Raw genomic sequence first — 54358 nt, forward strand, 5'->3', positions numbered from 1 at the left:
TGCATGTGTAAGGCATCCCGCTAGCGTTCAATCTGAGCCAGGATCAAACTCTTCAGTTTAATCTCTGTATTTGTTTCGTATTCTTGGTCTGAATAAATCCAAACCAGGTCATACGTCGCTACTCAAAGGAAGTGAGGTATGTTCTTAAACTTGACGTCTAAGGCACTTCACTTCTAGTGAGCACTTGATTTCTTGTGCTTGCGATCAGGCCGAAACCCAATCGCTGCACTCGCATCAAGCGCCCACACTTATCGGTTGTTTAATTGTTAAAGAGCGGTCTTGCTAAATTCTGTACTGCTAAATTCCGTACTACTGGTTTCTACTTTCAACCTCGGCCAACTTCGCTTTTGCGTCGTCGCTGTCGTTGCAGCAGAGAAACGAGATTATGAAGAAGTTTTTATCGCTTGTCAAGACAGCTTCGCTTTTTGCTTTCGCAGTTTGCTTCGCTTTCTTGCGGCGACCTCTTCAGGCCTCGCCAGGACTTTCGTCCTGCCCTAGCAGTTATCGAAACGTTAGGGTAAACCCTAATTTTTCAGTAACTGCCAAGCCCGAAACTATAGCACAATTTTTGCAGACCTTGCAACTGGCTTCTGCCTAATTTGCGTCGATCCTTGCAATAACCGCGGGGCGCTCATTTCTGATTGCCGTTGCGGCAGGTGAGGTTGGGTTGCCCCGCTTCGCCTGTTGCACTTGCTTGGCTTCGCGTCTCAAAACTGTCTGAGCTGCGAAGGAGCGAGACTATAGCACAGAATTTTGCGCTGTCACGCCGGTGTCGCAAATTATTGGTTCGGCGGCTGGATTGGTCGCAACACGTCCCCCATGGCGACCGGCGTGCGGCTTTGAGGGAAAGGCTGCCTGTATATATATAGAGACGCAGCAAGCGAGCAGCCACGCCCGCTGACCTGGGAAGGCGGAGGGTGCTGCTGGGGGCCCTCCCCTTGTGCGAGATGGAGACATTCGGAGAAGCTTTTTTCGCCGCTCTACATATGGACGAGCCGCAAGGCGCGGCGTTTCGCATGCCAAGGGCCCCTGGCGCGATGTTACCAACGGATGAAATCCACATGGCGAAGCCGGGTCAATTCGCGGCGGACGGTAGCTTCGTTGACCAGCCATTGGGGTGCGCCCACGTCGTTGAGCATGTGAGGGTCCATGTCTTGGGCAATGTTGCGCATGCGCGCCGCGTTGCGGTGGGCGAGGTAGGCATTCCACAGCCGAGCGAGCACGCCGCGATCGGGTGCTTGCGCGGTTTCCAGCACCGCCACGGTTGCAGCAGCCCCGGGTGCAGAAGCAGCTGGCGCGGACGTGGCTGGCGCGGCGGCAGGCAGCGGTTGGCGGCGTGTGCAGACCAGGGGAGGCGTCTGCATGAAAGATTGCGCGGTCATAACGGGCTCCTTGTATTCCGTTTTGGTAAGCGTAATCGCCCAATACCCATTCGAAAATCCAATTGTTTTGGCCTCATCGGTAAGCTACGATGACCAATAATTTTCTTAGAAGGTCCGCCATGCGCTTGCCGCTGAATACCCTTCCTGCTTTTCGCGTCGTCGCGGAACTGCAGAACCTGCGTGCTGCCGCTGAGCGGCTGCATCTGACACACAGCGCCGTGAGCCAGCAGATCAAGGTGCTGGAGGAGCAGATCGGCTTTCCGCTTTTCGAGCGCAGCGGCCGCGGCATTGTGTTGAACTCCGCCGGCGCGGCGCTGCTATGTAGCGTGCAAGGCGCCATGGCGTTGCTCGATGAAGGTCTGATGGCGGCGAGTGCGGCGGCGAGCGGGCGCGAACAACGGCTGCGCGTGTCGGTATTGCCGTCGTTTGCGCAGCGCTGGCTGTTGCCGCGCATGGCGCGGTGGCGCGCCCGGCATCCGGAACTGGCGCTGGAGATCGAGACGTCCCAGCAACTGGTCGACTTGGCGCGGGACGGCTTTCATGCCGCGCTGCGGATCGGGCAAGGACCGTGGGCCGGTGTTGAGTCGGAGCCGCTATTTGACGTACCGTTGCCGCTGATCGTGCTGGCTTCGCCCGAAACGATGGCCGCCCTGCCCGACAATTCGCCCGAAACGCTGGCACGCCAACCTTTGCTTGGCGAACGCGAGCTCTGGCAGCTTTGGTTCGCGGCAGCCGGGTTTCCAACGCCGGTCACGCCAGTGGCGTCGTTCAATGACGCGGGGATGATGCTGCAGGCTGCCGAGCAGGGGCTGGGCATCACGCTCGGCCGCGAACTGCTGGCGGCGGATGCACTCTGTGCCGGGCGGCTTGTACAGGTGTCGCCCGTACGCGTGCATTACGAACTGGGGCAGACCTACCACCTGGTGTATCGGCCGAGCTTGCGGGACTGGGCGCCGCTGAACGCGTTCAAGCAATGGCTGCGCGATGAGTTGGAAATGTCGCGCCAGACACTGGTGACATCAAAGCCCGAGGACGAAAGATAGGGCCCAGGCGAAAAAAAAGGTAAAGCGGCGGGCAGCAGCTTTACCTTGACCAAAACGCGGCGCCCGGCAGGACATTGCCTTGACAGCCTGGGTTCGCTTCGCTCGAAAGCCCAGGCGGACGCCGCGACGGCGGCAGTCAATCTGTAGTCCTGCTTCAGGCCGCCTTGCGCGCCGACACCGCGACAGGTTGCATGGAGTCGGTTTCATTGAACCGCTGGTGCCACGAGAACGCCTCTTCGAGCAGATGCGGCGTTTGGCCGCCGCGTGCGCACGCGCGATCGAAGTAGTCTTGAAGCGCGTCCCGATACGAAGGATGCACGCAGTTCTGGATGATGGCGCGGGCGCGCTCGCGCGGCGCCAGACCGCGCAGGTCAGCGAGACCGCATTCGGTGACCAACACGTCAACATCGTGTTCCGTGTGGTCGACATGGGACACCATCGGCACCACGCTGGAGATGTCGCCATTCTTGGCCATCGACTTGGACACGAAGATCGCAAGATGGGCGTTGCGCGCGAAATCGCCCGAGCCGCCAATGCCGTTCATCATGTGCGTGCCGCCGACGTGCGTGGAGTTCACGTTGCCGTAGATGTCGAACTCCAGCGCCGTGTTGATGGCGATGATGCCGAGGCGCCGCACGATTTCGGGCGCGTTGCTGATTTCTTGCGGACGCAGCACGATGCGTTGGCGGTAGTGCTCCATGTTGGCGAGGATCTTCTCGTACACGGGCTTGGACACGGTGATGGACGACGCCGATGCGAATGCCAGCTTGCCCTGGTCGAGCAATTCAATAGCGCTGTCCTGCAGCACTTCGGAGTACATGACCAGGTTCTCAAAGTCAGACGATTCGAACCCGTGGAGGACCGCGTTGGCGATGGTGCCGATCCCTGCCTGCAACGGCAGCAGCGCGTTGGTCAGGCGGCCGGCGTCGACTTCGCCGCGCAGGAATTGGTTGATATGTCCTGCGATTGCGTTGGTCTCGGCATCGGGCGGCAGCGCGTTGGAGGGGCTGTCGGGCTCCTGCGTGATGACGATGGCGGCAATGCGGTCGGGATCGACCTCGATGCAGGTCTGGCCGATGCGCTGGTCTGCCGAAACCAGAGCGATGGGCTGACGGGCGGGACGGTCGCCAGGAATGTAGATGTCGTGCAGGCCTTCGATAGCCGCGGGCACGCTCAGATTCAGCTCGACGATGATCTTGTCGGCCTGCTGAACGAACGACGCGGAGTTGCCCACCGACATCGTCGGCACGATCGCGCCGGATTCGGTAATGGCGGCGGCCTCGATGATGGCCACGTTGATAGGCCCCAGATGACCCGCCCGCAGTTGTTCCACCGTCTCGGACAAGTGCTGGTCGATGAAGGCGATTTCGCCTTGATTGATCTTGCGGCGCAGGGTCGTGTCGACCTGGAACGGCAGCCGCCGTGCCAATGCATTGGCCTGCGCCAGCATCTTGTCGGTGTCGTGACCGAGCGACGCGCCCGTGATCAAGGTGATGGCCAGCGGTTCGCGCTCGGCGCGTGCCGCCAGCGCGGCCGGCACCGATTTACAGTCGCCGGCCCGGGTGAATCCGCTCATTCCGACGGTCATTCCGTCCTGAACCAGTAAGGCGGCCTGTTCGGCTGAGGTGATCCTGGCGTGCAGGTCGGCGTTGCGGATCCGGTCGAAAGGCATGGTGTCTCCAAATTCAAAGGCTGGCGGCTTAGGGCCGGGCGTAGCGACAGTGGTCTGCGGCGCCCGGGCACCGTCTGACGCGGCGTTTCCCGAGGTCCCAAGCGCCGTGGATACGGGCGTTGGGACGATTTTTCGGCAGTATAGGAAGGCGGGAGCAAATCTCGTAATGACTTAAAATCATCCAATTCAGTCGTTTTTTTCATCATTTGGATTTTTCTCGCGCACGGCGCGGAGGGTCAGCTTTCCCATGGACGTGCGCGCATTGCGGTATTTCGTCGAAACCGTCCGACATGCCAGCTTCACGCAGGCGGCCAAAACGCTGTTCGTCACGCAGTCCACAGTCAGCAAGATGATCCGGCAGCTGGAAGAAGAAGCCGGCACACCGCTTCTTATCCGCGATGGGCATACTGCCCGTCCCACCGATACCGGCCGGGTTATGTACCAGCGCGGCCTGCAGGTGCTGGAAACCATGCGCCAACTATCGGAAGAGTTGCGCCAGACCGCAGAACTGGGGCGCGGGGCGCTGGAGGTGGGCATCCCGCCAATGATCAATCTGCTGTTCACGCCGGTGGTGAAACGGTTCCGCGAATTGCATCCTGGCATCCACCTGACACTGCGGGAAGGCACGGGTCAGGCGGTGGAAGGCCTGGTGGCCAGCGGCGAACTGGAGGTCGGCGCCACCATCTTGCCGATTGCACCCGATGGCGGCCTGACCGCGCAGGCGTTTGGCAGCTATCCCATATGGGTGATCGGACCGCCCGACGCGCCGTGGGCCGGAAAGACCTCGCTGCCGCTGAGCGCGTTGCGCGAAGCCCGGCTGCTGATTCCCACCGACGATTTCGCGATCACCCGGCGGCTGCGGCAGGCGTTTGCGGAGGCGGGATTGCAGCCCAGCATCGCCGCGCAAAGCGCGCACTGGGATTTTCTGGTGGCGATGGCGTCGGCCGGACTAGGCGTGGCCCTGCTGCCCGAGCCGCTGATACAGCGGATGAAAACGCGGGGCCTCAGCACCGCGAAGCTTGCGAAGTCCGGCATCCAGTGGGAAGTCGGCCATATCTGGCTGCAGTCCGGCTATCTGTCCTTTGCTGCTCGCGCATGGCTGCAGGTCTGCGACGCCGTACTGGGCAAGCCCCGGATTCGGGCTGCACGCACGCCCGAGCGCCAGCCGAAGTGAATCCAAACGTTCGGCTGGTAAACATGGGTTGCGCGCGCCGCCATGGCTGGCCGGCCACAGGGTGCCTGCGCCCGGATGCGGCCCCCATTTCACGGCCCGCAAGCCTAGGCCAGACCCTAGGCGGCGGCCGCTGAAAATACGGGGACGCAAGGCGAGTTTTTGTTGCAACGGCCGGGGCGGCGGCTTGTTATGCTGCCGCCTCCATGCGAGGAACTCGCTCCAGAAACATGATCCCGACCACGCACCCTCTGCCCTTTCGCGCGCGCCTCGTCCGCGCGCCCAACCTGGCGGCGCTGCTTGCTGCGCTGCTGCTGGTGTTCTGCTTTCTGCCCGCCTTTGCCGCGCCGCCCGCCGCCCCTGCGGATACCGAGGCTGTGCTCGGCGCGGCGCGCAAGCAGATTGACGAAATCCGCAAGCGGGTCCCCGACGAAACGGACGACGCCGTGCTGCTCAAGCAGCGCGGCGAGGCGCTGGACATTCAGTCCAAGGCGGACGCCGCAACTGAAGCGCTGACACCGCAACTGGCCAGCGTGACCGCACGACTGAGCGAACTGGGCGCACCGCCGGACGGAGCCAAGGAAGCGCCCGATGTGGCGGCGCAGCGGGCGCAACTGGAAAAGAACAGCCGCGCGCTGGACGCGCAGATCAAGCTGGCGCGGCTGCTATCGGTGGATGCCGGCCAGACGGCCGAACAGATTTCAGCCCAGCGGCGCAAGCAGTTTCAGGCGCGCTTGGGCGAACGTCGCGACTCCTTCCTCTCTGGCCAGTTCTGGACCGAATTCCGCCAGGAGTTTCCCCGCGACCTTGGGCGGCTTGAGGCATTGCGCGACGACCTGTCCACCGCCGTGGGGCAGACGCCGAAATGGGGTTGGCTGCTGCTGGCGGTCGTGGCGGGTCTGGCGATTGCCCTGCGCGTCTGGGTTGGCCGGTATCTGCTGCAGCTGACCGCGACGCGCGTGCCGCCCGGCCGGCTGCGGCGTTCGTTCCTGGCCGTGGCCTTGGTGGCCTTGTCGGTCGCCACCCCCGGCGTGATTGCCCTGCTGATCCAGACCGGCCTGGACTGGCGATCGCAGCTTTCGGACAGCACCGATTCGCTCCTGACCAATCTGGTGGCCACGGTCTGTTTCGGCGGATTCGTGTCGGGGATGGGCTACGCGCTGCTGTCGACCAACCGTCCTTCGTGGCGCCTGCCGCCGGTCAGCGACATCGTGGCGAACCGCCTGCGCTGGCTTCCCGGCACGCTGGGCGTGCTGGTGGTCCTGATCTGGCTCGCAGAACGATTGCCCGTGCTGCTGGACGCCAGTCTGACGACGACCATCACCCTGACCGGCATCGTGGGCGTGCTAAGCATGGCGATGCTCGCTGCCGTGCTGTCCATCAGCCGCCGCCTGCGCCGTCAGGTCATGCAGGACAGCGAAACGCCGGTTCCGCTTTGGGTCTCGCTGATGCTGGCCGCCATTTGGACGGTGCTGATCGTCAGCCTTGCCAGCCTGCTATTGGGCTACGTGGCATTCGGCAGCTTCCTGGTCAAGCAGGTGCTGTGGGTGCTGATCGTGCTGGCTTCCGCCTATCTGGCCTCGACGCTGGTCGAGGACGGTTTCAGCACCTTGCTGGGCACGGCGCACCGGGACAGCGCGGAAGGCGATGGGCCCAGCATGCGCGATCAGGCCGCGGTACTGCTGTCCGGCCTGGGCCGCGTGGCGATCGGGCTGCTTGCCATCATTCTGGTGCTGGCGCCGTTTGGCGAGGCGCCGATGGATCTGGTGCAGCGCTTCGACCAGCTTCGCAAGGGCCTGGCGATCGGCGAGGCGCAAATCCGGCCCGGCGCGGTGCTGCAGGCATTGATCGTACTGGCGCTTTCGCTGCTGAGCGTGAAGATGCTCAAGCGCTGGCTGTCCAACCGCTATCTGCCGACCACGGAACTGGATCCGGGCATGCAGTTGTCCGCCGCGACGCTGTTCGGCTACGGCGGCTTCGTGCTGGCCGTGGCGTTGTCGCTGTCGGCCGCCGGGATCGGACTGGAACGGGTCGCGTGGATCGCGAGCGCGCTGTCGGTGGGTATCGGTTTCGGTCTTCAGGCGGTCGTGCAGAACTTCGTGTCGGGACTGATCTTGCTGGCCGAGCGGCCGGTGAAGGTGGGCGACTGGGTGTCGCTGGGCGGCGTCGAAGGCGACATCCTGCGCATCAATGTGCGCGCCACCGAGATCCAGATGGGCGACCGTTCCACGGTGATCGTGCCGAATTCCGAATTCGTGACGAAAACGGTGCGCAACGTGACGCGATCCAATCCGCTTGGTCTGGTGCAGATCAAGCTGCCCATGCCCCTGTCGACGGACGCCGAGCAGGTGCGCGAACTGATGCTGCAGGCGTTGGCGGATCACGAGGACGTGCTGGAGTCGCCGGCGCCCAACGTCTTCCTGGACGGTATCGACGCAGGCCATCTGATCTTCAATGCAAGGGGCTATGTGTCGTCGCCGCGTGCAGCGTACGGTGTGCGCAGCGCGCTGCTGTTCACGGTGCTCAAGCGTCTGGACGAGGCCAAGCTTGAAGTGTCGTCCCCGCCGACCATGCTGCTAGCGTCGGCGCCGGAACCGGCGCAGGCGCCTGCGCCCGTCGCGGTCCCGCCGCCTGCCGCGCCCTGATCGCCGTCATGCGCTGGCCGCATCAGCCGGGAGAATACAGGTCGGCAAATTGCTGCCGTTCCAGTCTAGGGTTGCGCAGCGGCGGCGCGGTGAACGCGGCGCTTCGGGCCGACAGCACCGGATAGCCCTGCGTGACCGGCGTCATCGGCGCCTGCGGCTGCACGGGCGCGGCGCCCGCTGTCTGAACCGGCGTCTGCGGCCCGACCTGCGCCACGGCGCCACTGTCGAACCGATGGTCCGCTGTTGTCAGCGCAGGGTTGGTGCAGAGCCCCTGCGCCACCAGCGCCGCCTTGGTGCGATCGTCGGTCTGGCACAGGATGTCGATGGCCGCGGTTTCCAGACGCCGCGAGCGATCCGCGTCCTTGGTCGATGCCGCCGCCTGCATCGTGCGCTCGAAGTTGCGGCGCAGGCTGCATTTCTGGTCTTCGATCGGAATCGCAACGTTCATCCCGAAGCCCACCACCGAACCGCCGCCGCCCGCCGACACCATGCAGCTGTCCGACGAGAACGAGCCGTAGAAGCTCTGGCCGCCAACCGGCGGCGCGCTGCGCAACGTGCTGGTCCCGCTATTGCTTGAATTCAGTGTGATGCCCTGGTTGTTGCCCGCGTTGGTCGACCCGGACGATGCCGACGTCGTGGAACTGGACGTGCTGGTCTGCGCCCCCGCCGACATGGCGGCGAGCGACAGGGAGATGGCTAAAACTATGCTCTTCATGATGTCCCCTCGCCCGGACGGCCGAAGCCGTCCGGATAATTGGGTCAGCGATTGAACCCAACGACATGGCCCACTGAGCCGATGCCGTGTATCGACCCGAACGCGCCGATATTTGCCGCGTGGAACGAGCCCGTCGCCGACGCGCTCGTGTCCGTCTTGCCAAACGTCGCGCCGCCGTTGGCGATGCTGTCGCCGACCATGATCGGTGCGTTGCCCGACACATGCCCGTACGATTCGCTATTGGCGTACTGCCGCGTACTGGTGACGACTTGCGTGCCGTCGCGGCTGAACGATCCGCCGACCTCCGCGATGCCGCCCGTGCTGCCGAACGATGTCTGGCTCGACGAGCCGTAGCCGTTGACCTGGGTGGCGACCACCGAGCTGCCGGTGGAAATGGATGAAGCCGTACCGTTGATGGCGCCGGCGTGGCCGGTCACCGAGCCTCCGACCTGGCCCGGGCCAGTGGCGTAAGCCGATGCGGCGAACAATGACAACGCGGCGACTGCTGCGAGCTTTTTCATTTGAGCTCCTCCTGATCCGTCTGCACGGATGCACAGGTGCCGGAGACCGACCGGCGCGGACCGTTACTCCCCAGGAACTGCGCCCCTGCCTGGGCAGGGCGTGGGACTTTCGTATTGGTACGGAATGATTGCGCCGTCCTAGGCAGGTCGGTATCGGTTAAACGAACGACCGGGTCTTTCTGGAGGATGGACTCGCGAATTACACAGACCTGAAAGTGGAGATGCCGGCCTCGCGCGACCATGCGTATGGATGACGCGATGCGTCCGTCAAGCCTCGCTTGCGGGCGGCTTTCAGCTCAAAGGATGGGACCGGTCGCGTGAGGCTCACGCGTGATATCTAACGCGCCAGGCGTAGCAGCCAGCCGGTCTCGCGACGCGCCAGCATCAGGTCCACGGCCACCAGCACAAGCAGAAATCCGCATTCAGCCACGTACAGATTGGCAAGCACCTGATAGCTTGCCAGCAGCACAATGCCGGTGACGCCGGCGAGATATGCGGGCCAGGCGGGCGGCAATCCGGACGCCGGGCCACGCGTGCGGCGCGACAAACACAGCCAGGCAACGAGCGGCAAGCCCAGCATCGACAGCGGAATATAGATGGCGATGGCAGACAGCAGCACCGCGACGCCGAATTGCGTATGCAGGCACAAGGACATCAAGGCAATGACGCCAACGCCGACATACCAAAGGAGGCGAATGGAAATGAGACGAGTCAATGTGACGGCTCGGTGATTCATGAAGCGGGCTTGTGGCGAAGTTTTCGGCCATACTACTCCCGCCTTGCCCACCCACCTTCAATCGGAGACCAAGCCATGATTCAGGAGATTGCCAGCATCCACGTCCGCGAAGGACAGGAAGCGCTGTTCGAAGCCGGTGTTACCCAGGCGAAGCCGCTGTTTCTGCGCGCCAAGGGCTGCCATGGCATGGAACTGTACCGCAGCATCGAGCAGCCGCAGCGCTACACACTGGTGGTGGACTGGGAGACGGTCGAAAACCACATGGTGGATTTCCGGGAGTCGGCCGATTTCCAGGAGTGGCGCAAGCTTGTCGGCGGCTTTTTCGTTGAGCCGCCCCAAGTGCACCACGAACAGAAAGTGATCTGAACGCGCCGCGCCGGTCCGGGCGGCTGCGCGGACCGGCGTTATTCTTCCGGCGGCTCGTTGTATTTGCGCGCGCTGCGCCGGAACGCATCGGCCGGGTATTTCTGGGCGTTCTTCACCATCTTGCCGGCAACGGCCTGCGCGATATCAATGCCTAACTGGTCCGCCAACGCGACCAGGTACATCTGCACATCGGCGATCTCGTCCGCGGCGACGCAAGGCGGGCGGCGGGCAGATTGCGCGACTCGTCTTCATCCAGCCACTGGAACAGCGAGACCAGCTCGCCCGTTTCCCCTGCCAGCGCCATCGCCAGATTCTTGGGCGAATGGAACTGCTGCCATTCGCGTTCAGCCGTGAACTGACGCACGGCGAGCCGGATTGCTTCCAGGTCGGACATCGGAACCCCCACAGGAATGGCGCCCCGCTACGCCGTGGCCAGGCGAGCGCTGGCGGCCAACGCGACCGCAACCGTCGTCCGCACGTCGGCCAAGGCCCGGTGGGTCGGCTGCGAGGCGCCGACGTGTCGCGCCAGAATGTCGAGCTTGTGCGAAGGCAACTCGGGCCACGCGCGGCGCGCAAGCGCCAACGTGCAGTGCGTGGCGTTCGGGAATGGCATCCCCGTCTGGTCCGCAGCCGCGCTGAGGAAGCGCCGGTCGAACGAGGCGTTATGGAAGAACACCGGCAGATCCTCGACAAAATTCAGGAACGACGAGAAGGCCTGCGCGACCGGAATGCCGTCGCGATCGACTTCGGCCTGCGTGATGCCGGTAAGGCGGGAAATGAAGGAAGGGACACGGCCGCAGGTGCGCACGACTTGCGTGTACTCGTTGACCACCGCACCGCCCTCGCCGACTCTGACTGCCGCAAATTCAAGAATTTCGCAGCTTGAGGTGGACAGGCCGGTCGTTTCCAGGTCGGCGACGATGAAGGGGCCGCCCAACGCTTGCAGCGCGTGCGTCAAGGCCGCTTGCGCACGCGGCGCGGGACGTGCCGGTGATGTGTTGGCCGCACGCGTGCGCCGATGGAAATAGGTCACGCGCTTACTCCGCTGGGTGAAGGGCCGCGAAGCGGGCCGAGCCGTCGGCAAGCTGCCCGAAAAACAGATCGGCCGGGCGCACCCACAGGCCGCGCGCGTGAGGCCAGAGGTGTTCGTACACCACCATGGACTCCTCGGTTTCGGAATGGCGGGCGGTGCCGATATAGCGGTACAGGCCGCCCTTGTAGTGGCGGTGCGTGGCAAGCGCGAGGGCTTCGGATTCAGTCATGGACACGTCGGGGCAAATGGCGCGGCCCGCGGCGGAAACTGCCCGCGCGGGCCACGAATGATCGGCAATGCCGTCTTTATAGCGCACTCGCGTGCTGGCGCCGCGCAGGCAGGGCGGCCGCCCTGCCCACTAGGCGGCGCGCAATCGCCTTGCGGTCTCGACGTGGGTTTCGGTGAGGTCTTCGGTCACACCGGCAAGCTTGTCCGATTGCGCCAGCGACACATCAACGACTTGACCCATGATTTCGGTCACGCGGCGAGACGAGGCGACGATGCCCTCCATCGTGCCGCCCGCGGACTGGACCTGCACCGCGCCGCCCTCCACCTGCGCCACCGACGTCGTGATGAGGGCCTTGATTTCCTTGGCCGCCGCCGCGCTGCTTTGCGCCAGGTTGCGGACCTCTGACGCCACGACCGCGAAGCCTTTGCCGTGCTCGCCCGCACGGGCGGCCTCGACGGCCGCATTCAGCGCAAGGATATTGGTCTGGAATGCAATGCCGTCCATCACCCCGATGATCTCGGAAATGCGGCGCGAGCTGCCGGTGATGGCTTCCATGGTGGACACGACGTCGCGCATCGTATCGCCGCCCGTTTCAGCAATGCGGCTGGCGTCACGGGCAAGGCTGTTGGCCTGCCGCGCTCTTTCGGCGTTTTCAGTCAGGCCCTGCACGGCGACGCGCAGCGTTTGCGCCGCCGTAAAGCGCTTGGTGATGTCGGTGGCAAACTTCACCACCTTGAATGGGCGGCCCTGCGCGTCGAGGATGGGGTTGTAGCTGGCTTCGATCCAGACCTGGCGGCCGCCCTTGCCCAAGCGCATGTACTGGCCGGTGTCGTGCTCGCCATTGCGCAGCCGGCGCCAGAAATCCTTGTATGCGGTGCTTCGGGCTTCTTCGGGTGGCACGAAGATGCTGTGGTGCCGGCCCAGTACCTCGTCAGCGCGATATCCCACCGCGCCAAGAAACAGGTCGTTGGCCCGGAGGATAGTGCCGTCCAGGTCGAACTCGATGATCGCCTGGACCTTGGAGATGGCTGCAAGCTGGCCTTCGGAGTCCGCCTGGCGGTTTTGCTGGTCGGTGATGTCGGTGGCGTACTTGATCACCTTCACCGGGCGTCCGCGCTTGTCAAAGATGGGGTTATAGGACGCCTGCAACCAGACGTCCGAGCCGTCCTTGCGAATCCGCCGATAGCGCCCGGCATCATGCGCGCCCTGTCCCAGCCTTTCCCAAAAGGCTGCATATTGCGGCGACCCGCGCTCATCAGGATCGATGAACATGCGGTGATGCCGCCCCTGGATCTCATCGAGCGAATAGCCCGTGGTGTCCAGGAAATTCTGATTGGCCATCAAGATGCGGCCGTTCAAATCAAATTCGATGACCGCCTGAGATCTGTGAATGGCGTTTATTTGTCCCAGCAGGTCGTTTTTATCGGTACTGCGGTATCCACGGATAAAGCGGCCAAGAGTATGCCAAAGCATGTGACCTCCAGGGTTTGAGTTTGCCGGCGTGCCTGGTACACGTATTTTTTTATGTATCGAATAGAAACCACTTAATCCCAGAAATTATCACGTCCCGATGTATTCCTTGATGTCCCTTTTAAAAAGAATTCAAAGCGTCGCCACGACGCACACTCGGGTAATCCCGGGTTCAAGCCGCGTCCAGCTCGCGATACTGGCGGAAGATGCCTTCGCCAAACGGCAGGCGCCGGCCGCTTGAAAAATAGGCTTGAAGTTCGGGCAGGGCAGTTACCCGCTCGTGCAGCGCAAAGACATTTGGATAATGCGCGGCGACGGTGGACATGCGTTTGGGAAACGCGAATAGAAGCCCATCGACGAGGTGATACAGGGACAAATCGACGTAAGTCCATTTTGCGCCGCCCGCCAGCCAGGCTTGCGGTCCATCCAGCAACCGCTCGAAATACCCGAGAAACTTCGGAATACGCTCTTCGCGAAAGACCTTGGCGCGGCGGGCGGCCTCTTCCTTCTGGTCTTCGTAATAATCGCTGGCGGAAATGGGGTGATGGGTATCGTGCGCTTCAGCCACCATATCGGCAATCGTGAGCTGCAACTGATTCACCCATAAGCGGCCTTCGAGCGACTCGGGAGCAAGGCCATGCTTTTCGCCGAGGAAAAGCAGGATATTGGCGGTCTGCCCCAGCGTCATTTTTCCGGCCACCAGATACGGCGGCGCAAAAGGCGGGTGCTTGCGGGCGGATTGCATGTCATCGATCAACGCGCTTTCGTCGGCGCCCGGATCGCGGGCGCGTTCCCGATACGAAATACCGCCCGCTTCCAGCGCCAGGCGCACGAATTCTCCCCGTCCGGGGATGCCATCCCAATACCAAAGGTCGTAGGTCATACGGTCTCCTTTCCGTTGGTGCAGCCGAACCTGCAGTCTGCAGCCGCCGCCGGACGTTAGCAAGGCGCATGCCGGGCGCCTGCAAGCGAAAAAAAGCGCGCTGACCGGAAGCCACCGCGCTTTGTTCCACCGACGCGTCTTACGCCTGCGCCGCGTCTTCGAGGATCATTTCGGCGCCACGCTCAGCCACCATCATGACCGCGGCCTGCGTGTTGCCGGAAACCATCTTCGGCATGACCGACGCATCCACGACACGCAGGCCCGTCAGCCCGTTGACGCGCAGCCGCTCGTCTGTCACGGCCGCGACGTCCGTACCCATGCGGCAGGTGCCGATGGGGTGGTAGATGGTCTGTCCGTTACGCCGCGCAAAGTCCAGCCATGCGTCATCACTGTCCACCTGCGAGCCGGGGCTGACCTCGGCCTGCACGTAGCGTTGCAGGGCGGGCTGGCCCACGATGCGCCGGGCCGCTTGCATGCCGCCCACCAGGCAGTCGCGGTCGACCTGCGCGGACAGGAAGTTGGGCCGGATCGCGGGCCCGACCAGCGGATCGGGCGACTTGATATGGATGGACCCGACGGACTCGGGGCGCAACTGCGCGACCCCGATCGTCATGCCAGGATGCCGGTCCAGAATGCGTTCGGCGGCGTTGGCGTAGCTGGCGTGCACGAAGAAGAACTGCACATCGGGCGTGGGCAACCCCGGCGCGCTCTTCACGAAGCCGTGCACCAACCCGGTACCCAGCGTCAGAATGCCTTTGCGGCTCATGTAATAGCGCGCCACCTGCTGCGCCAGCCGCCAGCCGCGCGACATTTCATTCAAGGTTACGGTGTTCTTGACGCGCCAGTTCATGCGCGTGGCGAAGTGGTCGATGTAGTTTTCGCCCACTGCCGCTTGCGCGTGCACCACGCCGATGCCGTGCGAGGCCAGCAAGGCCGGATTGCCCACGCCGGACAACTCCAGCAATTGCGGGGATTGCACCGCCCCCATGCAGACTAGCGTTTCGCGGCTTGCGCGCACGGTGTGTTCCTGCCCGTTCTTGCGGTAGACCACACCCACGCAGCGCTTGCCTTCGAAGACCAGGCGCGTGACATGCGCACCGCATTCCACGCTGAGGTTGCGCCGTCCAGCCGCCGGTTTCAGGTAGCCGTCCACGACGCTCCAGCGCCGGCCGCGATGCTGGAGCACCTGGTAGTAGCCCACGCCTTCCTGGTCGCCGCTGTTGTAATCCGGATTGAACGGCTGGCCGTCTTCGCGCGCGGCCTGCAGGAAGGCCTCTGACACGGGAAAGCGCTCGGCAACCTCTTCGAGGTGCATCGGGCCGTCCTTGCCACGGTTCTCGCCGCCGGGCGCATAGTTCTCGATCTTGCGGTAGATGCGCTCGGCCACATCGCGCCCCCAGCCGGCGGCGCCCGCGGCCACCCATCCGTCGTAATCCTGAGGCTGGCCGCGCACGTAGATCATGCCGTTGATCAGCGTGGATCCGCCCAACCCCTTACCGCGTGGCACCGCGATGACCCGGCCGTGGACGTTGTCCTCGGGTTCGGTGGCAAAGCGCCAGTTGTATTGCGGATCGACCAGCAGCTTGGAAAAGCCCGCCGGAATGGGAATCCACATGCTGCGTGCCTCGTGGCCGGCCTCCAGCAGCAGTACGCGATACCTGCCGTCCGCGCTGAGGCGGTTCGCCAGGATGCAGCCGGCGGTTCCGCCGCCCGCGATGATGAAATCGTAGTCGCCCATCGTTGTCTACCGAATGTGTGCAGCGCCGCCTAGCGGGCGGACGTCACGCCCAGCGTTTCCACCATCAGTTCGATCTGGCAGGCCAGCATCGGCGCGCCGTAATGAATCTTGCAGCCGCGCGCCTGCGCCGCCACGAGCAGCGCCGTGTCCTTGGGCTGCATGATGACCTCGCAGACCAGTTGGTCCGGCGTCAGGCGGCTCACGTCCAGCGGCAACGGATCGCCCTCTTTCATGCCCAGCGACGTGCCATTGACGACCAGGTCATGGCCGGACGGGTCCGCATTGCCCACGGCGATCTGCGCGTCCGGATGCAGCGACAGGATTCGGGCCTTGAGGTCCTCGGCCTTGGCAGGCGTGCGGTTGGCGATGGTCAGACGCGAGACGCCGGCCTGCACCAGCGCGAAGCCGATCGCATTGGCCGCGCCGCCCGCGCCAGCCAGATAGACGCTCTTGCCTTCGGGTGCGACGCCGCAGCTGCGCAGGCCCCGCACGAACCCTTCGCCGTCCAGCATGTGCGCCACGAGACGCCCGTCGGCCTCGCGCCGCAGCACGTTGGCCGCACCGATCTTGCGTGCGACGGGCGTGGCGTCGTCGGCCAGTTCCAGGATGGCGGTCTTGTGCGGCACGGTGACGATCACGCCGCCCAGGTTTTCCAGGCGGCGCAGGCCTTCGACCACGGCCGCCAGGTTGTCGGGCCGCGCGTGAAACGGCACGCAGACGCCATCGAAACCGATCTTGGTGAAGTGTTCGTTCATACGCTGCGGCGTCTTCACGTGATGGATGGGGTCGGCCAGGATGCCGAACAGGCGCGTGGTGCCGCTGATTTCCTTCATGGATGTCTCCGGATCAATGCTGGATGAATTCGCGCGCGACGCCGGCAATACCTTCGGCGTCAAGCTTGTAATGGGCGTACAGCGTGGTGGGCGGCGCAATGAGGCTGTATTCGTCATAGATGCCATGACGGCGCAGGCGCGTGCCGGTGCCCGCGTCGGCCAACACCTCGGCCACCGCCGAACCCAGGCCGCCCAGCACATTGTGCTCTTCGACCGTCATCAGCCGACGCGACTGCCCGGCGGCCGTAAGGATGGCGTCGCGGTCCAGCGGCTTGATCGTCGGCATATCGATCACGCCCACCGACAGGCCCTCTTCTCGCAACTGCCGGGCGGCGGCCAGCGCGCCGTGCACCGTGATGCCGCAGGCGATCAGCGTCAGGTCGCTTCCGACTTCGTGGACGATGGCGCGGCCGAATTCGAACGGCGTGTTGTCTTCGTAGACCTGCGGATCGCGCCCGCGGCCGATACGGAAATAGATGGGCTCGGGCCAGTTGGCGGATGCCTTGATGGCAGCCGCCAGCTGCGGGCCGTCCGCGGGGGATACCACGGTCAGGCCAGCCAGCGCGCGCATGGTGGAGATGTCTTCGGTGGCGTGGTGCGAGGTGCCGTAGAAACCCAGGCTGATGCCGGTGTGATGGCCGATCAGGCGGACCGGAAGGCGCGTGTAGGCGACGTCCATCCGGATCTGTTCGCAGCACAGCAACCCGAGGAACGACGCGAACGTGGCGACGAACGGCATCATGCCTGTCGTGGCAAGCCCGGCCGCCGCCGACACCATGTTCTGCTCAGAGATGCCGAACTGCACGTAGCGGTCGGGATAGGCCTCGGCGAAACGGTTCAACCCGTTCGAATATTGCAGGTCGGCCGATCCGGCGACGACCGGATGGCCGGCCTTCACCAGTTCGATCAACCCGTCGGAGAGATAGGACAGCCCCGGGTTCACCGCGTTGAGAGCGCGGTACTGCCAGGAATCGGGAGAGAGTACTTGTGCCTGTGCCATTCAGATCTCGCGGGAGAGGATTTCTTCGACAGCGCTTTGCGCATCTTGCGGGGCCAGGTAGCCCAGGTGCCAGCCCGGCTCGGTTTCCATATAGGACACACCCTTGCCCTTGATGGTGCGGGCGATCACGCATGCGGGCTTGGCGCGCGCATCGTCGGCGCGCAGGCGGCGCAGCACTGCGGTGAGTTCGGAAAGGTTGTGGCCATCGACTTCGTGGACCTCCCAGCCGAACGCCAGCCACTTTTCCTTCAACGACTCCACTCCCATGACGTCGTCGACCTTGCCGTCGAGCTGATAGCCGTTGCGGTCGATGATGGCGATGAGGCGGGACAAGCGGTTGTGCGCGGCGAAAAGCGCGGCTTCCCATACCTGCCCTTCCTGCATTTCGCCGTCGCCCAGCATGACGAAGACGCTGAAGTCACGCTTGTTCATCCGGCCGCCCACCGCCATGCCCACGCCATTGGACAGCGCGTGACCGATGGAACCCGAGCTGAAGTCGACGCCCGGCACCTTGCTCATGTCGGGGTGATCACCCAGGGGGCTGCCCAACCGCGTGTAGCCGTCCAGCAGCGCATGATCGATAAAGCCCAGATCGGCCAGCACGGGGAACAGGCCGACGGCAGCGTGACCCTTGCCCATGAGGAAGCGGTCGCGATCCGGCCACTGCGGCTCGCCCGGGCGCAGGCGCATCACGTCGTAGTAAAGCGCCGCGAAGATCTCGGCGCACGAGAACACAGAACTGTAGTGTCCGACCTTGGCGATTTCGATGAGGCGGATTGTCTCCAACCTGATATGGCGGGCCTTCTCCCGCAGCATCGCGACTTCCCCTGCGGTAGGGGCCTCCTGATCCTTGCGCATCGCGCCTCCTCCTGTTGTATGGATATATGATATATAATATACCCATTGCGCTCGAATTTGCTACGGCGGGCTAGAATCGCTCCTGGATTCACCCGCACCTTCCATACAGCAAGCCAGAAACGCCATGCCCAGCCTCAAACCGGTCAAAAAAGAGAACCTTTCCGTCAGGGTCTACAACGAAATCCGTAACGCCCTGATCAACGGGCAGTACGAACCTGGCGAGCGCCTGATCATTGGTGAGCTGGCGCAGGAAATGGGCGTGTCCATCACGCCGGTGCGCGAGGCCATCTTCCGGCTCATCAGCGAGCAAGGACTGGAGATGCAGGCGGCCACGGCGGTATACGTGCCGTACGTCAACTCGGAAAAGCTGCGGGAAATCCAGCAGATCCGCTTCCACCTTGAAGGCATGGGTGCCGCCGAGGCCGCGCAAAACATCACGCGCAAGCAACTCGACAACCTGATCGCGCTGCAGCGGGATTTCATCTCGTGCACGTCCACCGATCCCAAGCGCGCCAGCTACCTGAACCGCAAGTTCCACTTCGCCATCCTGGAAGCCAGCAACAAGCCCATCCTGCGCAACACCGTTGAGTCGTTCTGGGTCATCACCGGCCCCATCCTCAAGGTGTTTCACGTCAAGACCGCGGGCCTGGACTATTCCGAAAACGAGCACCGACACGAGGCCGTCATCGAGGCCCTGGAAGCGCGTGATTCGGAAGCCGCACGCAACGCCATCCAGGCCGATCTGGTCTGGGGCGGAAAGATCATGATCGACTGGCTGGTCGAACGGGAAAAAGAACTCGACTACCGCCCCCCCGGGGCACGCAAATAGGGAGACGCCATGCTGAAGATTTTCGGAGCGCCCAGCCGCTACATCCAGGGGTCGGGCGCCCTGGACGCGCTGGGACAATACGCGGCGCTGTTCGGAACGCGCGCTGCGCTGGTCATCGACAGCTATGTCCATGGCGTGTTGGGTCCGAGAATCGAGGCGCTGTGCGCCCAGCATGGCGTGGCGCTTGCGCCGCTGATCGTCGAAGGCGACCTGACACCGGAAGTCATCGACGGATTGCGCGCGCAGGCTGCGCCCGCGAACATCGACATGGTGATTGCGGTGGGCGGGGGCAAGTCGCTGGATGCCGGCAAGGCCGTGGCCAAGTCGTCGCATTGCCACCTGATCACCGTCCCGACTGTGGCATCCAACGACGCGCCCACCAGCAAGAATTACGTGCTTTACGATGCGCATCACAACCTCCTGGCCGTCGAGCACATGCTGTTCAATCCCACCATCGTGCTGGTCGACACCGCCATCGTCGCGACCGCGCCGGTGCATTTTTTCCGGGCAGGACTGGGCGACGCGATCTCCAAGAAGTTCGAAGCCGAGCAGTGCCAGCGCAATGGCGGCAAGAACATGTACGACGCGGCGCCGCTACTGACGGCCCAGCTCATCGCCGACGGGTGCCTGCGCACGCTGCTGGCGGACGGCGCGGACGCCGTGGCCGTGGCCGGAACCGGCCAGCCCACGCCCGCCTTCGAGCGCGTGGTGGAAGCGATGATCCTCATGAGCGGTCTTGGATTTGAAAGCGGCGGCCTGTCCATTGCCCACGCCTTGACGCGCGGACTGCCAAAGATCGACGGCATCGCAACGGCGTTGCACGGCCTGCAGGTGGCGGTGGGCTTACTGGTGCAGCTCGACCTGGAGAACCGCAACGACGGCATGCTGGCCGATCTGAAGCAGTGGTACGCCCAGGTCGGTCTGCCGGTCACGCTGCGCGAACTTGGCGCGGCCGGAGATCCGTCCGATGCGGAACTGTCGCTGGCGGCGGACCTCAGCCTGAAAGCGCGCCATGCCGCCAACTTTGACCGCACGCTGGATGTGACCACGCTGGCCGCCGCGCTGCGCCGTCACGCCTGACACCCTCTGCAGGCGGTAGGCGCTGGCGGGTTTGACGCCCGCCAGCCGCCCTGCCCGCCCGCGGCATCAGAACGCGACGTTGTCCTTGCCCTTCAATCCCAGCTTTGCGCGCGCTTCGTCCGGCGTGGCGACCTCGAGATTCAGCGCCTCGAGAATGCCGCGGATGCGCTCCACCTGCACGCGATTGGATTCGGCCAGTTGCCCCGGTCCGATCCACAGCGAGTCTTCAAGGCCCACCCGCACGTTGGACCCCATGGCCGCGCCGATGGTTGCCAGCGGCATCTGATTGCGGCCGGCGCCCAGGATCGACCATTCATAGTCGTTGCCAAAGAGGCGGTCCGCCGTGCGCTTCATGTGCATCAGGTCTTCCGGGTGCGGGCCGATGCCGCCCAGGATGCCGAACACCGATTGGATGAAGGGCGGCGACTTGACCAGGCCGCGGTCCACGAAATGGGCCAGGTTGTAGAGATGGCTGATGTCGTAGCACTCGAATTCAAAACGCGTGCCGTTGGCGTTGCCCAGCGTCAGGATGGATTCAATGTCCTGATACGTGTTGCGGAAGATCAGCGAGCGGCTGTTTTCCAGATGCTCGCGCTCCCAGTCGTGCTTGAACTCCGAGAAGCGGTCCAGCATCGGAAAGAGGCCAAAGTTCATGGAACCCATGTTCAGCGACGCCAGCTCCGGCTGGAACGTCGTGGCCGGCCGCATGCGCTCCTCCACCGTCATGTGCGGACTGCCGCCGGTGGTGATGTTGATGATGGCGTCGGTCTCGCGTTTGATGCGCTCAAGGAAAGGCTTGAACAACGCCGGATCCTGCGAAGGCTTGCCCGTCTGCGGATCGCGCGCATGCAGGTGCAGGACGGCGGCGCCGGCCTTTGCCGCACCAATGGCCGCCTCGGCGATCTCGTCGGCGGTGACCGGCAGGTGCGGCGACATGCTGGGCGTGTGGATGGCGCCCGTCACGGCGCAAGTGATGACGACTTTCTGTTTGGGCTTAGCCATTGTTGTCTCCGTGTTGTTTGTGACGCATGAGGCGCATCAGTTTTTCGTCGCGCCAGAAGCGGCGCGACGCAAGTTCTTCCTCGGGCAGCAAGGCCCGCCGCTCGTCCGACAGCGCGTCGACCAGCGCGCCTTCCCAGACCACGCAATCGCCTTGGCTTGCGCCAATCGACTGATAGAGCCCGCCGTATCGGCGGCAGTAATCCGCGAGGCCGCCCGGCGCGTTCAGGTCGATGGTTTCAAAGGGACCCATGAAGGACCAGCGCAGACCCAGGCCGTCCTTGACCGTGGTGTCGATGTCTTCGGCGCTGGCGATACCCTGGCTTGCCAGCCGGAAGGCTTCCTGCAGCAGCGCGCCTTGCAGGCGGTTCAGAATGAAGCCTTCGATTTCGCGCCGCACCAGCACGGGCTTCTGGCCGATGCCCGCCATCACGTCGCGCGCGCCGGACAGCGCTTCGGGGCTGGTCCAAGGCGCCGGACACAGCTCGACCACCGGGATCAGGTACGGCGGATTGACCGGATGCGCCACGAGGCACCGGTGCCTGCCCGCGAGATGCTCGGTGAACTGGCTGGCCGGGATGCTGGACGTGGAGCTGCCAATGATGGCGTGCGGTTCGGCCAGGGCGTCCAGTTCGGAAAACAGCGCGCGCTTGATCTCGACGTTTTCCGGGGAATTCTCCTGGACGTAGCTGGCTCCCTGCAATGCCTCATGCAGGCTGGCCGATATCTGCACGCGGTCGACGATGGCGTCCGCGTCGTCGAGCAGGCCCTGCGTTTCCAGCACGCGAAGCTGCTGCAGGATGAGCGCGCGCGCCTCGGAAAGCATGGCGGCGTTCACATCATGAAGCCGCACCTCCCAGCCCATGCGCGCAAAAACGATGGCCCAGCCCTGCCCGATCAGCCCCGTTCCGATGATGGCGGCACGCCGCGGCGTGATGTCCGCGCCCATCAGTAGAGCTTCTGCGTGAAGCCGTCCACGACAATCGCCTGGCCGGTGACGCTGCGCGCCGCTTCGCTGGCGTTGAACAGCACCATGTTGGCGATGTCCCGCGCGGTGACCATGCGGCCGAGCACAGCCTGATTTTCGTACTGCGCGGCGATCTCTTCGACCGGCCGGCCCAGCGTATCGGCTTTGGCGGCGATGACCGCGCGGATCCGGGGGCCTTCGACCGCGCCGGGCAGGATGGCATTGACGCGAATGCCATAACCGCCCAGTTCGATCGCGAGCGACTTGGTGAACCCGATCACCGCCCATTTGGATGCGGAATAGACCGACCGGCCGGCAAAGCCGAGATGCCCTGCCGCCGAAGACAGGTTGATCATCACGCCGGCCTTCGATTCCTTGAGCAGGGCAATGGCCTTGCGCGCGCACAGGAACTGGCCCGTGATGTTGACAGCAAGGGTGCGGTCCCAATCAGCCTTGGAAAGCGTTTCGACGAAACCCGTGGGTCCGGCAACGCCAGCGTTGTTGATCAGGATATCCAGGCCGCCGAGCGTTTGGCGGACAGCGGCAAAGAGCTGTTCCACGCTGGCTTCGTCGGAAACGTCGGCCCGCGCCACCTGCACACCGGGCAGTTCCGTGGGCACAGCAGCCAGCCGTTCCTCGTTGACGTCGCACACGAACACGGTGGCGCCCGCGTGGTGAAAAACCTTGGCCATTTCCAGGCCGAGCCCGTCGGCGCCGGCCGTGATGAGCACTTTCTTGCCGGTGAAATCCACTTCCTCAAACATGCGCTTGTCTCCTAGGATCCTTCTTATAAGTGCGGATCATCATATACGATATATGATAAAACCAGCTATCCTGTGATCCGTCACGCGGCTGCGGCGTCGTCCAAAAAGCGTCGTTCGCCGGGCGGAATCATGTGTACATTTTTCCCTAGTATCGGCCGCTAAGGCTTTATTCATGCGGTTTCAGGGAATTCCCTGATTCGGCATGCAGCGACCGCCACTAGAATCCAAGGCGAGGGTTTCTCGCCCCGCCGGCACATATATCATATATATCAAAAGACGGACGGAACTTAGTATCCAGTCCGCATTCCATACCGACAAAGGAGCGTAGACAGTGTTCAAGTTCAACAAAATTGTTTTGGCGCTGGGTGTGTGCGGCGCGCTGGCAAGCGGCACCGCAGCGGCCGACATGAAGGTGGGCGCCCTCTTCCCGTTCAGCGGCGCGCTTGCGCTGCTTGGACAGGAAAGCTATCGCGGTCTGGAATTGGCCGTTAACGAGATCAACGCCGCCGGGGGGATCAACGGCGAGAAGATCGAAATCATCAAGGCCGACGCTGTCGACCCGACCCAGGCGGTGTCCGAGACCAAGCGCCTGATCTCGGCCAACGTGGTCGGGGTGTTCGGCAGTTACGCGTCCGGCATTTCGTACGCGGCCTCGCCCGTGACGGAGCTGGCGGGCGTGCCCTATTTCGAGCTGGGGGCCACCGCGCACAAGATCACCACGCGCAACTACAAGTATTTGTTCCGCAGCAACCCCAACACCGCGCTGTACGGCGTGTCGGTGGTGAACGCGTTGCATGACACCATCGCGCCGGGCATGGGCCTGAACCCGAAGGACATCAAGATTGGCATCATCCACGAAGACGGCCCGTATGGCACCGACGTGGCGGCCACCGAAAAGAAGCGCGCGCAGGAACTTGGCTACAACGTAGTGGAGGTTCTGCCCTACTCGGCCAAGACCGTCGACCTGTCTTCGCTGATCCTGCGCCTGAAGGGCGCGAAGGCCGACGTGGTGTTGCAGACGGCCTACCAGAACGACGCCATCCTGTTCTTCAGCCAGGCGCGCGCGGCGGCCTTCAAGCCCAAAGTCGTGATCGGCGCGGGCGGCGGCTATTCGCTGGCCGACACCGCCAAGGCCGTGGGCGCCGACATGAACGGCGTGTTCGACCTGGACTTCCCGCAATCGTCCATCAATCCGGCCGGCGCGCCGGGCCTGGACAAGTTCCTCGAAGCCTACAAGTCCACCTACAAGAGCGATCCGCAATCCGGCCACAGCCTGACCAACTACGTGGGCGCCAAGGCTTTCTTTGAAGCCATCGGCAACGCCAAGTCCACGGACAAGGACAAGATCCGCGCCGCGGTGCTGGCCTACAAGAAGCCCGCCGGCCAGACGGCCAACGGCTGGGGCTTCGACTTCGGCGAAGACGGGCAGAACAACGCCTCGACCTTCTACGTGATGCAGTGGCAAGACGGCAAGCTCGTCACCATCGGCCCGGAAAACCTCGCTCTCGGCAAGCCCATCTTCAAGAAATAGAGCGCGATGCCAGCGGCCGGGCGCCGGAGCCTCACGCTCCGGCGCGGCCGGTCATACCCGGGGCCTGAGCGCCCCGCCCCTGGACGCTGCGGGACAGGGACGGGGCGCTTCCCGCACTTAGAGGTTGCACAATGGAATTATTCATTCAACTGGTCATCAACGGCCTGTTGCTGGGCGGCGCATACACGATCATCAGCCTGGGGCTGACGCTCATTTTCGGCGTCGTGCGCGTCGTGAACTTTGCGCACGGCGAGTTCCTGATGATCGGCATGTACATGGTCTATCTGATCGCGGCGCAGTTCGGCGTCCATCCCTACGCGGGCCTGATTCCGGTCGCCGTCATTCTGTTCGCGCTGGGTGCGCTGACGCAGAAGGGCATCATCCAGCCGCTGCTTCATGCTGATCAACACATCCAGATCTTCGCCACGGTGGGCGTGTCCACCATCCTGCTGAACCTCGCGCTGGTGATCTTTGGCGCCAACGTCTATCGCGCGCCGGTCGAACTGGGCACCAACGCCATCGAAGTCGGTCCGTTCTCGATGGTCACGGGCCAGCTCGTCACGTTTGTCATCGGGCTGACGCTGGCCGTGCTGCTGCACCTGTTCATGCACCGCACCTACCTGGGCCGCGCGCTGCGGGCCGTGGCGCAGCACCGATATGCCGCCACCCTGATGGGCGTGAACGTCAACAACGTCTACGCCATCGCCTTCGGGCTGGGCACGGCATTCGTCGGCATCGCCGCGGGGTTGCTGGCGCCGCAGTACCCGGTGTTCCCCACGGTGGGCACCTACTTCGTGCTGACGGCGTTCGTGATCGTGGTGCTGGGCGGCCTGGGCAGCCTGTATGGCGCCGTTGCCGGCTCCATAATCATCGGCATCGTCGACACGCTGGCGGGCTTCTACATCGCGCCCGACCTGAAGGAGGTCGTCTATTTCGGAATCTTCCTCTTAATCCTTGTCCTGAAGCCGAACGGTCTGTTCGGTGTCGGTACAGAGTGACCAGAACAACAAGGAGCAAGACGTGTTTCCCGACTTTCGACACCCCAAAGCCTACGTCAGCCTCATCCTGCTGATCACGATGTTCCTCGTGCCCGTCGTCATGGGCACACCCTTCTGGACCAACCTCTTCGTTCTGCTGTTCGTGTTTTCCGCGCTCTCGGTCGCCTGGAACATCGTGGGCGGCTACGCCGGCCAGTTGTCCCTCGGCCACGCGGTGTTCTATGGCATCGGCGGCTACACGGCCACCCTGCTGACGCAGAACTTCGGCATCTCGCCGTGGATCGGCATGTTCGCGGGTGCGGCCATTTCCGCGGCCGTCGCCATCCTGATCAGCTATCCCACGCTGCGCCTGCGGGGGCCCTTCTTTGCGCTGGCAACCATTGCCATCCTGGAAGTGGTGCGCCTCTTGGTCATCCACGAGGAAAGCTGGACCGGCGGTTCAAGCGGCATCAGCCTGCCCTTGAACATCGGCTGGGCGTGGATCGTGTTCCGCGAGAAGATCAACTACGTCATCATTGCGTTCGGTTTGTTCGTGATGGTGACGTGGGTCTCGTGGTACATCCGCAAGTCGCGCATCGGTCATTATCTGATCGCAATCCGCGAGCGCGAAGATGCCGCGCTGGCAGTGGGCATCCACACCGTGCGTGTGAAGATCATCGCCGCCGTGGTGTCCGCCGTCCTGACCAGCATCATCGGCACGTTCCATATCACCTACCTGACCTTCGTCGATCCCAGTTCCGCGTTTTCGCTGGAGCTGTCCATCCAGGTCGCGATGTTTGCGCTGATCGGCGGGCTGGGCACGGTATCGGGTCCGATCGCGGGCACCTTCCTGGTGCTGCCGATTGCGGAACTGGCGCGCGGCTGGCTCAGCAGCGTGGGCAATGGCATGCACGGGCTGATCTACGGCCTGATCCTGGTCGCGGTGGTGCTGACCATCCCGCGCGGTCTGGCGGGCGCATTCGGCCCCTTCATCGAGCGCATGCTGGCGCGCCTGCCTTATCTGGGCACGCCGCCAGCCAAACGCAAGCTGGCCGACGAGATCCGCATCCGCAACGCCACTCGCACCGAGCAGCCCGTCTTGAAGGCGGCGGGGCTGTTCAAGAGCTTCGGCGGCCTGCGCGCCACCAACGACGTATCGCTGACGCTCAACCAGCACGAAATCCTGGGCATGATCGGGCCGAACGGCGCCGGCAAGACCACGGTGTTCAACCTGCTGTCGGGCTTTCTGTCGCCGGACAAGGGCGACATCACGATGCGCGACGAGCAAGGCAACTGGGTCACCTGCAAGACGCCCGACGCCTTCGCGCACAAGGGCCTGGGCCGCACGTTCCAGATCGCCAAGCCGTTCACGGGGCTGACGGTGCTGGAAAACATCATGCTGGGCGCGTTCATCCACACATCAGACCGCGACGAAGCCGAGCAGATCGCGCTGAAGGTGGCTGAGCAGACCGACCTGGTGAAGTACCTGAACACCGAGGCGCGCAGCCTCACCGTGGGCGGGATGAAGCGTCTGGAAGTGGCGCGTGCGCTGGCGATCAAGCCGCGCATCCTGCTGCTGGACGAAGTGATGGCGGGCCTGAATCCCACGGACATCGAGAAATCCATCCAGATGATCCGGCGCATCCGCGATTCGGGTGTTTCAGTGCTGCTGATCGAACACATGATGCAGGCCACGATGGCGCTGTCCGACCGCATCATCGTCCTGAACGAAGGGGGCGTGCTGGTCAGCGGCTCCCCCAAGGACGTGGTTGAGAACCCGGCCGTCATCGAAGCCTATCTGGGCAAGGAGTATCAGGATGCTTAAGGTGTCGAATCTGACGTCGGGCTATGGCAAGAGCCAGGTGCTCAACGGCCTGAATTTCGAGGTTAACGCAGGCGAGATCGTCACGCTGATCGGCGCCAACGGGGCGGGCAAGACGACCACGCTCAAGACGCTGTGCGGCGTGATCGCCGCCACGCAGGGCAAGGTGGAATTCGAAGGCCAGGACCTGACGAACCGCGAACCCTACGACATCGTGGATGCCGGGATCACCATGATCCCCGAAGGACGCCAGCTCTTTCCGCACTTCACCGTGCGGGACAACCTGCTGATGGGGTCGTACAAGCGCGCGGCGCGGCCGATCGTCGAGCGCAAGCTCGACGAGGTGCTGCGCATCTTCCCGCGCGTGAAGGAGCGGCTGAGCCAGTACGCCGGATCGCTGTCGGGCGGCGAGCAGCAGATGGTGGCGATCGCGCGCGGCATGATGGCGGACCCGAAACTGCTGGTGTTCGACGAACCGTCGCTGGGGCTGTCGCCGCTGCTGGTGCAACAGATGTTCGACATCATCCGCGACGTCACCTCGCATGGCGTGACGGTGCTGCTGGTGGAGCAGAACGTGTTTCGCACGCTGCGGCTGGCGGATCGCGGCTATGTGCTGGAAAACGGCGCAATCGTGCGCACGGGCACGGGCGCGGAGCTGCTCAGCGACCCTCACGTCAAGAAGGCCTATCTGGGCCACTGAAATCCAAGGACAAACGTCTCATGTCTTTACGCTGCACATTCATCGACCATGGCAAGGGCGGCGCGCCCGATTGCATGCGCATCGCCGAACGCGACATGGAAACGCCCACGCGCCGCCAGGTGCTGATCGAAGTGGCCTACGCGGGCGTCAACCGCCCGGACGTGCTGCAGCGCTCGGGGTCCTATCCCCCGCCCGCGAGCGCCTCGCCCTATCTGGGCCTGGAAGTCTCCGGCACCATCGTGGCGGCCGGTCCCGACGTGCGGGACTGGAAGGTGGGCGACCAGGTCTGCGCACTGACGCCGGGCGGCGGGTATGCCCAGTATTGCCTGGCCGACGAGCGCCATTGCCTGCCGGTGCCGCGCGGGCTGGACCTGCTGACCGCGGCGGCCATTCCCGAAAACTACTTCACCGTCTGGACCAACGTGTTTGACCGCGCACGCCTGGCCGCGGGCGAAAGGTTTCTCGTCCACGGCGGCTCGAGCGGCATCGGATTGACGGCGATCCAGCTCGCGCGCGCATTCGGTGCAGAGGTCTGGACCACCGTGGGCAACGCGCAAAAGGCGGATGCCTGCCTGAAGGCCGGCGCACATCATGCCGTGCAGTACCGCGACGCGGACTTCGAGGCCGCCGTGAGCGAAGGCACGGGCAAAGCCGGCGTCGACGTGATCCTGGACATGGTTGGCGGCGCCTACATCAACAAGAACCTGCGGTTGCTGGCCCTGAACGGGCGGCTGGTGCAGATCGCGTTCCTGGAAGGCAGCAAGGCCGAGATCGACGCCCTGCCCATCATGACCAAGCGGCTGCAATTCACCGGATCCACGCTGCGCCCGCGTTCCGACGAGGACAAGGGCGCCATCGCGCAGGCGCTGGCGCAGAAGGTGCTGCCGCTCATGGAGCAGGGACAGTGCCTGCCCTTGATCCACAAGGTCTTTCCGCTGGCCGAGGCCGCTCGCGCTCACGCGCTGATGGAAAGCAGCAAACACATCGGCAAGATCATGCTGCAGGTGCAGCCATGAGCGCGCGCTTTACCGGCCAGACCATCATCGTCACGGGCGCGGTGGGCGGCATCGGGTCGGCCATCGTCGACGCGTTCCTGGCCGAAGGCGGCCGCGTGGGTCTCATCGACTTCAACGCGCAGGCCGGCCAGGCCTTTGAGAAGGAACTTCAGAAACGGGGCCACGACGTGTGCTTCGTGCCCACCGATGTCGCGCATTTCGATCAGTGCCAGGCCGCCTATGACCGCATCACGTGTGAGCTGGGCGCCGCGACCATCCTGGTCAACAACGTCGGCATCTCGCCCAAGACAAACGGCCGCGCGCTGAAGGTCTGGGAAATGCCGCCCGCGGAGTGGAACAATGTCGTCGCGGTAAACCTGAACAGCGTGTTCTACATGACGCGCCTGGCCACGCCACATATGGTGCAGGCGCGGCAGGGACGCGTCATCAATATGTCGTCGGTGGCCGGCCGGGCGTACTGCGATATCGTGGCGGCGCATTATGCGGCCACCAAGGCGGGGCTGATCGGGTTGACGCGGCACTGGGCAGCCGAGCTGGGCGAGCATCAGGTGACCGTGAATGCGCTGGCGCCGGGCCGGATCAGCACGCCCCTGCTGAAAAGCGTGCCGCAGGAAATCAACGACGCGGTGGCGGCCGTGACCGCGCTACGGCGCCTGGGCACGCCCGAGGAAGTGGCGGACGCGTGCCTGTTCTTCGCGTCCGATCAGGCCAGGTTCGTGACCGGGCAGGTGCTGGACGTGGCCGGTGGCTGGTTGATGACCTAGCCCGTAAAACGCTCACGAAAAAAAGAGCCCGTTCGATTGAACGGGCTTTTTCACGGCGGTAACGCAGAGCGTCAGGCCTGCACGCCCAATCGGTAAACCACCGTGTCCAGGCGGCTGACGCCGGCGGACTGAAACTTGGGTTCCTTATCAAGCATGTCGCGGCGGTCGATGATGACGGCGGGCGACACGCTTGAGAAGATCGCTTGCACTTCGCTGTCCACCACGGAAAACGGGGGGCCAGCCATCTCGTCTTGGGGATAGTCCAGGGTAATGAGCAGGCCGCGGTACGACGGCGACAATTGCCCGTAAACGTGGCGCACGTAGTTTGCCCGCATCGCGTCCGGCAGCGCGACGAGCGCCGCGCGGTCATACACGCCCACGCAATGCGACAGCACCTGCGCGTCCATCTTGAAGATGTCTCCGCAGACGATCTCGATGTTGCCGGCGACGTAATGCGTGCCATATGCCGATTCGTGCTTGACCGGCCGCAGTTCGTTTTCTGTGAAGAACTGCTCCACCGCAAGCTGCGACAGCTCCGCGCCCAGCACCTGATGGCCCTGCGCGGCCAGCCACACCATGTCCAGCGACTTGCCGCACAGCGGGACCAGCACCTTGCCGCCCGTGGGGACGTCGAGCGTTGGCCAATACTTTTGCAATAGCGGCGTGATCCGCGACTGATGAAAGTGCGTGCGCCCTTCGCGCCAACGTTCCAGCCAGAATTCCGCGTCCATGACTTGTCTGCTCCTCCTATGAGTAGGTGTCGCAATTGCACCGTGATGTTTCGCACCCGGACGGCACCGGGATCAGCGTACCCGCCACCCTTGCCGGGGCGCTTGATCGCACGCAATGCGCGCTCGGGCATTGTAGTGCCGGTCTGAAATGACGGGCGCGGCCGCCCTGCCAGTCCTTCGCCCGTGAAGGTTCCGGTATCGTATGGACCCGACATGACGTCCCGCGGACCTTCTCATGCTTGCAGCGCTTCGCATCCGTCTCTTCTCATCGTTGCTACTCGCCAGCGTTCTGGCGAGCCCGCCGGCCCATGCCCAGGACGCGTCGCAGTTGGACGACGCCTACCTCACGGCGCTGCGGACGGAGAACGACGCGCTGCGTGCGCGCATCCAGCAGTGGCCCCCTGCCCTGCAGGCGCAGAACTCGCAAGTTTCCGCGGCGCTGCGGGCCGGCAATCGCCAGGAGGCGCAGCGCATCGCCGAAGACATGGCGCGGCTGGAACCGGCCAACGCCGACATCAGGCTGTTCCTGGGAAAGCTGCAAGGTCAGCAAGGCAACATGGCGGCGGCCCTCGCACTGTTCGAGCAGTCGATCGCGCTGGATCCCGGCAATAAGTGGGCGTACATCAACAAGGCGGGTGCCCAGGCCGAACGCGCGGACCTGCCCAACGCGCTGGTGACCACGCAGGCGCTGATCGCAAGATTTCCTGACTGGAGCATTGGCTACAACCTGCAGGCGTCGCTACTGGATTCAATGAACCGCCACGACGAAGCGCTGGACGCCTATGAAAAAGCGGTACGCGCCAAGCCGGCCAGCGCCCTGATTCTGACGAATCAGGGCAACCTTCAGCGCCGGCTTGGCCGCCTGGCCGACGCCCGCAATTCCTACGAAGCCGCGCTACGGGTGCAGCCGGGCTACGCATTCACCGAAACACAATTGGCAAGCCTGCCGCAATAGGGCCGTTGCGCCCGGAGACCCCATGAACCGTCGTCCCCTGCTGCTGATGCTTGGCAGCCTGATCGCCGCGCCGTTGCGCGCCCTGGCATCGCCTGCCCGCGATGCCATCATTCGCCAGGTATATGCGGCGCCAGAGGCCGGCCTGTCTTACACCCCACAGCATGCCGCCTTGGTGCGCCTGCTGCGTGTGCAATGGATGCCGGTCGAATCCGGCGCGCCCGGCATCGATTTCGAGCAACCGCTGCTCGGCGGCACCGATACGCTTGCCACTGCACGCAGCGCCCTGAAGACGGCCGACGATGCGCTGGTCATCCGGCGGCTGGCCGAAGTCTGCCGCCTGGTCCCGCGCTATGTGCAATCGGTCGGCAGGCTGCAACCCGGCCGCTATGAAGTGCCGGCTGAGATGCGCGAGGCCTTCGATTTTCCGGAAAGCGGCGTGGATGCGAAGGGGACGTTCAATCTGCGCAAGGAGCATCTGATTCTGCTGCGCGCCGCAGTCTGGCGCGAAGTGGATGATCAGGCGCTGGGCGCGGTTTTGCGCGAAGGGGACCGCTTCTGGCCCATGCCCTACATCGACGGCAAGCGTCCGTATGGAGTCTCCAGTTACTACCAGGTCGACATCGGCCGATTGTGGGGCGAACCCTATTCGCTGGACGCCAAGGGTCACGCCATTAAGGACCCGGTCAAGGACGCCCGTTTCGAACGCCTGCACTATGAAACGCTGGCGGCGCTGCAGGTGTTTCTGAGCCATTCCGCTGCGGTCAAATCAAAGCGGTAACGAGGAGCCCGCTACGCACGGTGCATGAAGCTGCGAATGTCGTCCATGATCGGCACCGCGGCCAGCAGCATCAGCAACAACGCCAGCGGCCACGTTGAACCGAAGCCGAAATTGAAGAACGAATACGCGCCCGTCACGCCACCCACGAAGAACAAGGTCACCATCAGGCTCAGCACGATAAGCTTGCCGCGGTCGGCCAGCACCCGCGGCATGGCCTGCGGGTCGCCCTTGGCGACGTTCCAGTAGAAGAGCTTGCCGAGCTCGATGCCGATGTCGGTCACCATGCCCGTCACGTGCGTGGTGCGGATTTCGGACCGGGATACCTTGGTGATCATCGCGTTCTGCAGGCCCATGATGTAGCAGAGCAGCATCACCGTGCCGGGTACGTAGAACCAGCGCAAGGTCTCAAGGTTTGCGCCCAGCAGGCCAAAGATGAGCAGCAGCACGGCCTCGAGCAGCAGCGGCATCGCGTATTCGCTGGCCAGCCGAGATCTGCGTCCGAAGTTGATCAGAAAGGCAGAGCTGGCCGCCCCCGCCATGAACGACAACAGCGCCGCCAGACCTTGCAGCATCACGATCACCCCGCCGAGCGCCATGTGGTCGGCCATCATGGACACGATGCCGGACATATGGGAGGTGTACTGCTGGACCGCCAGGAAGCCGCCCGCGTTGACGGCGCCGGCGGTAAAGGTCAGCAGATAGGCAAGATGGCGGTTGGCTTGCGGGCTGCGGCTGACCGCGGTCAGCCGGCGCAGATACGGGATGGTCACGCCTGTCCTTTCAAAACAAGAACGTGTTCACTGCGATTCGGAATGCCATTCTAGACGCGGTGGTGCCGCGCCGATCAGGGCCTTGAGACGGGATAGTAAACGCCGCCCAGCGCGCCGTTAAGACCGCAATACGGCCGGCCGGCCGCGTCAGCGGCGCCTGCCGGCGGGATTTCGGCCAGCACAAGGCCGTACCCCTTGCGCGACAACGTCAGGGACCAGCCCTCGGCATCGACCGTCTCGACGACCAGCGCGTTGTTCTTGACCGCGCCCACGCCGCGGACATCGCACACCCAGCGGCCATTCTCGGGATGCGCCGCGGAGCCGTCGAACGCCAGGCTGCCATCCGGCTGCCGTTTGATTGAAATGCCGCCCGCCAGGTTTTCCCAATCACCTTCAAAGCCCTGACGCCGCTTGAGCACCAGCGATGTCATGAAGGCGTCGCGATACTTCAACCGGTCGGCCAGTTCCTTTTGCGGCGCGTCGCCGCCGGGCGGTGACGCGTAGGCCTCGTCCCGCACCTTGACAAACCAGCGCTGATCTTCCGTCAGCGCCTTGCCCGTTGCCGGGTCGAAAGTCATTCTGGCCTTGCTGAAGTGTCTTGCAATGCTGGCATCCTGTTCGGCCAGCCCGCCATCCGCGCAGATCGCCTTCTCGACCGCCGTCCGGGCCTTGGCGCAGTCGAACGACGGCTTGCTTGCAGCCCAAGCCGCCGGACTGCACAGCACGACGCACAGCATCATCCCGTTGGCCAGGCGATTCATAGCGAAAACGCCCGCAGGTTGGCGACACGCGCCGCCAGGCCGTCCTCGCCCAGGTAGTGCCCCAGCTTGCCGGCGCGCACGCGCTTGAGGTCTTCCTGGTAACGGGTGGCCATGGAATCGCGCACCTGGGCGTACGCCTCGGCAATGCCTTCACCGCAGGCGTGGGCAATGAGACGCGCCGCCTCGGGGGATCCGCACGCGACACAGCGCGCGACACCCAGCGCATCGGCTTCGGCGCCGCGCGCCAGCAGCGCGGCGACCAGTGCGGCGGGCGGTTCGCGATCGAAGCGGTGAATGGCGGTGGGACTGACCGGCGCGCCCGCATCCAGCAGCGCCTGCGCCGCCGCGTGCGCGTGCTGCATCAAGGCCACGTCCAGCGCCTGGGCGCTGCCGCGCAGCGGCGCATCGAGGCGCACGCCCTGCGCCGACAGACGCCGCACGAGGGCCGCGTCGTCGTGCGACAACGCATGCTGCAAGGCCAGCGCGGCCAGACCAGGCTTGGCGGCCAGCGTTCCGTCCTCCAGAGGGCCGCGCCAGTCCACCAACGCCCGCCGATGGAAGGCGGCCACGCGGTCCGCCAGCGGCTGAGGCATGCCATGATCCGACACGCGCTCATCCAGATACTCCAATACGCGCAAGCCCGTGCTGTCCTCGTCTTCCTCGGGATCGGTTTCCAGGCACAGCGCGGCAAACGCGGCGTGCAGGTCCGGCGCGATGGTCGCGATGCCGTCCTGCTGCAAGGCATGCGTCCAGCCCGGCAGGCCCTGCTTCCATGCGACCACGCTGCCTGCGCGCGGCCCAGGTTCGACGGCGACGTAGATGCGGTCGCAGTATTCGAAGCCGCCTATCGGCAGATAGCGCAGCTTTCCGTTCCACGTCGCGCCGTCCTCGGCCGCGGCTTCCTCGGCGCACTCCTGCTCGTGCTCGATCCAACCTTGCAGGTCGCGGTACTGGTCGCTGCCGTCGTAGAACAGCTCGGACCAGCTCAGGGCCTCTTCGTTGCCGTCCATCTGCGCGCGCAGATCGTAGGCCAGCTCGCCCCCGGCGGTGAGCCGCCACAGGTCGAGCAGCGCTGGCGGAAGCGGCCCCTCGCAAACGGCCTGGATTTCCGCAATGCGGGCGTCGGAAATCGGCGGCTGCACATCGATCAGCAGGCGGTCGGCAAACACCGCAATGCCGTGCTCACGCAACGCCAGCAGTTCGCCGGACGTGAAAAACTCGCTCATGTTGAAACTTCAAGGATGGAGACCGGTGCGATTTTACTAGCCGGGGGGTGAAGAACCGCCACCCTAAGATGGCCGACCGCCGTTGATGTACGGAGTTTGCCCTTGGCCTTCCACACGAGAAAGCATGACGTCCAGCGGATGCGGACCGGCGCTGGCTCGCCGGTCCATCGTTGATCGCGCCTCGCGTCAGGCCGCACCCGACTCGCGCAACTGCTGGCGCCGGTATTCGCCCTGGCGCACGTGCATCCAGCCCGGGTACTCCGGCGGCAGTGCGCTGACCTTGTCCAGCGCAGCCAGCTCGTCCTGCGTCAGCCGGATGTCCGTGGCGGCCAGATTGTCCTCCAGTTGATCCACGCGCTTGGCGCCGATGATGACGCTGGTGACGACCTGCTGGTGCAGCAGCCAGGCCAGCGCCACCTGCGCGACCGAGACGCCGCGTGCGTCTGCAATTTGCCGCAGCGCGTCGATGCTGTCGTAGGCGCGCTCCCGGTCCACGGGCGGAAAATCGAACGCAACGCGTCGGCTACCGGCCTCGGCCTCGCCATCGCGGCTGTACTTGCCGCTGAGCAGGCCGCCGGCCAGCGGGCTCCACACCATCAGCCCGACGCCCTCGCTCTGCAGCATGGGAACCAGTTCCCGCTCCAGATCGCGGCCGGCGATCGTGTAGTACGCCTGCAGCGACTCGAAGCGCGCCAGTCCCAGGCGTTGCGCAATGCCAAGCGCCTTCATGATCTGCCAGGCGGCCCAGTTCGACACGCCGATATAGCGCACGTGGCCATGCTGCACCAGCGTGTCCAGCGCCCGCATGGTTTCCTCGACGGGCGTGGCGGGGTCGAAGCCGTGGATCTGATACAGGTCGATATGGTCGAGCTGCAAGCGCGACAGGCTCTTCTTGACGCCATCCAGGATGTGCACGCGCGAATTGCCGCGGGCATTGACGCCCGCGCCCGTCTGCCCGAAGACCTTGGTGGCGATCACGACGTCTTCGCGCGGGACCTTCAGGTCGCGCAAGGCCTGGCCGGTGATGATCTCCGAACGGCCTTCGGAGTACACATCCGCCGTGTCGATGAAATTGACGCCCGCGTCCAGCGCGCGGCCGACCAGCCGGTTGGCGTCTTCCTGTTGCAGGCTGCCGATCTTGCTCCAGAGTTCGCCTTCGCCGCCGAAGGTCATGGTGCCCAGGCAAAGCTCCGAAACGAACAGGCCCGTGCTGCCGAATTTCTTGTATCGCATGTGTGCTCCTTCAGGGGCTGGCCGGCGCGCCGGATCCCGGAGTGGGACCGCTGCGGCAGCCTGCCGGGGTGCGGACAGTATGCGTCCGGCGAGCTGCGCGCACGCTGCTTGATCCTGCCCTTTTTTTGCCTGATTCTCCGGCGAGGCGGCCGATGCGGCGCGACCCGTCGTTTTCTCCGGGATTCCTGCCTAATCCTCCATTCCCCTGTGCCGGCCACCGCGAACCGCGCAAGATGGCAATACACTGGCGGACACCCAATCCTCTGCCGCCATTGCCCATCTGGTTTACGGGCGGCGCGCCCCGGGAGCCCCTCGATGTCTCTGAATTCTGCCCGATCCCTTGCGTCCGCCGGCGCCGCCCAGGACGCCGCCTGCGAACTGGGGCGGTCCGAGCTGCTCTGTACGCTCGAGCGCATGACCGGCACCCTGGAAGGGGCGCTGGATACGCCGATCGAGGGCCTGTACCTGCACCGGCTGTCGCAGCCGTCGGGCGCCAAACCGGGCCTGCAGAAGGCGGCGCTGGCGGTCATTGCGCAGGGATCGAAGCGCCTGTTCATCGGCGACGAGACCTACGAATACGATCCCTTCCATTTCCTGATCTCGTCGGTGGATCTGCCCGTGGTGGCCAAGGTGTCGGTCGCCAGCCCGACGCTGCCCTATCTGGGCCTGCGGCTGGATTTGAACCCCGAGGAGATCACCGCGCTGATCAGCGACGAAAACCTGCCGCCGCTGGTGCCGGCCGAAGCCTCGCGCGCGCTTTGCATCAATCCGCTGGGCAGCACCCTGCTGGACGTGGTGCTGCGGCTGCTGCGGCTGCTGGACACGCCGCGGGACATTCCGATCCTGGCGCCGATGATCAAGCGCGAACTGTTGTACCGCCTGCTGATGAACGGCCAGGGCGTCGTACTGCGCCAGACGGTGCTGCAGGACAGCCAGCTCAACCGCGTGGCCAAGGCGATCCGCATCCTGCGCGACAACTTCGCGCAGCCGCTGCGAGTCGAAGAAATCGCGCGCGACGTCCACATGAGCGTGTCGTCGCTGCACCACCACTTCAAGCAGGCTACCGCCATGAGCCCGCTGCAATACCAGAAGCACCTGCGGCTGCAAGAGGCGCGGCGGCTGATGCTGACGGACGATGCCGGCGTGGCGCTGGCCGCGCATGCCGTGGGCTACGAGAGCTCATCGCAGTTCAGCCGCGAGTACAGCCGTCTGTTCGGCGCGCCGCCGCTGCGCGACAAGCAGCGCTGGAAGGACGAAACGGCGCTGGCCGCCTGAAGACTCAGCCATCCGCCCGCCTCGGCAGATTGTTCTACGCCTCGAAGACGATCCGCATGCCTGGCAGGCTAAGCCCGTCGAGCTCGGTGCTCCAGGTCTCGCCGGCGTGAACGGGGTAGGCGCGCGTCAGCGTGCCGGTCGTGACCAGTTCCCCGGCCTGAATTGCGTCGGTTGCCGCTCGGTCCGCCACCACATCGATCAGATGCGCCAGCGCGGCCACCGGGTTCCCCAGCACGTTCGCGCCGCTGCCGGTCTCGCGCAGCTGGCCATTGCAGGACAACGCCACCTGGAAACGCTGCAACCGGTCGAGCAAGTCGGGCCCGAGTTCAGCGGGTTCGGCGCGCGCCCCAATGAAAAGCGCGGCGTGCAACGCGTTGTCCGCCACCGTATCGGCCGCCTGGAACTGCCAGGCGGGGAAATGCGATTGGACCAGTTCGAACCCATGTGCGATCCAGTCCACGCAGGCCAGAATCTGCGTCAGGTCGCGCGTTTGCGGCGGTGCGGTATGAAAGTGCAGCACGATCTCGGGTTCGATGCGCGGCTCTGCGTACGCAGCGAGCTGGCAGCGGACCTCGCCGCCGTCGGCCTGCACCAGGGTGTGCGCGTAGACGCGCCCCCAGACCGGAAAGTCCACGCCCAACGCCGCCCACATCGCCGGATTGGTGAAACCGATCTTGCGGCCGACTTGCTGCGCGCCTTGCGCCACGCGCATCTCGTGGACTTTGGCCGCCACATCGTAGGCCTGCGCCAGGCCAAAGCCGGCGTGCCTTGCCGTCAGGGGCGCAATCGGCGTGGCATGGTCCTGCGCCGCCTTCATTTCCCGCGCAAGCGCGAGCGGATCGATGGACATGGCGTCTCCTCCCTACTTCCTGTGGGTAATGCCGACTTTATAGGGAATCGGCGCCGCGCGCCGTAATATGCTCGACCGGCCCACCGACAACCCACGAGGAATTTGCATGCACGACCTGAATGACCTTTATTACTTCGTGGAGGTCGTCAAACACGGCGGTTTCGCGCCAGCCGGGCGGGCGCTGGATATCCCGAAGTCGCGCCTCAGCCGCCGCATCGCGCTGCTGGAGGAACGCCTTGGCGTGCGCCTGATCCAGCGCTCCACCCGTACCTTCGCGGTGACGGAACTGGGCCAGGAATACTACGACCAGTGCCTGGCGATGCTGGCGGGCGCCGAAGCGGCGCAGGATGTCATCGACCGCACGCACGCCGAACCGCAAGGCACCATCCGCATCGCCGCGCCGCCTGCGCTCATCTACTACTTCCTAGGTGACGTGGTGGCGCGTTTCATGGAAAAGTGCCCCAAGGTGAACATCTACCTGAAGAGCTTCAGCCGGCCGGTGGACGTGCTGCGAGAAGGCTTCGACCTGGCGGTACGGGTGCGCTTCGGCCCCATCGAAAGCAGCGACCTGGTCATGAAAAACCTGGGCTTGAGCTGCCAGAGCCTGGTCGCCAGCCCCGCCCTGGCGCGCACACTGCCCGATCCCGGCGACCTGCAGCGCATCAGCCGGCAGCCGACGATGGCGCTCGGGACCGAGCAGCGGGAATGCCAATGGCGCCTGATGGGACCGGAGAACGCGCGCCTGGCGGTGCCTTTCATGCCCCGCCTCGTCACGGACGACATGCTGGCGCTGAAGCAGGCCGCACTGCGGGGCGTGGGCGTCGTCGCCCTGCCCCTCCTGATGATTCGCGAGGAACTTGATGCGGGCACCCTTGTGCCCGTGGGCGCGCCCTGGCAACCCGAGCCCGGCAGTGTTCATGCCGTGTTTCCGTCGCGCCGTGGCCTTCTGCCTGCCGTCCGTGAGCTGTTGGATTTCATGGGAGACGCGTATCGTGAAAACGCGCGCTGCGAAGCCGCAACGCAGACGCGCCACGGCATCCCAACCCTGCAACCCGTCCATACATTGTCCGATAAATAGAACGCTGAGAGTCGAATTTCCCGTCTACCGGCGCGGTCGTCCTGAAATTAATATCCTTCCTACGCACTCAGCGTTGCCCAAACCACCGCGCAACACCGCGCAAAACCTGAATTGACCAAGGAATCAGCCATAACCCGCCCCTACGTGAAGCTCGACAAGTCCCAAGCCGCCGTTCTGCTGGTGGATCACCAAGCCGGCCTCCTGTCCCTGGTGCGCGACTTCCAGCCCGACCAATTCAAGAACAATGTGCTGGCCCTGGCCGACCTGGCCGAATACTTCAAGCTCCCGACCATCCTGACCACCAGTTTCGAAGACGGCCCCAACGGCCCGCTGGTCCAGGAACTGAAGGACAAATTCCCCGACGCCCCCTACATCGCCCGCCCCGGCAACATCAACGCCTGGGACAACGAAGACTTCGTCAAGGCCGTCAAGGCCACCGGCAAGAAGCAACTGATCATCGCCGGCGTCGTCACCGAAGTCTGCGTCGCCTTCCCCGTGCTGTCGGCCATCGAAGAAGGTTTTGACGTGTTCGTGGTGACCGATGCCTCGGGCACCTTCAACGAAGTGACGCGTGACGCCGCATGGCGCCGCATGGAACAGGCCGGCGCGCAACTGATGTCGTGGTTCGGCGTGGCTTGCGAACTGCACCGCGACTGGCGCAACGACGTGGAAGGCCTGGGCACCCTGTTCGCCAACCACATCCCCGACTACCGCAACCTGATGGCCTCGTACTCGGCCTTCAAGGCGGCCAAGTAAGGTTGCGCGGCCGGCTTGCCGGCCAGACCACGCTGAGACAGCGATGAAAAAAGGCCCAGGCATTTGCCTGGGCCTTTGTCACTTCTGCTTGCGGGCGAAGGGATACGCCTGCTGCGCCAGGAATGTTCCTGGCATGTCGTTGTCCAGGATCCCGTAGTTCTGCGGCAGCCGGTTTCCCGCCCCGCGCACCGCGGTGCCGAACAGATAGTCGATAAATGAAAAGTGCGCGGCGTAGTTCTTGTCGATCGCCTCGGTATCGGACGAGTGATGCCAGTGATGGAAGTCTGGCGTCACGATGATGTAGCGCAGCCAGCCCCACGGCAGCTTCACGTTGGAATGGATCAGCACCGCCTGGAATCCCACGATGATGATGTAGGCATCGAGCACGGCCTTCGAAAAGCCCAGGACGAACAGCACGCCCAGCACGGCCACGCGCGTGATCAGCAGTTCAACGATGTGCAGGCGCGAGCCGGCCAGCCAATCCAGCGTGCGCGTGCTGTGGTGCACGGCATGGAAGCGCCACATGAACGGCACCTCGTGATAAATGCGGTGCGCGGCGTATTGCGCCAGGTCCGCCACCAGCACCGCCACGAACAGCTCCAGCAGATACGGCATCGACTGGATGGCCTGTTGCAGCGGCTCGTACGCCGCCCATGAAAACAGGCGGTGAATGAAGAAGTTGATGCAGAGCAGCACCGCGCCCACCGACAGGTGATTGAACAGGAAGTGCTTCATGTCCACCTGCCATTCGCCGCGAAACACCGGCTGGCCCGGGTACAGCGGCGTCAGCTTCTCGAAAATGATGAAGACGGTGCTTGACGCCAGCAAGTCCAGAATAAACCAATCAAGCCCAAGATACGGATGGCCGCCAGTATTGGTGGCGCTAACGGCCACTTGGCTGCCGCCTGCCGCGACCGCGCAGCACACCAGCACGAACGCCGCAATGTTGAGCCAGCGCTGCCGTCCCAGCACGGTGTTGGCCAGCGCAATCGAGCCCGACACCAGCAGCGCGCCGAACAGCAGCGTGCGCATCGCTTCCACCGAGTAGAAGCTGCGCAGCTCGGGCGTGGTCAGGTAAGCGGGAAAGTGAAACGCCAGCACACCCAGCACTGACAGAATGGCCAGAAACAGCGCAATCACGCCGCTCATCATTCCCGTGCCGGGATGGATCCGGCCGTCCTGCTTGAAAAGATCCATCACTCTGCGATAGACCGGTGCGCGCTTGTTCATTGGGGATCTGGGACAGTCCAAGGGGAAGGGAGTGTATCGCCGGGGACAGACCATTCTGTAAAGAAACGTGAACGCGCACGACAGAATGGCTCATTTCTTGCCCGCCTTGCGCAGGGTCAACGGCAGCCAGCGGCGGATTGGTCCGCAAGGTTGACAAGGCGATGGCGTTGGCGTGTCATGGGCTTTGACGCTGATGATCGCGTCGAGCCAGGCGCATCGTCGGTCCCGTCAACCGGTTCCTCAAGAGGCCTTTATGTTCCCTGAATACCGCGAGCTGATTACCCAACTCAAGTCCGAAAACGCTCACTTTTCGGCGCTGTTCCAGCGGCATAACGATCTGGATCAGGAAATCCAGAACATGGAGGACGGCATCAAGCCGTCCTCGGGCGCCGCGATCGAGGTGCTTAAAAAAGAAAAACTGCACCTGAAAGACAAGCTGTACGGCCTGCTGCGCGCGGCCGACCCAAACGGCCACGGCAAGAGCAACGGCAGCTGACCTGCCGCTCGGCGCGGGCTACATCAGTTCCAGGCCCGCGCCTTTGACGACGGACGCGTACTTCGTCATTTCCGAACGGAAGTACGCCACCGTCTGCTCCGGCGGCATCAGGACTATACGGTTGTTCTGGGTCGCCATCGCCTGCTTCACCTCCGGCGAATTGAAGGCGCGGCCCAACGCGTCAAAGATGCGGCGCACGTCCGCCTGCGGCAGCTTCGCCGGTCCGACCGCCGCGAACCACCCGCCGATTTCGTAGTCCGCCAGACCCTGCTCGCGCAGCGTCGGCAGGTCGGGCAGCGCCGCCATGCGCTCTGCGCCACAGGCGCCCAGCGCCTTGAGCGCGCCGCTCTTGATCTGCGGCAGGACGGACGGCAGCGACAGCACGCCGAAGTCGACCTGCCCGCCGATCAGATCGGCCATCATCGGTCCCACGCCCTTATACGGGATATGCCGCGCCTTCACCTCCGCCTGCTGCACATACATTTCCGCGGCCAGGTGCAGGATCGTGCCATTGCCCGACGACGCGTAGTTGTAGCGGCCAGGCTGACTTTTCAAGAGCGCAGTCAGCCCCTTGATGTCGTTCGCGGCAATCTTCTGCGGATTGGCGACCACCAGGAACGGCGTCATGCCCACCATGCTGATCGGCGTGATGTCGGCCAGCGGGTCGAAGGGCAGGCTCTTGTAGACGCTCGGGAAGATCACATGGTTGTTCGACACCATGCTGAGCGTGTAGCCGTCAGGCGCCGACCGCACCAGTGCCGAGGTGCCCACGATGCCGCCCGCGCCAGGCTGGTTTTCGACCACGACGGTATGGCCGAGCGCGGTGGACAAGGCAGGTCCCGCCGCCCGGGTGATCGTGTCCACCCCGGATCCCACGCCCACCGGCAGGATGAATTTCACCGGCCGGTCCGACTGCGCCCACGTCACGCCGGGCACACCCAGCACGGCGGCGCCCAGCGCGCCCAGCACCTGGCGGCGGCTCCAGCGCCCGCCCGCACGTTGATTGCTCATGTCTGTCTCCTGATGGTTTTTGTATCGGCCGACTTGCGCGGCCGTTTACTGCAACGGCTTTATCAACTGCTCAGGCGCGGCGCGGCATGCTGCAAGCCTGGCGCGCGCGCCACCACCTCACGCTGCGGCGCCCTGCGCGCGCAACGCTTCGATCTGTCCGGCGTCGTACCCCAACCCTTGCAGGAGCGCGTCGGTGTCCGCGCCCAGCACAGGCGGATCGCGCCGCACGCCAAGGCGATGCCCGTCCATCATCAGCGGAAACAAGGCGGCGCCGGCGGTCTGGCCGGCCCGCTCGCCGTCAGGCAAACGGATGTCGGCCAGCCCACCGGTGGCGCGCAGGTGCGGATCGTCGTACAGCTCCTCCGGCTTGACGATGGGGGCGAACGGCAGGCCGATGCGTTCGAACACGGCTGCGAGCTCCGCCGCGCGGTAATGCACCAGCCGCTTGCGTAGATCCGCCAGCAGCGTGGGCCGCAGCAGCACCCGGTCATTGTTCGTGGCCATCGCCGGGTCGTTTTTCAGATCGTCGAATCCGAAGGCATCGCAGAACGTCACCCACTGCGCGTCGCTCACCGCCGCCAGGAAGATCTGCTCGCCGTCCTTGACCGTGAAGACGTCATAGAGCGCCCAGGCCGATACCCGCTCGGGCATCGGCGCGGACGGCTGGCCCGTGATCGCGTACTGCAGCATGTGCTGGCCCACGAGAAACACGTTGTTCTCGAACAGCGCCGACTGCACCTCCTGGCCGCGCCCGGTGATGCCGCGCTGGATCAGTGCCGCCATCGCGCCGATGGCGCCAAACATGCCGCCCATGATGTCGTTCACACTGGTGCCGGCGCGCACCGGATCGCCCGGCCGTCCGGTCATGTAGGCCAGCCCGCCCATCATCTGCACGACCTCGTCCAGGGCCGTGCGCATCGCATAAGGGCCCGGCAGAAACCCCTTGTGGCTGACGTAGATGAGGCGCGGATTCTCTTTGGACAGCGAGGTGTAGTCCAGGCCGAATTTTGCCATCGTGCCGGGCCGGAAGTTTTCCGCCACCACGTCGGCGCTGGCGGCCAGCTTGCGCGCCACCTCGGCGCCCGCCGGACTCTGGATGTCCAGCGCGATGCTCTTCTTGTTCCGGTTGAACATCGGAAAGAATCCCGCGCCCACGCCCAGCAGATGACGCGTGCGGTCGCCTCGCACGGGTTCGACCTTGATGACTTCGGCGCCCAGATCGGCCAGCACCATCCCACAGGTGGGCCCCATGACCATGTGGGTGAACTCCACGACGCGCAGGCCGGCAAGGGGCAAGGGACGGGAGGACGGGGGAGTGGCGGCGTTTTGCATGGAAAGGCTCGATGTTGATGCGTAATGCGCACGCTCAGGCCGGCTGGCCGCTGCGTGCAGGATAGGTCTTGGGCAGGCCGGCGCGCCACAGCGCGCCGTGCAGCGGCTGGTCGGGCAGCCAGCCAGCGGCGGCTTCGCGCAAGGCCAGCAGGCGGGGCAAGTCGATGCCGGTCTCGATGCCCATGCTTTGCAGCATGAACACCAGATCCTCGGTGCTGACGTTGCCGCTGGCGCCCGGCGCGTGCGGACAGCCGCCGATGCCCGCCAGGCAGGCGTCAAACCGCGCCACGCCGGTGTCCAGCGCGGCCAGCACATTCGCCAGCCCCAGCCCGCGTGTGTCGTGAAAGTGGGCGCAGCACAAACGATCGCCTGCGATGCGGCGCGCGGCTTCGAACAGTCGCCCCACCGACGCCGGATCGGCATACCCCACCGTGTCGGCCAGACTGACGCGGTCGGCGCCGGCATCCAGCAGTGCCTGCATGAGTCGCAGCACTTCGTCCTGGCGCACTTCACCCTGCAAGGTGCAGCCAAAGGCCGTTCCGACGCCGCCCTCGATCAGCATGGACGAGCCCGCCGCGTCGCGCGCCGCGCGCATCTGGCCGACCATCGTCACCACCTCCTCAGGGGTCTTGCGCAGGTTCGCCAGGCTGTGCGCGTGGCTGGCCGAGAGCGGCACCAGCATCAGGTGAGCACCGCTGGCCAGCGCCAGTTCGGCGCCCTTCAGGTTGGGCACCAGCACGGACACCGACAGGCCGGAAAGCCGCGTGGCATGGGCGATCAGTTCCGCCGTGTCCGCCAATTGCGGCAGCAGGCGGGCGGGCACAAAGGAGCCCACTTCGATCTCGCGCTGGCCCGCCGCGTAGGCCGCGTCGATCCAGTCGAGTTTGGTCTGCGTAGGCATCACGACGGACAGGCTCTGCAGGCCATCGCGTAGCCCCACTTCACGGATCGTGACGGCCGACGGGCGACAGGAGGGTTCTTGGAGGGGCATGGCAATTCGGCGATGAGAAGAGAAATCCCAGTTTAGATATTCTCAATCCGCCCACAAGCAGTATTTTGGAACGCTTAAAATTCCGTTTCGGAATATCAACCTGGGCGACCGCCATGCGCGACCTCGACATCACCACCCTGCGTCTCTTCATCTCCGTCTGCGAGACCGGCAACATTGCCCGCGCCGGCCAGCGCGCCAACATCGTGGGGTCGGCCATCAGCAAGCGGCTCGCGCAGCTTGAGGACACCGTAGGCGCCAAACTGCTCACGCGCAAGCGCCGGGGGGTCGAGCCCACCGAAGCCGGCGAAACGCTGCTGGAGCACGCGCGCGCCATCCTCGCCAGCTCCGAGCGCATCGAACGCGACATGTCCGCCTACGCCAGCGGCGTAAAGGGACAGGTGCGGATCCTGGCCACCGCATCGGTCCTCGCCGAATCCCTGGCCGAGGACATCGCGGCCTTCCTTCAGGCCGCGCCCCACCGCAACATCCGGGTCGACATGGAGGAACGCGTCAGCCAGGAGGTCGTGCGCGGCGTCCGGGAAGGCATCGCCAGCCTGGGCATCTGCTGGGATGCAGCGGACTTTCATGGACTGGAACGGCGTCCGTACCGGGGCGACCGCCTGGCGATCGTCACCGCGCCGGGCCATCCGCTCGCCGACCGCGAAGCCGTCTTCTTTGAAGACGCATTGGAATACGAGCATGTGAGCATGCCCGCCGCCGGCGCCGTCCTGCGCATGCTGCAAACGGCCGCCAACGACAGCGGCAAGGCGCTGCGGCACCGCGTCACGGTCAGCAACTTCGATTCGGCCTTTCGCGTCGTGCTGGCGGGATTGGCCATCAGCGTGGCGCCCATCGAAGTCGCCACGCCCTATGCATTGGCGCACGGGCTGCGGGTGCTGCCGCTGAAGGACGCCTGGAGCCGGCGGCGCTTCGCGATCTGCATGCGCAACGCATCGGCGCTGCCTGCGGCCGCAGCGTTGCTGCTGGATCATCTGGTGGCGGCGGGCGCGAGCAGTGCGTCGTGAACTGGCGTTGGCACGAGCGAGGCTTCGGGAAGCGCATGGACGAGATGCGGGCAGGCTCGTTCAATTAGCTGTACTAATCAAAGATTAGGATATTTAGTTTTTCTAATCACGCGGCTAGCGCTAGTCTGAGCGCCCCTTGTGCCTTGCCAGACGTTGCAGCATGACCACCGCTTTCATCCCCGGATTTCTCCTTGGCCTCAGCCTCATCGTCGCAATCGGCGCGCAGAACGCCTTTGTGCTGCGACAGGGCTTGCGCAAGGAACACGTCTTCGTGATCTGCCTGGCCTGCGCGCTGTCCGACGCCATCTTGATCGCGGCGGGCGTGGCGGGCTTTGGCATGGCGGTCGGCCTGCTGCCTTGGCTGGAACCGGCCATGCGTTATGGCGGCGCGCTATTTCTCTTCGTGTACGTGGTGCGCAGCCTGCATTCGGCGTTTCGCACGCAGCACGGCCATCTGTCGCCCTCGTCCCGTCAGGCGAATAGCCCGTACGCCGCGCTGGCGACTTGCCTTGCGCTCACGTGGTTGAACCCGCATGTCTATCTGGACACCGTCGTCCTGCTGGGCTCCATATCCAGCCAGTACGAAGGCCGCAAGCTGGCCTTTGCCGCAGGGGCAATCTGCGCGTCGTTCTGCTTTTTCTTCGCGTTGGGATACGGCGCGCGCCTGCTTCGGCCCGTCTTCGCCAATGCCGCCGCGTGGCGTGTGCTGGATGCCTGTGTCGGTATCCTGATGATCGTGATCGGCGTACAGCTGGTGAGGTAATCCTCATCCATATGGCGGACGGCGAAGGCGGCGGCGCGCTGCTACGCTGCCCTACCCGTCGTCCTTAAAGGATCGTCCGCCATGAGAACCGCCATTGGCGCCGCCTGCGCGTTGGCCATCCTGCTGTGCAGCGGTCCGGCCTTTGGCCAGTATGTGGTGCGGACCCAGGACATGAGCGGCAAATGGAGCGTGCCGAACCCGCATTACGAAGGTGTGCCCGAGCTGTTCCGGGCAAGCTCGGGCGCCAAGCGCGCCTGCCTGGACCGCGGCCCGCCCAGCAACCTGTACCGCGCCACCAAGGTCATCGACCTGCGGACCGGCGAAGAGGTGCTGGTGGTGGACTGCATCCCGATTCGGAACGAACAGCGTCAGCGATCGGAGCAGATTCGGGCGAATGCGTTGAAGGCGGCGCCGCAGCAGTGATTCAGTGTTCGTGCCGCGTGCCGCTTTCCGAGATGGTGCGCTGCCAATCGCCAAGTATCGTGACCGGAGCCGCGCGCCTTCGCGACGAACGCGCTATCGCGCCTTTTGCGCGCCGTCCCTTTCGCCCGCGGACGCGTTCAGGTATTCCTTGACCGTGCCGTCCTTGTTGTAGGTCACCGTCAGGGTGCGCTGATCCTGCATGGCGCCGAACTCGCTGTTGTTGAAATAGAACCACGACGCCGTCCGCAGACCCTGCTTGTTGATGTCCCGCGTGCGGGGCGGGCCAAAGTCGCGGACCATTTCATCAAACGTCGTGACGTTGATCTTGATGGCTTGCACCTTCGACTGCGTGATCATGTCTCCCGGCGCGGGAGCAGCGCAGCCCGTCACAAGGGCGGCCACGAAAAGCACGGACGATCTCATTGAACTTCCCCAGTCCTGTCAGCCGGCAGGTGCGGCTGTCGTGTTTTTGAATTTCGAACGAGCATAAGAATACTCTGCCCGCCGCCGCTCGGGCGGTGGACAGCGCCGGCGTTACCGGCCCAGCGCCTGTGATGTTGCGGTCATCTACAATGCCGCCAGTTGCCGAGCGCGAAGTGGCGCCGGCCCGCAACAAACAGGCAGCATGACCCGCGCGAAGAAATCAGCACCCAGAAAGAAAGCCCCGGCCAGCAAAAGCCGGGCCGCCAGCCCCGGCCGTATCTACCGATTCCTGCGTACGTTCACGCTGACGTCGCTGGCCGCGTTCGGCGCAGCCACCTATGCGCTGAACCCCCAGTGGCGCGCGCACTTCTCCGTCGACGACATTCTTGCGCGCGTCGGCTGGCCAACCCAGGAAAAGTTTGCGCCCGCAGCCGCGCCCGCCGGCGGCATGGCGCACACGCGCTTTTCCGACTGCCCGCAATTCTTCCCGCAGCAACGCCCGCCCGTCGTGCCCGCCAGCCAGGCGTTGCGCGAGTTGTGCTTTTCAAACTTCGCCATCCTGCACAACGGCCAGACCAAGACGCCCGTATTCGTGGCCGAGCGCCTGAACCGCAAGATCCTGACGCAGGCACAGGGCATGGAGCGGGCCGACAAGTTCTACGCCGAGGCGCGCGTGCCTCGCGCCGAACGCGCCGAACTGGCGGACTACAAGGGTTCGGGCTATTCGCGCGGCCACATGGCGCCCGCGGGTGACATGTCCACCCATGAGGCCATGGCGCAAAGCTTTTCACTGGCCAACATGGTGCCGCAGGACCAGCGCCACAACGGCGGCCCGTGGAGCCAGATCGAGCAGGACACGCGCAAATACGTGATGCGCGCGTCGGGCGACGTGTATGTGTTCACCGGGCCGTTTTATGGCGACAAGCCCAAGGAGATCGGGTCCGGCGTTGCCGTGCCCAGCCACCTGTTCAAGGTCGTGTTTGATGCATCCACGGGGCGCTCGTGGGTGCATTGGCAGGCGAACAGCGCGAGCACAAAGGCAGGCGCGCCGATCAGCTATGAAGAGTTTGCGCGCCGCACGGGGATGCAGTTGCTGCCGACAACGGGGAATTGATCGTTCGGCTATTTCGGCCGCGGCGACGGCAACCCCTGCTCCACGGCGGGCCACTCCCCCGCCCGCAGGCGCGGCAGGCACATGACCATCGCCTTCGCCACATTGCGCACCTCTTCCTGCACCGCCGTGTCCTCATCCAGATCCGCGTGACTCGTGGCATAAGGCTTGTAGTAGCCAATGTAGCGATCCAGCTTCGACGACGCCCCCGCATCCACCAGCCCCATCCATTCCAGCCAATCGCACAGCGCGCGCCGCTGCCCCTCGATCCCCGCCACGTCGCCATGGACCATGACGCCATAAGCGCGGCCCGCCAGGTGCTTCGGAAACGGCCACCCGTCCATCTCGATCTGCTTGGCCTTCATCGCGTCCTTGCCCGAGGTCGTCGTCGGATCGGGGTTGCCCCCATCCGCGCAGACCAGCCGGTCGATCATCAGCTTCAGCACGCTGGGCGACTGATACCAATACGTGGGCGCCAGCAGGATCACGCCGTGCGCCGATACCCACTGCTCGTAGAGGTCGTTCATCGCATCGTTGTCCTGCGCGAGCGAATGGTTGGGATAACAGCTGCAGGGCCAATGGCAGAGCGGCATCGCCGTGGATACGCAGCCTTTGCAGGGATGGATAAGGTATTGGTATTCCGACGTCAACCGGCTGAGGTCCAGCATGTCCGCCTGCACACCGGCCGACTCCAGTTCATCGCGCACGATTTCAGACAGCCGCCACGTCTTCGCGACCTCGCCTGGACAGGTCCCGTCATTGCGCGCCGCGCCGTTGATCACCAGGACGCGCGAGCGCGTATCCGGGTCGCGCTGCACCAACGCCGCGCGCGTCAGACGATCATGGGCTTCCTTCCATTCCACCGACAGGTCGTAATCGGGATCGGCATAACCTGATCCCGCTTTGACGGTGTCGGGCGCCTTGCGTCCGTTCGCATAGGCATCCCAGGCGATGGATTCGAGCCGCTCCAGTGCTTCGGCCTCTGCCTTGAATCCCGGGTCGTAGAAGCGGCGCATGAAACGCAGACGGAATGTGTCGCGGGGCAGCTTGCCGGCATATTGTCCGGATCGGACGTCGAGCTTCGGTTTGGCCATAGCGGTGACTCTGCAAAGATGCGCGTAGCCAAGCAGCAACTCTTATGCCTGCCTGCTTGCTGTCATGGCTTGCACCAGGGTGATGACCGCACGGAAGCGTCACACCTTTCAAGGGGCGCATCGAGTGCAGTAGGATGAACCGACCGACTGGAGGAATCATGCAAACAGCCAAGTGGGACTTTCAGATCACGAAGCCGGAGCAAGACGGCGATGAATGGCGCATCGGCTACACACTGATCTCACCGATAGCCGGCGTGCCGTCCGAACGCATTGCCATCGACGAACATTTTCATTCCGCCCATGGCGCTATTGCCGAGGCGACCCGACTCGCGCAGATTCATGTTGCCGACTTGAACGGTGAAGCGCCGACGTTCGAACGTCCGAGCGATTCCGAGGTGCCGTTCGACAAAGACCAGCGGTTCTAGGCAGTACCGCGCAACGGACGAGAGCAGCCACGCGAGCATTTACCGCGTGGCTGCGAATCGCCGTCATTGCGCGTTACATAACGGCCCGTTCAGCGGGCCGGAGCCGGCGCACTGCTGGCCGGCGTAGCCGGGTTCGCCGGGGTGGCAGGCACCTGGATCTCTTTCTTGCGCAATACCCCGCCGCCCTGCACGCTGCCCTGCACATTCGTGGGCGAGGTCATCTTGGACACGCAGGTTTGACGTTGAGCTTCCGGCAGACGGTTGCAGCGCGCCAGCTCGTTCTGCCTGAGCTGCTCGGGGCTCTCCGCACTCAGGTTCTGACGATCACGCTCTTGCCGCGCCGCGGCCGCTTCGCGCAAGCACGTCTCCAGCGGTTGGCCGGAAGCGCCGCTCTTGCAGGTCGCGACATCCTGCTGATGCTGCGCTTGCGACGTAGCGCTGGTGTCGGCCGCGTACGCCGCGCCCGTGGCCCATGTCAGAGCCGCCAGGCAAAGGCTCGCGGAAACTCTTTTCAGGGGCACTTGAACAGCATTCATCTTGTGAACAGTATTCATGGTCAGCTCCTCAAAAAAGGGAAATGCGTCCGGCGACACGCCGAACGCAACCTCCCGGCGCTATATCTAACACGCAGGAGTCATGGTCAACAGCGAGCGAAGTAACGTGATGTGTCAACCGCCAAACCCGATAGGCGTGTTTCAACGCGCAAGGTAGGCGCGTACGAGTTCCATCAGATACAGGCCTTGGGGAGTCGGCGTGCTGTCACGCCGGCGCACGATGTACACATCCCGCGCGATGTCGGGATCCAGCACCGGAATCGACTTCAGGCCATAACCATGCGCTTCAAACAACGCCGGCATGATGGTCACGAAATTGCCCGACTGCACCAGCCCGATCATGGTGGCCAACTGATCCACCTCGATGGTCCAGGGCAATTCCAGTCCGCGAGCGTTTAGGACGCTGTCGATCTGCAAACGGGTGGAACTGACTGGATTCAGTCCCACTACCGGCAGGCCAGGCAACTTTTTCCACGATAGCTTGCGGCTGCGTGGCGCCAGGGCAGAACGCTCTGCGTACACCAGGTTGAAACCGTAGGTGGCGACGCGCTCGGCCTCCAGGGTGGGGCCGAATGACACCGGCGTGGTGATGCCGAATTCCACCTCGCGCTCTTCGACCAGGCCAGTCGTGACGGTGGCGTTGCCGTCGCGGATGGAAAGATACACCTGCGGATGCCGTGCATAAAACTCGGGCAGCACATTCGGCAGCACCGAATAGCCTACCGAGGCCACCGTGCTCACCATCAGCGTGCCTTCGTGCCCCCGCGCGCGGCGGGCTGCCTCGGTCAAGCTGGCATCCATCTGGGTGACGATGGGCAGCACGCGCTCGTAAAGCGCACGGCCCATCGACGTCAGCACCACACTGCGCGTCGTACGTTCGAACAAGCGTCCGCCAATTTCCGACTCCAGCTTCGCGATGCGCCGGCTCAAGGCCGAAGTCGTGACGCACAGCAGCGCGGCAGCCGATGTGTATTGCCCCATGCGCGCCACGCAGCAGAACGCGCGGATATCTTCCAGATCGTAATTGATTCGCATAGATCAATAATCGTTGAAATTTTTTCGATAGACGTAACTATACGCGCGGCCTGAGCATGCGGGCATCACTTCGACGAGCCATCATGAATCCACAAGGCAATGGCATTTTCCTGAAATCGATGAGCAGCTTCTTCGTGGGCGGCGCGACCGCCGTGCTTGAAGGCCTGCCCGTCGAGTATCGCAGCATGGTCCTGAACGGATCGCCGCGCGAGGTCGACCCGAACGGCGAGCAGGTCTACGGACAGATGTATGTCCAGGAGTACCGCCTGGCACAGCCCCGGCATCCGGATCCGGTGCTGCTATGGCATGGCGGGGGCATGACCGGCTGCACATGGGAAACGACCCCCGATGGCCGCAACGGCTGGCTATGGAAATTCCTGGACGCCGGTTACGACGTGCTGGTCAGCGATGCCGTGGAAAGGGGCCGTTCGTCATGGGCACGCTTCCCGCAGGTGTATCGCGAAGCGCCCGTCTTCCGCACCAAGCGAGAGGCCTGGACGACGTTTCGCATCGGCCCCGTCTACCACCCGGACCCGCCGCGGCGAGAGGCCTATGCAGGGCAACAGTTTCCCACCGAGGCGTTTGACGCGTTCGCCAATCAATGGGTGCCGCGCTGGCCGGGCCACGAGTCCATGATCCTGGCGGCATACGAAGCGTTGATTGACCGGGTGGGGCATTGCCATATCGTCGCCCACAGCCAGGGCGCGGGCTTTGCCGCCGAAATTGCGCGCCGCCGTCCACACGCGGTGCGCCGGGTGGTAGGCGTGGAGCCAGGCGGTATGCCGAAAGCGGCGCCGATTGAAGCGCTGCCGCCGCATCTTGTTGTATGGGGCGACTTCATCGAAGCGTCGGGCTCGCACTGGGTCGGCTACCGCCAACAAGCCGAGCGCTATCTGGATTCCATACAGGGGTGCGCCGACGTTTCGGTGCTGGACCTGCCCGTCACCGGCGTCGCGGGCAATTCGCACCTGCCGATGATGGACCGCAATAGCGACGAGGTGTTCCAACGCGTCCTGAAGTGGCTGCAGAGCTGAAGAACCACGAACGAAAACAACAGGAGACAACCATGAACATTCGAACTCTTTCCAGCGCGGCACTGCTGGGAGCCCTTGTGTTGGGAGGTGCGAGCGCGGCGCATGCGCAGGCCTACCCCGCCCATCCCATCAAGCTCATCGTGGGATACGCGCCGGCAGGCTCGGTGGACACGTTCGCTCGCATCATCGCCCCCGAGCTGGGCCGCGAGCTGGGCCAGACCGTCGTCATCGAGAACGTCGCGGGAGCTGGGGGCATCATCGGCGTAACTCGCGCCATCAACGCGAAGCCCGACGGGTACACGGTGCTGATGGGCATCGTGTCCGATGTCGTGATCGCGCCTATTCTGCAATCGTCGGCCAAATACACCTACCGCGACCTGGCCGCCGTCGCGCCGCTGGGCACGAGCGGCGTCGGCGTGGTGGCAAACCCGAACCTGGGTGTGAAATCGTTCGGCGACCTGATTGCGCGCGCCAAGGCCAACCCGGGCAAGCTGACCTATGGCGCCACGGGCGTCGGCTCGCTGCCCGCAATCGCCATGGAGAGCTTCAAGCTCACCACCGGCACGGACATCACCTTCATTCCCTATGCAAGCGCCTCGAAAATCGCGACCGATGTCATCGGCGGGAACGTGGATATCGCAGTGTCCGGGTTGCCTGCCCTGCTTGAACTGATCAAAAGCGGCCGTGTGACGGGCGTGGGCGTCATGAGCCGCGACCGCGACATCGGCAACCCGGACTTGGCGTCGGCGGGTGAAACACCGGAACTCAACGGGATGGACTATTTCTTCTGGACCGGCATTTTTGCGCCTTCGAATACGCCGGAACCCATTGTCCAGACCTTGAACGCGGCGTTCAGCCGTGTCATGGCCAAGCCGGAGATCCAGGCACGGTTCAAGGAATTGGGCGTGAAGGTCAGCCCGCCCACCTCGCCATCTGCGTTTGGGCAGTTCGTGGCGAGCAGCGATGCGCAATGGCAAAAGCTGATCGAAGAAGCGAAGATCCCGCGTCAGTAGGATGAGGGGACGGAGTACGCGCGTACACGACTAAGCTCAAATGCCCAAAGGCTGATCGCGATTCGGACGAACCAACAAAATGGCCCCAACCTCTGTGAGTTTGGGGCCATCTGCATGCAGGTCCCTATTCTGGGACACCGGTCGTCTTTGCTTGCTCTGCGGAAGTCCGAAGACCCGCATGAATATTGGTCGGGGCGGTGGGATTCGAACTCACGACCCTCTGCTCCCAAAGCAGATGCGC

At 64.3% G+C, this 54358-nt stretch carries 54 protein-coding genes, 1 tRNA gene and 2 pseudogenes (1 of these 57 cut by a window edge); 25 read left to right on the forward strand and 32 right to left on the reverse strand.

The window, feature by feature from the left end; all coding sequences use genetic code 11:
• Window positions 1-1040: 1040 nt before the first annotated feature.
• Window positions 1041-1382, reverse strand: a complete 342-nt coding sequence (locus tag ASD71_RS28440) for a hypothetical protein (RefSeq protein WP_235512326.1) — start codon at window positions 1380-1382, stop codon at window positions 1041-1043.
• A 119-nt stretch (window positions 1383-1501) separates the two neighbouring features.
• On the opposite strand from ASD71_RS28440, the gene ASD71_RS24250 reads away from it, so the two are divergent.
• Entirely contained in the window at window positions 1502-2425 is a 924-nt protein-coding gene (locus tag ASD71_RS24250) for a LysR substrate-binding domain-containing protein (protein ID WP_056570619.1), read from the forward strand.
• A gap of 154 nt (window positions 2426-2579) precedes the next feature.
• Here ASD71_RS24250 and ASD71_RS24255 read toward each other — a convergent pair whose 3' ends face one another.
• Complete coding sequence (locus ASD71_RS24255; protein ID WP_056570622.1) at window positions 2580-4097, reverse strand: acetyl-CoA hydrolase/transferase family protein; 1518 nt, start codon at window positions 4095-4097, stop codon at window positions 2580-2582.
• Between the two features lie 247 nt (window positions 4098-4344).
• Here ASD71_RS24255 and ASD71_RS24260 point away from each other — a divergent pair, with 247 nt between their 5' ends.
• Both ASD71_RS24260 and ASD71_RS24265 read left to right on the forward strand, forming a co-directional pair.
• The gene (locus ASD71_RS24260; protein WP_056570624.1) at window positions 4345-5271 is read left to right on the forward strand and encodes a LysR family transcriptional regulator; all 927 of its coding nucleotides are present in this window, start codon (window positions 4345-4347) and stop codon (window positions 5269-5271) included.
• Window positions 5272-5498: 227 nt separating this feature from the next.
• On the forward strand, window positions 5499-7913 hold the full coding sequence (locus ASD71_RS24265) for a DUF3772 domain-containing protein (RefSeq protein ID WP_056570626.1): 2415 nt from the start codon (window positions 5499-5501) through the stop codon (window positions 7911-7913).
• 22 nt (window positions 7914-7935) lie between these two features.
• Here the strand turns inward: ASD71_RS24265 and ASD71_RS24270 are convergent, their stop codons facing one another.
• From ASD71_RS24270 to ASD71_RS24280, 3 genes are all read right to left on the reverse strand, one after another.
• Window positions 7936-8628, reverse strand: a complete 693-nt coding sequence (locus tag ASD71_RS24270; protein WP_056570628.1) for a hypothetical protein — start codon at window positions 8626-8628, stop codon at window positions 7936-7938.
• 44 nt (window positions 8629-8672) lie between these two features.
• Entirely contained in the window at window positions 8673-9149 is a 477-nt protein-coding gene (locus ASD71_RS24275; RefSeq protein WP_056570630.1) for a hypothetical protein, read from the reverse strand.
• 337 nt (window positions 9150-9486) lie between these two features.
• Complete coding sequence (locus ASD71_RS24280; RefSeq protein WP_056570632.1) at window positions 9487-9885, reverse strand: hypothetical protein; 399 nt, start codon at window positions 9883-9885, stop codon at window positions 9487-9489.
• A gap of 75 nt (window positions 9886-9960) precedes the next feature.
• Between ASD71_RS24280 and ASD71_RS24285 the strand changes: the two genes are divergently transcribed.
• A complete protein-coding gene (locus tag ASD71_RS24285; RefSeq protein ID WP_056570634.1) occupies window positions 9961-10251 on the forward strand; it encodes an antibiotic biosynthesis monooxygenase in 291 nt (96 codons plus the stop codon).
• 38 nt (window positions 10252-10289) lie between these two features.
• Here the strand turns inward: ASD71_RS24285 and ASD71_RS24290 are convergent.
• The 9 genes and pseudogenes from ASD71_RS24290 to ASD71_RS24330 form a co-directional block, all read right to left on the reverse strand.
• A pseudogene (locus ASD71_RS24290) lies at window positions 10290-10645 on the reverse strand (nucleotide pyrophosphohydrolase).
• 27 nt (window positions 10646-10672) lie between these two features.
• Window positions 10673-11209, reverse strand: a complete 537-nt coding sequence (locus tag ASD71_RS24295) for a PolC-type DNA polymerase III (protein ID WP_235512336.1) — start codon at window positions 11207-11209, stop codon at window positions 10673-10675.
• Window positions 11210-11288: 79 nt separating this feature from the next.
• Window positions 11289-11513: a DUF1653 domain-containing protein gene (locus tag ASD71_RS24300; protein WP_056570982.1), complete on the reverse strand. Its 225-nt coding sequence runs from the start codon at window positions 11511-11513 to the stop codon at window positions 11289-11291.
• Window positions 11514-11642: 129 nt separating this feature from the next.
• The gene (locus tag ASD71_RS28540; RefSeq protein ID WP_056570636.1) at window positions 11643-12986 is read right to left on the reverse strand and encodes a methyl-accepting chemotaxis protein; all 1344 of its coding nucleotides are present in this window, start codon (window positions 12984-12986) and stop codon (window positions 11643-11645) included.
• A gap of 169 nt (window positions 12987-13155) precedes the next feature.
• Window positions 13156-13866, reverse strand: a complete 711-nt coding sequence (locus ASD71_RS24310; RefSeq protein ID WP_056570638.1) for a glutathione S-transferase — start codon at window positions 13864-13866, stop codon at window positions 13156-13158.
• A gap of 139 nt (window positions 13867-14005) precedes the next feature.
• On the reverse strand, window positions 14006-15604 hold the full coding sequence (locus ASD71_RS24315; RefSeq protein WP_056570640.1) for a GMC family oxidoreductase: 1599 nt from the start codon (window positions 15602-15604) through the stop codon (window positions 14006-14008).
• A 29-nt stretch (window positions 15605-15633) separates the two neighbouring features.
• Window positions 15634-16437, reverse strand: a complete 804-nt coding sequence (locus ASD71_RS24320) for a shikimate dehydrogenase (protein WP_056570642.1) — start codon at window positions 16435-16437, stop codon at window positions 15634-15636.
• Between the two features lie 13 nt (window positions 16438-16450).
• Complete coding sequence (locus ASD71_RS24325; RefSeq protein WP_056570644.1) at window positions 16451-17437, reverse strand: transketolase family protein; 987 nt, start codon at window positions 17435-17437, stop codon at window positions 16451-16453.
• Complete coding sequence (locus tag ASD71_RS24330) at window positions 17438-18295, reverse strand: transketolase (RefSeq protein ID WP_056570646.1); 858 nt, start codon at window positions 18293-18295, stop codon at window positions 17438-17440. It abuts the gene before it with no gap.
• Window positions 18296-18419: 124 nt separating this feature from the next.
• Here ASD71_RS24330 and ASD71_RS24335 point away from each other — a divergent pair, with 124 nt between their 5' ends.
• Entirely contained in the window at window positions 18420-19124 is a 705-nt protein-coding gene (locus tag ASD71_RS24335; protein WP_056570648.1) for a GntR family transcriptional regulator, read from the forward strand.
• A 9-nt stretch (window positions 19125-19133) separates the two neighbouring features.
• Window positions 19134-20204, forward strand: a complete 1071-nt coding sequence (locus tag ASD71_RS24340) for a glycerol dehydrogenase (RefSeq protein WP_056570650.1) — start codon at window positions 19134-19136, stop codon at window positions 20202-20204.
• Between the two features lie 66 nt (window positions 20205-20270).
• On the opposite strand, the gene ASD71_RS24345 is transcribed toward ASD71_RS24340, so the two are convergent.
• From ASD71_RS24345 to ASD71_RS24355, 3 genes are read right to left on the reverse strand one after another with little or no spacing between them, the layout of a single operon-like run.
• The gene (locus tag ASD71_RS24345; protein ID WP_056570653.1) at window positions 20271-21206 is read right to left on the reverse strand and encodes a 3-keto-5-aminohexanoate cleavage protein; all 936 of its coding nucleotides are present in this window, start codon (window positions 21204-21206) and stop codon (window positions 20271-20273) included.
• Window positions 21199-22152 carry a 3-hydroxyacyl-CoA dehydrogenase gene (locus tag ASD71_RS24350; RefSeq protein WP_056570655.1) on the reverse strand — a complete coding sequence of 318 codons (954 nt, stop codon included), beginning with the start codon at window positions 22150-22152 and terminating at the stop codon, window positions 21199-21201. Before ASD71_RS24350 ends, ASD71_RS24345 begins: the two co-directional genes overlap by 8 nt.
• Window positions 22152-22934, reverse strand: coding sequence for an SDR family oxidoreductase (locus ASD71_RS24355; RefSeq protein ID WP_056570656.1), 783 nt, complete (start codon window positions 22932-22934; stop codon window positions 22152-22154). Before ASD71_RS24355 ends, ASD71_RS24350 begins: the two co-directional genes overlap by 1 nt.
• Window positions 22935-23265: 331 nt before the next feature.
• Between ASD71_RS24355 and ASD71_RS24360 the strand changes: the two genes are divergently transcribed.
• The 6 genes from ASD71_RS24360 to ASD71_RS24385 all read left to right on the forward strand — a co-directional run bounded on the left by ASD71_RS24360 (window position 23266) and on the right by ASD71_RS24385 (window position 29744).
• Window positions 23266-24465: an ABC transporter substrate-binding protein gene (locus ASD71_RS24360; protein ID WP_056570658.1), complete on the forward strand. Its 1200-nt coding sequence runs from the start codon at window positions 23266-23268 to the stop codon at window positions 24463-24465.
• 131 nt (window positions 24466-24596) lie between these two features.
• The gene (locus ASD71_RS24365) at window positions 24597-25463 is read left to right on the forward strand and encodes a branched-chain amino acid ABC transporter permease (protein ID WP_056570660.1); all 867 of its coding nucleotides are present in this window, start codon (window positions 24597-24599) and stop codon (window positions 25461-25463) included.
• A gap of 22 nt (window positions 25464-25485) precedes the next feature.
• Window positions 25486-27267 carry an ATP-binding cassette domain-containing protein gene (locus ASD71_RS24370; protein WP_056570662.1) on the forward strand — a complete coding sequence of 594 codons (1782 nt, stop codon included), beginning with the start codon at window positions 25486-25488 and terminating at the stop codon, window positions 27265-27267.
• The gene (locus tag ASD71_RS24375; protein WP_056570664.1) at window positions 27260-27964 is read left to right on the forward strand and encodes an ABC transporter ATP-binding protein; all 705 of its coding nucleotides are present in this window, start codon (window positions 27260-27262) and stop codon (window positions 27962-27964) included. Before ASD71_RS24370 ends, ASD71_RS24375 begins: the two co-directional genes overlap by 8 nt.
• Before the next feature lie 20 nt (window positions 27965-27984).
• Window positions 27985-28980 carry an NAD(P)H-quinone oxidoreductase gene (locus ASD71_RS24380; protein ID WP_056570666.1) on the forward strand — a complete coding sequence of 332 codons (996 nt, stop codon included), beginning with the start codon at window positions 27985-27987 and terminating at the stop codon, window positions 28978-28980.
• Window positions 28977-29744, forward strand: a complete 768-nt coding sequence (locus tag ASD71_RS24385) for an SDR family NAD(P)-dependent oxidoreductase (RefSeq protein WP_056570668.1) — start codon at window positions 28977-28979, stop codon at window positions 29742-29744. The genes ASD71_RS24380 and ASD71_RS24385 overlap by 4 nt, the downstream gene beginning before the upstream one ends.
• 71 nt (window positions 29745-29815) lie before the next feature.
• On the opposite strand, the gene ASD71_RS24390 is transcribed toward ASD71_RS24385, so the two are convergent.
• Entirely contained in the window at window positions 29816-30475 is a 660-nt protein-coding gene (locus ASD71_RS24390; RefSeq protein ID WP_056570670.1) for a thiopurine S-methyltransferase, read from the reverse strand.
• Between the two features lie 235 nt (window positions 30476-30710).
• Between ASD71_RS24390 and ASD71_RS24395 the strand changes: the two genes are divergently transcribed.
• Together ASD71_RS24395 and ASD71_RS24400 are read left to right on the forward strand one after the other, a co-directional pair.
• Window positions 30711-31430 carry a tetratricopeptide repeat protein gene (locus ASD71_RS24395; RefSeq protein WP_056570672.1) on the forward strand — a complete coding sequence of 240 codons (720 nt, stop codon included), beginning with the start codon at window positions 30711-30713 and terminating at the stop codon, window positions 31428-31430.
• Between the two features lie 22 nt (window positions 31431-31452).
• Entirely contained in the window at window positions 31453-32208 is a 756-nt protein-coding gene (locus tag ASD71_RS24400) for a hypothetical protein (RefSeq protein ID WP_056570674.1), read from the forward strand.
• Between the two features lie 17 nt (window positions 32209-32225).
• Here the strand turns inward: ASD71_RS24400 and ASD71_RS24405 are convergent.
• The 4 genes and pseudogenes from ASD71_RS24405 to ASD71_RS24420 all read right to left on the reverse strand — a co-directional run.
• Window positions 32226-32978 (reverse strand): annotated as a pseudogene (locus ASD71_RS24405) (YoaK family protein); the annotation flags it as partial.
• Between the two features lie 74 nt (window positions 32979-33052).
• Window positions 33053-33739, reverse strand: a complete 687-nt coding sequence (locus ASD71_RS24410; RefSeq protein WP_056570678.1) for a lysozyme inhibitor LprI family protein — start codon at window positions 33737-33739, stop codon at window positions 33053-33055.
• On the reverse strand, window positions 33736-34965 hold the full coding sequence (locus ASD71_RS24415; protein ID WP_056570679.1) for an SMI1/KNR4 family protein: 1230 nt from the start codon (window positions 34963-34965) through the stop codon (window positions 33736-33738). Before ASD71_RS24415 ends, ASD71_RS24410 begins: the two co-directional genes overlap by 4 nt.
• 186 nt (window positions 34966-35151) lie before the next feature.
• Window positions 35152-36198: an aldo/keto reductase gene (locus tag ASD71_RS24420; protein WP_056570681.1), complete on the reverse strand. Its 1047-nt coding sequence runs from the start codon at window positions 36196-36198 to the stop codon at window positions 35152-35154.
• 315 nt (window positions 36199-36513) lie between these two features.
• On the opposite strand from ASD71_RS24420, the gene ASD71_RS24425 reads away from it, so the two are divergent.
• Window positions 36514-37473: an AraC family transcriptional regulator gene (locus ASD71_RS24425; protein WP_056570683.1), complete on the forward strand. Its 960-nt coding sequence runs from the start codon at window positions 36514-36516 to the stop codon at window positions 37471-37473.
• A gap of 34 nt (window positions 37474-37507) precedes the next feature.
• Here the strand turns inward: ASD71_RS24425 and ASD71_RS24430 are convergent, their stop codons facing one another.
• The gene (locus ASD71_RS24430) at window positions 37508-38323 is read right to left on the reverse strand and encodes a 2-keto-4-pentenoate hydratase (RefSeq protein WP_056570684.1); all 816 of its coding nucleotides are present in this window, start codon (window positions 38321-38323) and stop codon (window positions 37508-37510) included.
• A 106-nt stretch (window positions 38324-38429) separates the two neighbouring features.
• Between ASD71_RS24430 and ASD71_RS24435 the strand changes: the two genes are divergently transcribed.
• Together ASD71_RS24435 and ycaC are read left to right on the forward strand one after the other, a co-directional pair.
• The gene (locus tag ASD71_RS24435; RefSeq protein ID WP_056570686.1) at window positions 38430-39401 is read left to right on the forward strand and encodes a LysR substrate-binding domain-containing protein; all 972 of its coding nucleotides are present in this window, start codon (window positions 38430-38432) and stop codon (window positions 39399-39401) included.
• Window positions 39402-39530: 129 nt separating this feature from the next.
• Entirely contained in the window at window positions 39531-40157 is a 627-nt protein-coding gene (gene ycaC, locus ASD71_RS24440; protein WP_056570984.1) for an isochorismate family cysteine hydrolase YcaC, read from the forward strand.
• A gap of 78 nt (window positions 40158-40235) precedes the next feature.
• Here ycaC and ASD71_RS24445 read toward each other — a convergent pair whose 3' ends face one another.
• Window positions 40236-41387, reverse strand: coding sequence for a sterol desaturase family protein (locus ASD71_RS24445; RefSeq protein WP_056570688.1), 1152 nt, complete (start codon window positions 41385-41387; stop codon window positions 40236-40238).
• 253 nt (window positions 41388-41640) lie between these two features.
• On the opposite strand from ASD71_RS24445, the gene ASD71_RS24450 reads away from it, so the two are divergent.
• The gene (locus ASD71_RS24450) at window positions 41641-41883 is read left to right on the forward strand and encodes a YdcH family protein (RefSeq protein WP_056570690.1); all 243 of its coding nucleotides are present in this window, start codon (window positions 41641-41643) and stop codon (window positions 41881-41883) included.
• Window positions 41884-41901: 18 nt separating this feature from the next.
• On the opposite strand, the gene ASD71_RS24455 is transcribed toward ASD71_RS24450, so the two are convergent.
• The 3 genes from ASD71_RS24455 to ASD71_RS24465 form a co-directional block, all read right to left on the reverse strand.
• Window positions 41902-42894, reverse strand: a complete 993-nt coding sequence (locus tag ASD71_RS24455) for a tripartite tricarboxylate transporter substrate binding protein (protein ID WP_056570692.1) — start codon at window positions 42892-42894, stop codon at window positions 41902-41904.
• Between the two features lie 117 nt (window positions 42895-43011).
• Window positions 43012-44226, reverse strand: coding sequence for a CaiB/BaiF CoA-transferase family protein (locus ASD71_RS24460; RefSeq protein ID WP_056570694.1), 1215 nt, complete (start codon window positions 44224-44226; stop codon window positions 43012-43014).
• A gap of 34 nt (window positions 44227-44260) precedes the next feature.
• The gene (locus ASD71_RS24465; RefSeq protein ID WP_056570696.1) at window positions 44261-45217 is read right to left on the reverse strand and encodes a hydroxymethylglutaryl-CoA lyase; all 957 of its coding nucleotides are present in this window, start codon (window positions 45215-45217) and stop codon (window positions 44261-44263) included.
• A 113-nt stretch (window positions 45218-45330) separates the two neighbouring features.
• On the opposite strand from ASD71_RS24465, the gene ASD71_RS24470 reads away from it, so the two are divergent.
• The 3 genes from ASD71_RS24470 (at window position 45331) to ASD71_RS24480 (ending at window position 47428) form a co-directional block, all read left to right on the forward strand.
• Complete coding sequence (locus ASD71_RS24470) at window positions 45331-46242, forward strand: LysR family transcriptional regulator (protein ID WP_056570698.1); 912 nt, start codon at window positions 45331-45333, stop codon at window positions 46240-46242.
• A gap of 160 nt (window positions 46243-46402) precedes the next feature.
• On the forward strand, window positions 46403-47005 hold the full coding sequence (locus ASD71_RS24475; protein WP_056570700.1) for a LysE/ArgO family amino acid transporter: 603 nt from the start codon (window positions 46403-46405) through the stop codon (window positions 47003-47005).
• An 81-nt stretch (window positions 47006-47086) separates the two neighbouring features.
• Window positions 47087-47428, forward strand: coding sequence for a hypothetical protein (locus tag ASD71_RS24480; RefSeq protein WP_056570702.1), 342 nt, complete (start codon window positions 47087-47089; stop codon window positions 47426-47428).
• A 93-nt stretch (window positions 47429-47521) separates the two neighbouring features.
• Here ASD71_RS24480 and ASD71_RS24485 read toward each other — a convergent pair whose 3' ends face one another.
• On the reverse strand, window positions 47522-47851 hold the full coding sequence (locus tag ASD71_RS24485) for a hypothetical protein (RefSeq protein WP_056570704.1): 330 nt from the start codon (window positions 47849-47851) through the stop codon (window positions 47522-47524).
• 202 nt (window positions 47852-48053) lie between these two features.
• Here ASD71_RS24485 and ASD71_RS24490 point away from each other — a divergent pair, with 202 nt between their 5' ends.
• Window positions 48054-48965: a DNA/RNA non-specific endonuclease gene (locus ASD71_RS24490; RefSeq protein ID WP_082579044.1), complete on the forward strand. Its 912-nt coding sequence runs from the start codon at window positions 48054-48056 to the stop codon at window positions 48963-48965.
• Window positions 48966-48973: 8 nt separating this feature from the next.
• Here ASD71_RS24490 and ASD71_RS24495 read toward each other — a convergent pair whose 3' ends face one another.
• Window positions 48974-50056 (reverse strand): flavodoxin family protein, encoded by a 1083-nt coding sequence (locus tag ASD71_RS24495; RefSeq protein ID WP_056570706.1) that lies wholly within the window; start codon window positions 50054-50056, stop codon window positions 48974-48976.
• Window positions 50057-50214: 158 nt separating this feature from the next.
• Between ASD71_RS24495 and ASD71_RS24500 the strand changes: the two genes are divergently transcribed.
• On the forward strand, window positions 50215-50481 hold the full coding sequence (locus ASD71_RS24500) for a hypothetical protein (protein WP_056570708.1): 267 nt from the start codon (window positions 50215-50217) through the stop codon (window positions 50479-50481).
• A gap of 89 nt (window positions 50482-50570) precedes the next feature.
• Here the strand turns inward: ASD71_RS24500 and ASD71_RS24505 are convergent, their stop codons facing one another.
• Together ASD71_RS24505 and ASD71_RS24510 are read right to left on the reverse strand one after the other, a co-directional pair.
• Window positions 50571-51035 carry a hypothetical protein gene (locus ASD71_RS24505; protein WP_156395296.1) on the reverse strand — a complete coding sequence of 155 codons (465 nt, stop codon included), beginning with the start codon at window positions 51033-51035 and terminating at the stop codon, window positions 50571-50573.
• 141 nt (window positions 51036-51176) lie between these two features.
• Window positions 51177-52070, reverse strand: coding sequence for a LysR family transcriptional regulator (locus ASD71_RS24510; RefSeq protein ID WP_056570710.1), 894 nt, complete (start codon window positions 52068-52070; stop codon window positions 51177-51179).
• 83 nt (window positions 52071-52153) lie between these two features.
• Between ASD71_RS24510 and ASD71_RS24515 the strand changes: the two genes are divergently transcribed.
• The gene (locus tag ASD71_RS24515; RefSeq protein ID WP_056570712.1) at window positions 52154-53104 is read left to right on the forward strand and encodes an esterase; all 951 of its coding nucleotides are present in this window, start codon (window positions 52154-52156) and stop codon (window positions 53102-53104) included.
• Between the two features lie 32 nt (window positions 53105-53136).
• On the forward strand, window positions 53137-54117 hold the full coding sequence (locus ASD71_RS24520; protein ID WP_056570714.1) for a tripartite tricarboxylate transporter substrate binding protein: 981 nt from the start codon (window positions 53137-53139) through the stop codon (window positions 54115-54117).
• A 186-nt stretch (window positions 54118-54303) separates the two neighbouring features.
• Here ASD71_RS24520 and ASD71_RS24525 read toward each other — a convergent pair.
• Window positions 54304-54358: transfer RNA gene (locus ASD71_RS24525), tRNA-Pro, on the reverse strand (it continues 22 nt past the right edge of the window).

The sequence above is a fragment of the Achromobacter sp. Root565 genome, assembly GCF_001427425.1.
Classification (GTDB): Bacteria; Pseudomonadota; Gammaproteobacteria; order Burkholderiales; family Burkholderiaceae_B; genus Achromobacter; species Achromobacter spanius_D.

What these genes read in the sequence shown, in the direction of transcription:
- ASD71_RS24495 (WP_056570706.1), bottom strand. Translation starts at nt 50,056, where the DNA reads ATGGCCAAACCGAAGCTCGACGTCCGATCCGGACAATATGCCGGCAAG.
- ASD71_RS24250 (WP_056570619.1), top strand. Translation starts at nt 1,502, where the DNA reads ATGCGCTTGCCGCTGAATACCCTTCCTGCTTTTCGCGTCGTCGCGGAA.
- ASD71_RS24275 (WP_056570630.1), bottom strand. Translation starts at nt 9,149, where the DNA reads ATGAAAAAGCTCGCAGCAGTCGCCGCGTTGTCATTGTTCGCCGCATCG.
- ASD71_RS24410 (WP_056570678.1), bottom strand. Translation starts at nt 33,739, where the DNA reads ATGAATCGCCTGGCCAACGGGATGATGCTGTGCGTCGTGCTGTGCAGT.
- ASD71_RS24430 (WP_056570684.1), bottom strand. Translation starts at nt 38,323, where the DNA reads ATGTCCATCGATCCGCTCGCGCTTGCGCGGGAAATGAAGGCGGCGCAG.
- ASD71_RS24435 (WP_056570686.1), top strand. Translation starts at nt 38,430, where the DNA reads ATGCACGACCTGAATGACCTTTATTACTTCGTGGAGGTCGTCAAACAC.
- ASD71_RS24400 (WP_056570674.1), top strand. Translation starts at nt 31,453, where the DNA reads ATGAACCGTCGTCCCCTGCTGCTGATGCTTGGCAGCCTGATCGCCGCG.
- ASD71_RS24510 (WP_056570710.1), bottom strand. Translation starts at nt 52,070, where the DNA reads ATGCGAATCAATTACGATCTGGAAGATATCCGCGCGTTCTGCTGCGTG.
- ASD71_RS24515 (WP_056570712.1), top strand. Translation starts at nt 52,154, where the DNA reads ATGAATCCACAAGGCAATGGCATTTTCCTGAAATCGATGAGCAGCTTC.
- ASD71_RS24375 (WP_056570664.1), top strand. Translation starts at nt 27,260, where the DNA reads ATGCTTAAGGTGTCGAATCTGACGTCGGGCTATGGCAAGAGCCAGGTG.
- ASD71_RS24380 (WP_056570666.1), top strand. Translation starts at nt 27,985, where the DNA reads ATGTCTTTACGCTGCACATTCATCGACCATGGCAAGGGCGGCGCGCCC.
- ASD71_RS24330 (WP_056570646.1), bottom strand. Translation starts at nt 18,295, where the DNA reads ATGCGCAAGGATCAGGAGGCCCCTACCGCAGGGGAAGTCGCGATGCTG.
- ASD71_RS24465 (WP_056570696.1), bottom strand. Translation starts at nt 45,217, where the DNA reads ATGCCCCTCCAAGAACCCTCCTGTCGCCCGTCGGCCGTCACGATCCGT.
- ASD71_RS24260 (WP_056570624.1), top strand. Translation starts at nt 4,345, where the DNA reads ATGGACGTGCGCGCATTGCGGTATTTCGTCGAAACCGTCCGACATGCC.
- ASD71_RS24285 (WP_056570634.1), top strand. Translation starts at nt 9,961, where the DNA reads ATGATTCAGGAGATTGCCAGCATCCACGTCCGCGAAGGACAGGAAGCG.
- ASD71_RS24345 (WP_056570653.1), bottom strand. Translation starts at nt 21,206, where the DNA reads ATGGCTAAGCCCAAACAGAAAGTCGTCATCACTTGCGCCGTGACGGGC.
- ASD71_RS24395 (WP_056570672.1), top strand. Translation starts at nt 30,711, where the DNA reads ATGCTTGCAGCGCTTCGCATCCGTCTCTTCTCATCGTTGCTACTCGCC.
- ASD71_RS24520 (WP_056570714.1), top strand. Translation starts at nt 53,137, where the DNA reads ATGAACATTCGAACTCTTTCCAGCGCGGCACTGCTGGGAGCCCTTGTG.
- ASD71_RS24270 (WP_056570628.1), bottom strand. Translation starts at nt 8,628, where the DNA reads ATGAAGAGCATAGTTTTAGCCATCTCCCTGTCGCTCGCCGCCATGTCG.
- ASD71_RS24455 (WP_056570692.1), bottom strand. Translation starts at nt 42,894, where the DNA reads ATGAGCAATCAACGTGCGGGCGGGCGCTGGAGCCGCCGCCAGGTGCTG.
- ASD71_RS24450 (WP_056570690.1), top strand. Translation starts at nt 41,641, where the DNA reads ATGTTCCCTGAATACCGCGAGCTGATTACCCAACTCAAGTCCGAAAAC.
- ASD71_RS24415 (WP_056570679.1), bottom strand. Translation starts at nt 34,965, where the DNA reads ATGAGCGAGTTTTTCACGTCCGGCGAACTGCTGGCGTTGCGTGAGCAC.
- ASD71_RS24475 (WP_056570700.1), top strand. Translation starts at nt 46,403, where the DNA reads ATGACCACCGCTTTCATCCCCGGATTTCTCCTTGGCCTCAGCCTCATC.
- ASD71_RS24320 (WP_056570642.1), bottom strand. Translation starts at nt 16,437, where the DNA reads ATGAAGGAAATCAGCGGCACCACGCGCCTGTTCGGCATCCTGGCCGAC.
- ASD71_RS28540 (WP_056570636.1), bottom strand. Translation starts at nt 12,986, where the DNA reads ATGCTTTGGCATACTCTTGGCCGCTTTATCCGTGGATACCGCAGTACC.
- ASD71_RS24340 (WP_056570650.1), top strand. Translation starts at nt 19,134, where the DNA reads ATGCTGAAGATTTTCGGAGCGCCCAGCCGCTACATCCAGGGGTCGGGC.
- ASD71_RS24310 (WP_056570638.1), bottom strand. Translation starts at nt 13,866, where the DNA reads ATGACCTACGACCTTTGGTATTGGGATGGCATCCCCGGACGGGGAGAA.
- ASD71_RS24470 (WP_056570698.1), top strand. Translation starts at nt 45,331, where the DNA reads ATGCGCGACCTCGACATCACCACCCTGCGTCTCTTCATCTCCGTCTGC.
- ASD71_RS24425 (WP_056570683.1), top strand. Translation starts at nt 36,514, where the DNA reads ATGTCTCTGAATTCTGCCCGATCCCTTGCGTCCGCCGGCGCCGCCCAG.
- ASD71_RS24355 (WP_056570656.1), bottom strand. Translation starts at nt 22,934, where the DNA reads ATGTTTGAGGAAGTGGATTTCACCGGCAAGAAAGTGCTCATCACGGCC.
- ASD71_RS24445 (WP_056570688.1), bottom strand. Translation starts at nt 41,387, where the DNA reads ATGAACAAGCGCGCACCGGTCTATCGCAGAGTGATGGATCTTTTCAAG.
- ASD71_RS24485 (WP_056570704.1), bottom strand. Translation starts at nt 47,851, where the DNA reads ATGAGATCGTCCGTGCTTTTCGTGGCCGCCCTTGTGACGGGCTGCGCT.
- ASD71_RS24460 (WP_056570694.1), bottom strand. Translation starts at nt 44,226, where the DNA reads ATGCAAAACGCCGCCACTCCCCCGTCCTCCCGTCCCTTGCCCCTTGCC.
- ASD71_RS24255 (WP_056570622.1), bottom strand. Translation starts at nt 4,097, where the DNA reads ATGCCTTTCGACCGGATCCGCAACGCCGACCTGCACGCCAGGATCACC.
- ASD71_RS24500 (WP_056570708.1), top strand. Translation starts at nt 50,215, where the DNA reads ATGCAAACAGCCAAGTGGGACTTTCAGATCACGAAGCCGGAGCAAGAC.
- ASD71_RS24420 (WP_056570681.1), bottom strand. Translation starts at nt 36,198, where the DNA reads ATGCGATACAAGAAATTCGGCAGCACGGGCCTGTTCGTTTCGGAGCTT.
- ASD71_RS24300 (WP_056570982.1), bottom strand. Translation starts at nt 11,513, where the DNA reads ATGACTGAATCCGAAGCCCTCGCGCTTGCCACGCACCGCCACTACAAG.
- ASD71_RS28440 (WP_235512326.1), bottom strand. Translation starts at nt 1,382, where the DNA reads ATGACCGCGCAATCTTTCATGCAGACGCCTCCCCTGGTCTGCACACGC.
- ASD71_RS24490 (WP_082579044.1), top strand. Translation starts at nt 48,054, where the DNA reads ATGACCCGCGCGAAGAAATCAGCACCCAGAAAGAAAGCCCCGGCCAGC.
- ASD71_RS24265 (WP_056570626.1), top strand. Translation starts at nt 5,499, where the DNA reads ATGATCCCGACCACGCACCCTCTGCCCTTTCGCGCGCGCCTCGTCCGC.
- ASD71_RS24335 (WP_056570648.1), top strand. Translation starts at nt 18,420, where the DNA reads ATGCCCAGCCTCAAACCGGTCAAAAAAGAGAACCTTTCCGTCAGGGTC.
- ASD71_RS24365 (WP_056570660.1), top strand. Translation starts at nt 24,597, where the DNA reads ATGGAATTATTCATTCAACTGGTCATCAACGGCCTGTTGCTGGGCGGC.
- ASD71_RS24390 (WP_056570670.1), bottom strand. Translation starts at nt 30,475, where the DNA reads ATGGACGCGGAATTCTGGCTGGAACGTTGGCGCGAAGGGCGCACGCAC.
- ASD71_RS24280 (WP_056570632.1), bottom strand. Translation starts at nt 9,885, where the DNA reads ATGAATCACCGAGCCGTCACATTGACTCGTCTCATTTCCATTCGCCTC.
- ASD71_RS24480 (WP_056570702.1), top strand. Translation starts at nt 47,087, where the DNA reads ATGAGAACCGCCATTGGCGCCGCCTGCGCGTTGGCCATCCTGCTGTGC.
- ASD71_RS24350 (WP_056570655.1), bottom strand. Translation starts at nt 22,152, where the DNA reads ATGGGCGCGGACATCACGCCGCGGCGTGCCGCCATCATCGGAACGGGG.
- ASD71_RS24325 (WP_056570644.1), bottom strand. Translation starts at nt 17,437, where the DNA reads ATGGCACAGGCACAAGTACTCTCTCCCGATTCCTGGCAGTACCGCGCT.
- ASD71_RS24315 (WP_056570640.1), bottom strand. Translation starts at nt 15,604, where the DNA reads ATGGGCGACTACGATTTCATCATCGCGGGCGGCGGAACCGCCGGCTGC.
- ASD71_RS24385 (WP_056570668.1), top strand. Translation starts at nt 28,977, where the DNA reads ATGAGCGCGCGCTTTACCGGCCAGACCATCATCGTCACGGGCGCGGTG.
- ASD71_RS24505 (WP_156395296.1), bottom strand. Translation starts at nt 51,035, where the DNA reads ATGAATACTGTTCACAAGATGAATGCTGTTCAAGTGCCCCTGAAAAGA.